Origin of the sequence: Actinomyces sp., assembly GCF_030524025.1 — a bacterium.
In the GTDB taxonomy this organism is placed as follows: domain Bacteria; phylum Actinomycetota; class Actinomycetes; order Actinomycetales; family Actinomycetaceae; genus Actinomyces.
The window spans coordinates 1-44,819 of sequence record NZ_JAUNHI010000020.1 but is presented as its reverse complement, the minus strand read 5'-3'; the positions used below and the strand labels follow the sequence as shown (position 1 = coordinate 44,819).

Below are 44,819 nucleotides of genomic sequence, written 5' to 3'. Positions count from 1 at the left end.
GCTGAGGCCGCCGAGTTCCTCGGCGTCTCCACCAAGACCCTCACCAACTGGCGCAGCCTGGGCAAGGGGCCGTCCTACCTCAAGTACGACCTCGGTGGCGCCCTTGACGGCCAGGGCCGTCGTCGTGGCTCCGTCGCCTACCAGGTCCGCGACCTGCGCTCCTTCATGCAGGATCACCGGACCGTCACCGGGGGTGCCCGATGAACCCCACCATCACCACCTTCTCCCCCGCGAGCGAGGGGCCGAAGGCCCCGAGGCTTGCCCGCGACGCGGGCACGCCCTCGTGTGAAAACCTGCCCTTGGAGCCTCCTCAAGAGTTTTCTGGCCAAAACGGGTCTAATTGCTCCCTACGCGCGCGCGGCATGGGCTTGTCGACTGCCGCGCACCCCAACAATCGGCTGGAACACCAGGCAAAACTCATCCTCGACACCACCTCGAACGAGACGCGCTTCCGCCTGTTTTCAGGGGGTCAATTAGGTCGTCAATTAGGGGTCAATTGGGGGTCAATTAACTTACGTGACCCCCTCGGAGGCCGTCTTGCGCCCGGTGCGGCGGCCTTCGTCGAGGCACCGGTCAGGCTCCGGTGCCTCGACAGAGGTCGCCAGGCGCACCCCTGCCTCGGTCCTCGTCACCACACTGCGAATCAGTCGGGAGGTGACCGGCGATGAGCAAGCAGTCGAACAACCCGACCTTGATCGGCCTCACGCAGCAGTTGAAGTCGGACCTGTGGACCTGGGCCGATGACCCCCACAACGCGACCGCACTGGACTGCGACGCGCTCAGTCTGGGGACCTACCTGGTGGAGCGACTGGAAGCCGTCGGCTGCAAGGTCGAGGCCGCGTACGCGATCATCCACGACAAGGACGAGCAGGACCAGTGGAACGAGGTCACGCACCAGTACGACCGCGTTCCGAAAGAGAGGCACGTCCACGCCGTCTTCCGGTTTGCCGACCGCAAGTCCTCCGCGTCCGTGGAGCAGCTCGCCGGGTTCCTCGGCGTGGAGCCGCAGTACGTCGAGAAGCCGAAAGCCGGACGCTACGCGTTCGACAACATGCTCGCCTACCTCGTCCACGCCAAGTACCGGGACAAGTACCAGTACCCGGCGGAGGAGGTCGCCACTCTTCGGGGGAAGAACTACATGGACATCCACGCCGAGAGGCGGGAGGTCTGGGCTCGCGGTGCGGCGACGATCAAGACCAAGAACGCGAACGAGTCGGCGGATTATCTGCGCGACCTGATCCTGGAGGGCCTCGTCTCGAAGGAGCAGGTCATGCTGACCGATGACCTCTTCACGATCTACTCCCGGCACAAGACGATGATGGACGAGGCCTTCGGTGCCTACGGTCAGCGTCGCGCCTACCAGGCCGCCGCGAAACTGCGCCAAGGCGACTTTCACACGACGGTCGTGTTCATCTGGGGAGAGTCAGGGGCGGGAAAGACCTACTTCGCTCGGGAGTTCATGGCCCGCGCTCTGGGTCTCGCCAAGGAACGCGGCGAGACGTGGCGCGTCTACCGGGCCGCGACGGCGAACCCGCTCGACGACTGGCACGGAGAAGAGGTCATCTTCCTAGACGACCTGCGCGGGTCCGCGATGGAGGCGAACGACTGGCTGCTGCTGCTTGACCCGTACAACGCCTCCCCGGCTCGTGCCCGCTACTCGAACAAGCAGGAGGTCGCACCCCGGCTGATCGTCCTGACAGCAACCATCCCGCCCGACCAGTACTTCTACTACACCCGCAACAAGGGCAACGTGGACGAGGCACTCGACCAGTTCATCAGGCGTCTCGCCGCGACCGTCAATGTCCAGCGTGTCGATGGGGAGCGCACGTTTACGGTCGCACCTGTGGGCCGTCTGGAGGAGGAGCGAACGGTCTCGTTTCCGACAACGGTCACTATCGACGGCAAACAGCACTACGGCCAACGGTACATCCCGATGAAGTTTGGCGAACTCAGCGCAGTCGAGCACTCGTCAGCCGGTGCGATCGGTTCCCTCTTGGAGCAACTCGACGCAGCCTCACCAGACATCGTGCTATCGGGTTCGGACGATTGGACTACGACGCAACAGCTCGTCCAGTCGGAGCGGGATCGGCAGGCCGAGAGAGAGGCCGAGGAACGGCGGGCACTCGCAGCAAGGGCAGCCGAGATGCAGGTTCAAGAGCCTTACACCGAGCCCTCCCTCTGGACCATCTGACCCCCCATAGACCGCCCTCATCGCCGCTTGGGCACCGGCACCAACTACACCCCCGAAAGGACAACATCATGACCAAGACCGCAGCCGAGATCGAGAGGGAACTGGAGCAGGCGAACGCCCGCGCACGCACCCTGCGCAATCACCTCAAGCGTGCCCGCGCAGAGGAACTCCTTTCCGCAAAAACTGCCCTGGGAGAGGCACTCTCCCGTGTGGTTTTTGCGGAAAGCCCAGAGGCGATGAGAGCAGTCATCGAGAACCTTGATGACCCCTCAATCGCCGACCAAGTGCGTCGTGTTCTCGGTGCGAACAGCACCGAGAACAGCGCACCCGAGGAGCCGGAGGAAGAGCCTCGGTGGGGCTCTGACGGAGGCGACGAGCAGGCCGACACCGATGTGCCAACGGCGCAGTGGTGACGGCCTTGGGGACAGGGGGAAGAACCGAGCGAGCGCAGGTTCGACCTCTGTCCCCGCCCCTGCGGAGCAGCCCCGTGACACCGGAGCGAAGCGTAGGTGTCTTTACGGGGTTAAAGACACATGTGTTGACGGGTAGCGGAGCGAGGGTCCCGGCAAGACATGTGGCTTTGTCACCGGAGGGTTCCTTTGGGTAGCGGAGCGAGGGTCCTAAAGGAACGTTCCGGTGATGCCACGGGGGCGCGACAAGGGGCAGCGAACGCAGTGAGCAGGGGCCCCACTCGCGGACACGGGGCGCCGACGAGTGAACGAACGAAGTGAGTGAGTGAGGAGAGAATGATGGGCAACGAAGTTGGCCGCACGGGATTCCACGTGACGCATACGAAGAGCGTCGGGGAACGCGGCGCGATCATTGACGAGATGATGCGAGAGTTGAGCGAGGAGTCCATCGCCAGATGGGCCAAGCGCAACCCGAGCATCGTCATCGAGGACGAGCACCTGGACATCGCCCTCGTGAACGGCGGGGATGGTGATCTGGTCCCCTGCACGGACCCGAAGCAGGTCCTCGCGTACGGCGCGCAGCGCCTCGCGAGGCTGTCCTCGCCGGTGCGTGAGGGCAAGGTCGATCCGGTGACGAAGAAGACCAAGGGCGGAACGTGGACGACCTCGATGTTCGTTCTCCACCTGCCCAAGAGCATGTGCCGTGAGGTGCCGGGCTTTTACCCCGTCCTGAACAAGGAGGGTAAGGAGGTGGGACGCCGCTCGCGATGGGTCGCGCGAGACCGTGACGAGGCGCTGCGGTACTTCGAGGACGCGATGGAGTTCATGGCCTCGCAGGTGATCCCTGGGGGCTGGGATGCGGTACTCGGAGCGGACATCCAGTTCTCCGAGACCACGCCGCACATCCAGGTCCTCGCGGACACGTTCGCGCCTGACACGCGGCCCGGTCATGAGGGCAGCCTGCGCTGCGACTTCTCCCGCGCCTACGGCTCGCACCGTGCCGTCCGCGACGAGCACGGCAGGCAGATGAGCGGGCAGACGAAGTTCCGCAAGTACCACGCCGACCTCAAGGACTGGATGGTCGAACACGGATGGGAGGTCGAGCGCGAAGTCGATCCCCTTCGACACGACAAGACCGAGACCAAGGCGACCTACGGCGCGTTGAAGGACGAGCGACGCGAGTTTGAGGAACGCGTCGAGCAGGTTCGAGGGGAGTTCGAGCAGCTTGCTGAGGAGGCGCTCGCCGAGGAACACAAGCGACTCGATGAGGGCTTCGCCGAGGTTCGCCTAGCCCGCAAGGAGGTCGAGCAGGAGCGCAAGGCCGCACGCGACGAGGGTAGGAAGGCGGGCCTCGCCGAGGGGCGCGCCGAGGCCAAGAGCGAGCTTGAGACCGCACGCGAGGAACTCACCCGGGCCAGTGCCCTGGCGAGCGAGGCCGCGCAGCATCTCGCCTCGGTCAAGACCTCCAAGCCGCTTTCGGGTGAGCAGGCTCGGGCGTTCTTTGCTGATGGTGTTCGCGCTCTTGCCGAGAGCATCTCGAAGAAGGCCGCCGACCCCGCCGTCCAGCGCATGATCGAGTCGGCGAAGAGTGCCTACGTCACCTTTGCCGACTCCGAGGGGTTCGCCGACTACGCGAAGGGCGTCTCCATGATCCGGCAGGAGACCCGCTCGCGCGTCCAGCAGCGCAGCGAGAGCGCCCAGCAGCGCCTCGACCGCCGCGTCCAGGACGCTGAGAAGGCCTTGAGTGCAGCCGCCGCCGAGCAGCCCAAGAACGACGGCTACGAGATGTGAGAGGAGGTGAGAGAGATGATCGAACCGCAGATTGGCAAGGGCATCACACTCGGAAAGCCGCGTGTCCTGGAGCAGCGCGTCAAGCGCTCTGAACGGCTCGACGCCCGCACCCGTGAGGGTGAGAGCGTCGCCGATTACCAGCGTCGCGTCCTCGGGCAGATCGGCAGCCTCAACTGGGGCAGCGAGCCCGACCATGAACCGGAGGCGTGAGACAAGAACCCCCTGGCCGCGAGGCCAGGGGGTTCTCTCATTCACAGGTCGATCTTCACGATCAAGGGTCAGTTGCCCTGAACCCAACTTCCGCTGCTGTCTCGCGCGTAGCCATCGACACCCGCCTGGGGGATCGTGATCGTGCCATCTCGCATGACACCTACGGTCACGTAGGCGAAGCGGTCAGACCCTGACTCGCTCTTGCTGTCAATCCGCTGGAAGTCGAATCCCGTGATCCTCGTGGTGGCGAGGTCGTCCACCGACGTTGCGCAGGGCAGGACCTCGACGAAGGAGTCCGGCGAATCCATGTACACACCTTCCTCGGGCTTGTTCGCATCGAACTGCGACATGGGAAGGATCTCGCTCCCGTAGGGGGCATCCGTCGCTACGCCGTAGTAGCGGGCCGCCCAGTTCGCCGACCCCATGATCGACCGGTCGCCCTCCTCGGGGATCACCTCACCAGTCTTCTCATTGATGTTCGTCTTCGGCGGTACCGGCTTGGTCACCACCGCCTCACCGCCCTCGTTGAACTCCACGTGACCCTCGACGGCACACAGGCTCGTGGAGGTCACCTCCTGTGATCGCAGGGTCACCGACTTCACGGGGACGGTCACGCCGTCGATCTTGAGGGCCTCGACCAGGCCGTCGGGCAGCTGAACGGTGACCTCACCGCCTGGAGCACTGTCCGGGGCGGAGGCGAAGTCGAAGACCGCACGGTCGCTGGCGGGCGCCGAGCCGGAGCCTGAGGATGCGCCGGAGCCGCAGCCAGCTAGGGCCAGGGCACCGACAAGGAGGAGGGACGGTAGGGAGAGCGCACACGAGCGCAGATTCATAGGTGTCTCCTTTTGGCTTGAATCATGAGGGGAACCGCTTGCCCACCCCAGCATACTGGTATGCGATCGGTTCCTGTAGAAGTTATCAGTACCTGGAACTGGTGACTACCGGCACTGACGATGGATCAGGTGAGTGGCGGATCGACAAGGGTTCTCAGGTCGGCGCTCGGCGCGAACGTGCGTGCCGAGCGTCTTCGTCGGGGGCTCACTCAGGAGGGCTTGGCTGAGCGACTCGGGGTCACACCCCGGTACCTGGCAGGCATCGAGCGCGGCGAGCGCAACCTGACCCTCGACTCCATCGAGGCCCTCGCAGAGCAGCTCGACATGGATCCCCACTCTCTACTGGCGCGACGGTAGCGATACCTATGCGCGGCAGGCACGAGGGTCAGCAGCACCGGAAGATGTACACGGCGCCGTTGGGCGCTTCGGTGATGCTGTAGTCGAGCCGCTCGTCCCGCCACCACTTCTGCACGTCCACGTACGAGTGCAGGTGCTCGGGCACCTCATCCCACACGCCCATCTCCTCGGCGAGTTGGTTGGCGTAGTCAGTCTCCGACTCCCAGCAGCCGCAAAACCGCTCCTCGAAGTCGGACACGCACGGCAACTCATCAGCATCAACGACGTAGCAGCCGCTCTCGACCCACGACACCAGCGCAGGCCAGAGGGTCTCCCCCACCTCGCCATAGAGTTCACCCCACTTCGAGGCGACGGACGGGGAGACTTCCCCGGTCCCGTAAGGGAAGCCCTCGGTATCCAGGCACCACAGTTCGTCGTGAGCACTGGGGTAGCCGTGGACTTCCTCAGACGTGAGGCTGGCGGCACTCTCGGCATCGACCCACCTCCCCACGAGGCGACCGGCGTTGTAGCACCCGAGGCAGCCCACCCAGACACGGGGACGAACGACGGCAACAGTTGAGCATGAACAGGACATTGGAAACCTCCCGAGTAGGTGGAGGTCGCCCTGGGCAGCCGATTCTCGGGCACGGCGCTCACATGCAGGACGACCTCCAGGAGGTCTCCCGGAGCCGCTCGCGGCTCTGAATCTCAAGATGAGTTTCAAGATGAGATTGAGGGAAACACGACGAAGCCCGGAACCTCAATCGTTGAGATTCCGGGCTTTTCGTCGGGCTGGCGGGATTTGAACCCACGACCCCTTGACCCCCAGTCAAGTGCGCTACCAAGCTGCGCCACAGCCCGTGGCCCCGCGACCGGCTGGCGAGCGGGACGAGTAGAACCTTAGCCCACGATCGCGTCCGAGCCGAAATCATCGCCCGGTGACGACCATCACCACAGGCTGTCCTCCGGGCCGTCCGGTGCCTCACGTCCCGCAGGCGCCTCGCTGTCGCCCACGGCTCGGCCCGGAGGGTCGGCCGGTGCCGGTGCGGCCATGGCGTCCTCCTGGGCCAGGCGTCGCAGTGCCGACAGCATCCGGTCCCCGAGCACGTTCAACGCGACGAGGCTGACCACGGCGTTCTCGGCACCCTTCACCCGGCGGAGGATCTCGGCCTCCTGCTCGGCCAGCTCTTCGGCTGCGGCGGCATACTGGTCCAAGAGATCAACGACCTCGTGGGCGCCGAGCTCCTCCAGAGCCACGAGCGTGCGCGCCAGCGTGGCCCGCGCCGGGTTGTTCGCCGACACGGTCCACCACCGACCGGCGATCAAGGTCTCGACCCTGACCAGCGCCTCGTCTGGCGCCGGCGCCCCGGAGTGGTCCGTCGGCGTCAGGGCGTACTGGACCGCGGAGACAACCTCTTCACCCCCCGCCGGGACCTCGCCCGCAGGGTCCTGCGCTCTCAGGTGCTCCAGGACGGAGCGGGCGCCCGGCACGGACAGTCCGCCAACGTCGATGAGGGCGCGCACCAGCCGCAGCGCCTGCAGGTGCGTCTCGTCGTAGACCGCCTGGTTGGGGCTTGTCAGCTCGCCTGCGGGCACAAGGCCCTCGCGGATGTAGTAGCGGATCGTCGGCGCCCCGACGCCGGAGCGGGCGCTCAGCTGAGCCATCTTCATCGGCGGACCTCCGCACCAAGCCTAGAGGCATCGGCCGCGGGCGGGGCGCTTCTTGGGCGGGCTCATCGAGCCGCAGCGAGCGCGTGCGTAGCGAACTATGCGTACCACACGACGCATCCCCACGATGCGGGATCGGCTATGCATAGCCCACTATGCGTGCTGGTCGTGCGTTGCCCGATCGGCCGGGGCTCGCCCTGCTCCGTCGTGGGCTGGAGGGCCTCAGACGCGGCGGTGGGCCGGCGCCCGCCGGCCCCGGGGGGGGCACCCCGGGGCCGGCGGGCGGCGGGGGGGCCCCGGCGCCCGGGCCCGGGCGGGGGGGGCCCGCCGGCCCGGGGGGGGGGGGGGGGGCCCCCCGCGGGGGGGGCCCCCGCCCCCCCCCGCCCGGCGGCGGCCCCCCGCCGGACCGGAGCCGCTCAGGGGGTCACCGGCGCAGCTGCCGGTAGCGGGTGATGAGCCCCTGGGTCGAGGAGTCCTGGGCCGCCAGGGCCTCGGCGTCGCCCTGGACGGCCGGGGCGATCTCCAGGGCGAGCTTCTTGCCCAGCTCGACCCCCCACTGGTCGAAGGAGTCGATCCCCCACACGATGCCCTGGGTGAAGGTGATGTGCTCGTACAGGGCGATGAGCTGGCCGACCACCGAGGGGGTCAGGGCCGGGGCGAGGATCGAGGTCGTCGGCTTGTTGCCGGTGAACACGCGCGCGGGCACGATCTCCTCGGGCGTGCCCTCGGCGCGCACCTCCTCGGCGGTCTTGCCGAAGGCCAGGGCGGCGGTCTGGGCCAGGTAGTTGGACAGGAACAGCTCGTGGACGTCCACGCCCCCGTCCTTGATGGGGTGGGCGGGTGTGGCCACGGCGATGAAGTCGGCGGGGATGAGCCGGGTGCCCTGGTGGATGAGCTGGTAGAAGGCGTGCTGGCCGTTGGTGCCCGGCTCGCCCCAGAAGATCTCGCCGGTCTGGGTGGTCACCGGCGAGCCGTCCCAGCGCACCGACTTGCCGTTGGACTCCATCGTCAGCTGCTGGAGGTAGGCGGCGAAGCGGTGGAGGTCCTGGGCGTAGGGCAGCACGGCGTGGGACTCGGCCTGGTAGAAGTTGACGTACCAGACGTTGAGCAGACCCATGAGCATGGGGACGTTGTCGGCCGGCGCCCGGGTGGCGAAGTGCTCGTCGATGGCGTGGAAGCCGGCGAGGAAGTCGGCGAAGTTCTCCGGGCCGATGGCCACTGCCAGCACGGTGCCGACGGCGGAGTCCACCGAGTAGCGGCCTCCCACCCAGCTCCAGAAGCCGAAGGCGTTGTCGGGGTCGATGCCGAACTCGGCGACCTTGTCCAAGGCGGTGGACACGGCCACGAAGTGCTTGGCGATCGCGCCCTCGGTCCCGATCCCGCGGGCCTGGAGGGCGGCGAGGAACCAGTCGCGGGCCATGCGGGCGTTGGTCAGCGTCTCCAGGGTGGTGAAGGTCTTGGAGGCGATGATGAACAGGGTCGTCTCGGGGTCGAGGTCAGCGACCTTCTCGGCGCAGTCGGCCGGGTCGATGTTGGAGATGAAGCGGCAGCTCAGGCCCTCCTGGACGTAGGGCTTGAGGGCCTCGTAGACCATGACCGGACCCAGGTCCGAGCCGCCGATACCGATGTTGACCACCGTCTCGATGCGCTTGCCGGTCACCCCGGTCCACTCCCCCGAGCGCACGCGCTCGGCGAAGGCGTAGACCTTGGCCAGGGTGGCGTGGACGTCGGCGATGACGTCCTGGCCGTCGACGACGAGGGTGTCTGTGGCCGGGCGGCGCAGGGCAGTGTGGAGGACGGCCCGGTCCTCGGTGACATTGATGTGCTCGCCGGCGTACATGGCGTCGCGCCTGCCGGGGACGTCGACGGCCTCAGCAAGCTCGGCCAGGGCGGCGCGGACCTCGTCGGTGAGGTAGTTCTTCGACAGGTCGACGAACAGGTCGCCGACCTCGAAGGAGAAGCGTTCGGCGCGGCCGGGGTCCTTAGCGAACCAGGTGCGCAGGTCGGGGCTCAGGGTCGAGTGGAGCTCGGTCAGGCGTGTCCAGGCGGGCGTGGTGGTGGGGTCAACCGGAGTCAGCATGTCGTTAGCCTATCGGTGCGGTGGGCAGTCGACCCATGACCGCCGTCCCGGATCCACTGTTGTGCGCGAAAGGCGTCCGATGAGTACCGAACCTCTGACCACTGCCGAGGCCGTCGCCCAGGCACTGGCGGCCCTGGCCTCGCCTGCCAAGGCCGAGCAGATGGCCCGTTACCTGCGGGCCGTGCCCGGGGGCTACGGGGAGGGCGACCGCTTCCGAGGGCTGACGATGCCCCGCATGCGCGCGGTCGCCAAGCGCGCCGTGCTCGACGACGGCCAGCTCAAGCTGCTCGTTGCGAGCCCTTGGCACGAGGACCGCATGGCCGCACTCCTGGTCGCAGTCGGCCAGGCGCTGCCGCTCAACCGGCTGCTGGCCCGGTGGCGGGCGGCTGAGGCGGGCCGGGTGGCGCCGACGACGAGGATCGAGGCCGCACAGGTGCGGCAGGCGGAGCTGGGCGGCATGTACCTGGAGTGGGTGCGGTGCGGGCGCGTTAACAACTGGGACCTTGTCGACGCCTCGGCCGAGCACCTCGTCGGCCCCTGGCTGCTGGAGCCCCTGGCGGCGCGGAACGTGGGAGCGGCGGGGCACTCGGCCTCTCCCCCGCTGCCCGCCGAGATCGAGCGGCTATTGAGCAGCCACAGCCTGTGGGAGCGGCGGGTGGCGGTCCTGGCCACCTTCGCCACGACCCGCACGGGAACCGACTGGCCGACCTATGCAGTGGCCGCGCTACTGCTCGACGACCCCGAGGATCTCATCCACAAGGCGGTCGGCTGGATGCTGCGCGAGGCCGGGAAACGGGTCGACGAGCAGACGCTGCGCTCCTTCCTCGATACCTACGGGTACCGCATGCCGCGCACGATGCTGCGCTACGCCATCGAACGCCTCGACCCTGAGGCGCGGGCGGCGTACTTGGCGCTGCCACGGCACCCTCAGCGCTGAGGAGCGCTGGGCGGCGTCCGGCCACGGAACGGTCACGGCCCGCCACAGCAGCCGCTGGACAGCGGCGCTGCTCGATAGCATGTCTCCGTCGGTGGCGAGCAGGGTGGAAGGGGCCCGAAATGGCGAGGACGATGATGCGGGCGGGGTACCTACAGGGTGTGCGTGCAGGGACCGGTTGGGACAGTGGCCTCATCTTAGGGTCTTCCCTGGCTGGGTCGTGCTTGCACTTCTGGCCTCCAGGGCACCGTGGGGTGACGGGCACTCCGGTCGTCCCAGTGGCTAGCTAACTGGTGCTGCACTGGGACTTGCAACCCTCAGCTTCACGTGGCCGATGCGCCGCTCGCCAATATCAGCGGCCAACGGATAGGAAATGCGATTGCGCCACACGGTGAGATCTCGCCTTGAGTTCGACAGAAATGGTGGCAGCACCCCTTGATCGTCCCTCCAGAATGGATGATGCTCCCGAATGAAATACACGCTCGCCGATATTTTCGTCCCACAGTTCACAAGAATGCGATGAGGAGCAATGAATAAACTAGACCCTGACCTATACTATTGTCCGATCGATCTAACTGTCCCTTTTTTATTGACCGAAGAAGAGCCCGACTATAATTCGATCTCCCACTATTGGCGACGCGTAGCGGGTGCAGGGTATTGTAGAGAGTCCTATATACCACTATTTGACTCACGAAGAGGTACTGTAACTCACGCTCAAATTTCCACCGCCTTCGAAGCGGTCCCGGAGCCCGCCAATCCATGGGATCCTTGCGCGGTCCGCCTCGACCTCGATGGAAAAAAGGCCGGATATGTTAATGCGAGTGCGTCCCCAAGGATATACTCTATAGCGCGCTATTGGGAACTCCAGGGCTGGAAATGCGCGCTTCCCGGGGCGATTTGGCTCGACACCTATAAAGATCGCGATGAGTTTAGCGTAAGTTCCTGGGTGGCACTTCCCACGATACAAGAAGTCAAGAACCACATACCGGTTGACCTTATTATACGAGAACTCGCTTCGTGGTGGAAAATTGCACCTCAAGACATACGAGATGACCTAGAAGCATCGCGCTTTCACCTGTCTTCCAAGGTCCGTCGTCATCTGCTCGACAATCATCAACTAGTTCCGCACGTACCTTTAGAGGGAGCGGCGGCAGGACCTTCTCCGCTGGTTGTCGATTGGGCGCTCGCAGAAATTCGAACAGCGTTCTATCAAGAAAAAGCCAACAAGCGCGCATTAAAGCGACAGCAGCTCGAAGCCATTGCTTTAGAAAAAGTTCGCTCAGGAATGAGTTATGCTGCTGTCGCCAGGAGTCTGGGTGTCAGTCCTACAACTATTTCAAGTATAGCGAAAAGGCATGGAATTAAGAGTACGGGAAACCCTATTGATGCCCCTCGGGTCGTCGAACGATGCCGTGAGGCTTTGTCGCTACGGTTATCAGGCATGTCGGTGGCTGAGGTCGGCAGAACGATAGGCGTCAGCTCTCGCACTGCCGAGAAACTGCTTCAAGATGCCAGATTCTACGATACTCCCCATAAATATCCAGGACGACTACGTTTAGCGGAGAGCCATATCCGCGGGGAATTGGGTGACGATATGGAGGCATCGAACAACCAAAAGCGACGGGCGCATCGCGATGCGGCTGTGCTCACTTATCTGCGGTTAGGATAATGAGTCTATCGCGCCCGGACTGTGGCAGTCGATCGGTCGGCGAGTGGCCGTCGGGTTCACCGAGTGCTCTCGTGCCGGCTGCGGTAGCCGCTGGGGGCCAGGCCGAGCACGGTGCGGAAGTCGGCGGCCAGGTGCGCCTGATCGGCGTAGCCGAGGTCGGCGGCGACCTCTCCGATGGATAGCCCCGGCTTCTCACGCAGACGCTGAGCCGCCTCCTGAAGACGGTAGCGGCGGATGACAGCCAGCGGCGGCAGCCCGATGTATCGCTCGGCCAATCGTTGGACGCTGCGCACCGACATCACCAGGCGCCCGGCCAGCTGCTCGACCCGCACCATCGCGCGATCAGAAGCGATGATTTCCTCCAGGTCATTGGCCGCCAGCGCCGAGTTCGACTTCGGCAACGGCGAGCTCCAGCTCGGCGCTCCCCTGGCCGACTTCGGCCTCGTGCCCCCACCTGAGGGTGAGGAGGTCTGCTACTCGATGGGCCTGTACTGCCCCGACGTCGACGCTGTCGTCGAGGCCGCCCGGCAGACCGGCGCCGTGATCCGGGAGCCGGCCACTACCTTCGTCTCCGGGGACCGTTACCGCTACGCCTCCCGGCGCGACCCCTTCGGTGTGCGCTGGACGGTCATGACCCGGGTCGAGGACGTCTCCGAGGCCGAGAGCGCCCGCCGCATCGCCGCCTGGGCCGCCCAGGCAGGCAGTGCCCAGGACTGACAGGTCCGCCGTCCGGCCTCCGCGTAGTCGCACGAGGGCCGTCCGATAGGCAGCCGGCCACGTCACCGATCCCCGTTCGGCGGCTGCGGGCCCGCGGCGATCGCCGCCTTGAGCCCAGCGACCGCCGCATCGAGCTCGGCCCTGGTCACGGCCTGCTCCGCAGGCCGCAGATGCACATCGATGTCGCCGCCCGGCTCGATGACCGCGATGTCAACGTCGGTGATGTCATTGGCGCCCTGCCTGCGCAGGGCGCCGGCCAGCTCCCGCTCAGAGGTGCCCAGGCGCCTGAGCGCCCGCCGGTCGATGAGCCCGTTGCGCACGACCACCGTGCCCTGTCCCTCCCGGGGCCCACCGCACTCGTGGCAGGCGCTGGGCCCACCTGTCCGCCGCGACGTTGACCACGATGAGGACGACCGCCCCCAGCAGACCGCCGAGCAGCGAGTTGTCCGGGCCGATGATCGCGTTTTGAACGACGTTGCTCAACAGCAGGACCACGACGAGGTCCAGGCTATTCATCTGCGCCATGAGACGCTTGCCCGCCACGCGCAGCAGCACCGCGATGGCGAGATAGACGACCACGGTACGCAGCACCTTGTCGGCCACAGGGACGGTCATGACGAACAGGTCGCTCCACATGCGGCCATCCTCCCAGCATGTCCTCACCCGCGCCTCCACCCCGGCCCGGGCATGCGGGGTGGCGGAGCAGCGCAGCCAGCCCCCCACCGCCGTGCTCCCGACGATTGACAGCGTCGATGCGTGGACACGCGCCCCACCCCCATGAAACCGGCCCCGGACAGGGCAAGGCTCATCCGCTGGCTCATCACCCTCGTGGTCGTCGCCAACTGGGCCGTCACCGCTCAGCTGGTGCTGCGCGTGACCGGTGAATGGCTCGACGGCGTCGGTTCCGTCGCTGCGGGACTGACCGCACTGCTGAGTGTGCCGGCCCTCGCCGTCGTCGCCTGTCTGCTTGTCCGGGCCTGGTGACATCGAGGGACCCCGGGCGAGCCGAACGATCTCCGACGGGTACTCATCGCTGAGGTTCTGCTCCTCCTGCTGTTCATGGCCTCCACGGTGCTCATGGTCCTCGGCGTGTGAGGTCTCGCGCGGAAGACTTCCTCCCCGGGATGCCGCCCGGGACCGCTCACCTGCGGCGACGGTCCCGCTTCTCGCGCACGCGCACCCCGATCTGGATCGGGGTGCCCACAAAACCGAACTCCTCGCGCAGGCGGCGCTCGATGAAGCGCCGGTAGCCGGCGTCCAGGAAGCCGGTGGTGAAGATGACAATGCGCGGCGGGGCGGTCTGCGCCTGGGTGGCGAACAGGATCCGCGGCTGCTTGCCACCGCGCAGGGGGTGGGGCGTGGCCGACTGCAGCTGGCCGAGGAAGGCATTGAGCCTCCCGGTGGGCACCCGGGTGGTCCACCCCTCCAGGGCGGCGTCCAGGGCGCGCACGAGCCGGTTGGTGTGCCAACCCGTGCGGGCAGCCACGTTGATGTGCGGCGCCCAGGAGACGTGACCCAGGTCGTGCTCGGTCTCCCAGGCGAGCATCTTCTGACGCTCCTCATCGACAAGATCCCACTTGTTGTTGACCAGCACGAGGGCCCGGCCGGCGTCGACCACCTGCTGGATGACCCGCACGTCCTGCTCACTGACCGGCTCGGAGGCGTCAAGCAGCACAACGGCCACCTCCGCCTTCTCGATGGCGCCCTGGGTGCGCAGCACCGCGTAGTAGTCTGCACCCCGCGTCTGGCGCACCCGGCGGCGGATCCCGGCGGTGTCGACGAACATCCACTGGCGCCCATCGAGCTCGACGACCTCGTCGACGGGGTCACGGGTCGTTCCGGCCACCTCGTTGACGACCACCCGCTGGGCGCCGGCGATCGAGTTGAGCAGGCTCGACTTGCCGACATTGGGCCGGCCCACGAGTGCCACCCGGTGCAGGTCGCCGTCCGGCACCGGACCGGCCACCGCCGAGACCTCTGGCAGCACCGCCAGCGCGGCGTCGAGGACCTCCCCCGAACCGCGCCCATGGAGGGCCGAGACCGCGTAAGGCTCCCCCAGGCCCAAGTTCCACAGGGCGGCGGCGTCCCCCTCCTGCGCCGAGGAGTCGACCTTGTTGGCCGCCAGGATCACCGGCTTGCTGCTGCGACGCAGCATCTTGACGATCGATGCGTCCGTGTCGGTGATCCCCACCTGGGCGTCGACAACGAGCAGGACGGCATCGGCCAGCTCGACAGCCACCTCCGCCTGGGTGGCGACGGCGGCGTCCAGGCCCTCGACGTCGACCTCCCAGCCGCCGGTGTCGACGATGGTGAAACGCCGCCCGGCCCACTCGGCCGGGTAGGAGACGCGGTCGCGAGTCACGCCCGGGGTGTCCTGGACCACCGCGACCCGGCGACCCAGGACCCGGTTGACCAGCGTCGACTTGCCGACGTTCGGGCGTCCGACCACCGCCAGGACCGGCAGCCCGGCCTCCAGGCCGTCCTGTCCGGTGGGGATCTCCTCGCCGGACAGCAGCGCCAGATCCTCCTCGTCGAGCTCGTAGTCCTCCAGCCCGGCGCGCAGGGCCTCGGCGTGCCGCACCGCCTCGGCGTCGCGCTCGGCCGCCTCGTCCAGGGCCGCCTCGATGAGGGAGATGACGTGCTCGACACTCTCGGCCAGGTCCATCTGCGAGGTGTCGACAACCGTGACGCCCTCAGGAGCGGTGAGGAACTGGGAGACCGTGGCGTCGTCCCGGTCGCGGCGCACGACCTGGTCCCGCAACGCGGCAGCATCCACCGACTTGCCGGCGGCGTCGAGGTCGGCGGCCCGGCGGTGCAGCCGGGCCTCCTCCGAGGCGGTCAGCAGAAGGCGGACATCGGCCTGCGGGGCCACGACGGTCGTCGTGTCACGCCCCTCGGCGACCACCCCGGCCCCCTGGGAGAAGGAGCCGCGCAGCCCCACCGCCTCGGCGTGGATGATCTCACGCTGAAGACGGGCCAGCTCGGCGCGCACCTCCAGGTTCGTGGCCACCTTCGAGACCACCTGGGAGATGTGCGGATCACGGATGGCCTCGGCGATGTCGACGCCGTCGCACTCCACGCCGGGGTCCTCGGGGTCCATGCCCATGACCAGGGGCATCGTCTCGACCGCGCGGGTGACCGCCGCGGCATTGTCCAGCGCGATGCCGCAGTGCTCGCACCACCAGGCGGCGGCACGGTACATGGCACCGGTGTCAAGATAGGCCAGGCCGAGCTCGGCGGCCACCCGCCGCGAGACGGTCGACTTGCCCGACCCGCTCGGCCCGTCGATGGCGACGACGACTCCCATATGCTCCTCCAGCCCTTCGGTCAACTCGCCCAAGGGTCCCACACCGAAACACCTCCGCGGCCCGGCCGTGCCGATGAATCCGCGCACAGTCCCGCGCCCACCTCCGAGAAGGCGAACTATTCGGCAGACCGCGGCACTGCACTGCCAGCGGCTCAGGACACGACGACGCGCCAGCCCCGCTGGTCCAGGGCCGCCTCGAGGGGCTGGGCGGCGCTGGGCAGCACCGAGAGGGTCGCGATGCCCACCGACTGGCCCGCCGAGTGCTCCAGGCCGAAGTCCTCGATATTGATCCCCGCCTCGCCGATGTCGCCGAACAGCCGGCCCAGGGAGCCTGCCGAGTCGGGCACGAGAACCTGCACCTCGGCGTAACGGCGCGGCGCTCCCCCGTGCTTACCGGGAATGCGCGCGCGCCCGGTGCCGCCGCGGGTCATCACGTCGGTGACGGCTCCCACCGCACCCGGGGCGAGGACCCCGGCGCGTCCGGGTGCCGCGAGCTCGGGGCTGCCCGGAGCCACGGCGGCCGCCGACACGCCCTCGATGAGGCGGTCGAGGTCCTCGCGCAGCTCGCGCAGGATCGCGGCCACCGGGCCGGCGTTGCCCACGACGATCGCCGACCACAGGCGCGGGTCGGAGGCCGCGATCCTCGTCGTGTCCCGCAGGCCCTGGCCGGCCAGGGCCAGAGCGCTTTCGGGCAGGACCTCGAGACGGGCCGCCAGGAGGGAGGACACGAGCTGGGGCACGTGGGAGACGGCCGCCACCGCGGCGTCGTGCTCCGCCGCGCCCATGCGCACCGGTGTGGCCCCGACGTCCACGGCGAGGTTGCGCACGGCCAGCTCGGCCTCCGGGGCGGAGCCATCGGCCACGACCACCCAGGGCCGCCCGACGAACAGGTCGGCGTCGGCCGACCCGGCCCCCGAGCGCTCCCGGCCGGCCATCGGGTGGCTGCCGACGTAGCGGCGTGCCTGCCGCCCGGCGTGGGCACGGACCTCGGCGGCCACCCGCTCCTTGACCGAGGCGACGTCGGTGACCACCGCCTCGGGGTGAGCGGCGAGCTGGTCGAGAACGACGACGGCGGTCACGTCCGGGGGCGTGGCCACGACAACGAGCCGCGGCTCCTCGTCCCGCGGCGCCCGCGGCATGCCTGCGCCCATGTCCCGGGCCAGGGCCAGGGAGGTCGGCGAGGTGTCCTCCAGCTGGACCTCGATACCGGCGGAGGACAGTGCCAGCGCCAAGGAGGTGCCCAGCAGGCCCGAGCCCACGACGAGGACAGGGCCGGCGGTGGACACCGTGGCCGAGGGGTTGGTCGGTGGCCGGCCGTGGCCGGCTCCGGGCCCGGGGCCCGGGGCGCTCACAGCCCCACCTCGGCCTGGAGGGCGCGGATCTCCTGGCCCGTCAGCGCCCGGACCTGCCCGGGCCGCAGGGAGCCGATGCCCAGCGGCCCGATCCGGGTGCGTGACAGGCGCACGACCGGGTGGCCGACGGCCGCCAGCATGCGTCGCACGATCCGGTTGCGGCCCGAGTGCAGGGTGAGCTCGACGATCGAGCCGCCGGGACCGGAGTCTTTGACCACCACCCGGTCGGCGCTGGCCATCCCGTCATCGAGCTCGATGCCGCGCTTGAGCTTGCGGGGCACCCATGGCTCGACCGCCCCCTCGACGATCGCGACATAGGTCTTGGAGATCTCGTAGGAGGGGTGCATGAGGCGGTGGGACAGCTCCCCGTCGTTGGACAGCAGCAGCAGCCCCTCGGTGTCGGTGTCGAGGCGCCCGACGTGCACGAGACGCACTGAGCCGGGATCGGCCAGCTCCTCGGCGTGCTCGGCCACCCAGCGCCTGCCGATCTCGGCGACCGTGGGCCGCCCCTCGGGGTCGTCCATCGTCGTGACCACCCCGGCGGGCTTGTGGAGCACCACGGTGATGAGGTCGGGGTTGGCCAGGACGCGTGAGCCGTCGACCCTGATCTCCTGGGAACGGGGGTCCACGCGCACCCCGGGCTCGGCGACGGTGACCCCGTCGACGCTCACCCTGCCGGCGTTGATGAGGCCCTCGCAGGCCCGCCGCGAGCCCACCCCGGCCCGGGCGAGGACCTTCTGGAGGCGCACACCGCCCTCGACATGGGGGTCATCCGCCCCGCCGCGCGCCGCCCGCAGGCGCTCGGCGATGGCCAGGGCCTCGGCGTCCTCGTCGAGGGCCTGGGCGTCGAAGTCGGCCAGGGTGCGGGCGTCGGCGGTCTCGTCGAGCTCGATGAGGTCGTCCTCGTCGTAGAACTCCTCGGTTCCGAAGTCCAGGCGTCCGGTGCTCATCGCGGGGTCCTTCCAGTCATCTCCTCCTCGATGTCCCCCAGGACCGAGGTGTCGGGCAGGTAGGGCGCCAGGGGCGGCAGCTCGCCCAGGGAGTCGATGCCCAGGTACTCGAGGAACTCGGCGGTCGTGCGGTACAGGATGGCGCCGCTGGGCTCGGTGCCGGTCTCCTCGATCAGCCCCCGGGCGTGGAGGGTGCGCACGACGCCGTCGACATTGACCCCCCGGATAGCGGCCACCCGCCCCCGGGTGACCGGCTGGCGGTAGGCGATGACCGCCAAGGTCTCCAGGGCCGCCTGGGAGAGCCGGGCGGTCGCCCCGCCGATGACGAAGCGCTCGACGAGGTCGGAGAACTCCGGGGACGAGGCCAGCCGCCACCCCCCGGCGGCGCGCCGCAGCACGAAGCCGCTCGGCCGCCCGCCGTCCTGGCCGGCGTACTCCCGGGCCAGGGACTCCAGGAGCTCCTCGGCCTGCGGTGCCCCGACCCCGAGGGCCTCGCCCAGGGCGGCGGGCGTGACCGGCTCGTCGGAGACGATGAGCACCGCCTCGACGGCGGCGCGCAGCCGCTCCGGGCCGTCGGCGCCCCCCGATCCTCCACGGGTGCTCATGCGAACTCCTCCTCCAGGTCGGCCCCGACCAGTGCGGTCGGCTCCTGGCCGCCGCACCAGGTCACGGTGATCTCCCCCATGGCCTCCTCCTGGCTGAGGTCGACCTCGCCCTGGCGGTGCAGGAGGAGCAGGGCCAGGAAGCGGGCGACGACGACGGCGGTGCGCCCCGCGTCGGCGGTCAGCTCGGCGAAGCTGAGGGTCCCGTGGCGCCGGAGCCGCTCGGCCAGGAGGCCGACCTGCTCCCCCACGGGCACTCGCTCGTGGAGATGGACGGTCTGGACGCCGGGGTCCCGCGGGCGGGTCAGCGCCCCGGCGGCCAACCGGGCCAGGTCCTGGGGCCCGATGGTGGCGATGAGCCGGGGCAGGAGAGCGGCGAGCTCGGCAGGGGGCGCCACGGCACGCGGGTGGCTGCGCGAGGCGGTCGCGGCCCTTCGGGCCAGCGCGGCCGCCGCCTCCTTGTAGGCCCGGTACTGCAGCAGGCGCGCGAAGAGCAGGTCACGCGCCTCGAGCAGCTCCATGTCTTCGTCCTCCTCCTGCGGGTCGTGGGGCAGGAGCCGGTGGGCCTTGAGCGCCAGGAGGGTAGAGGCGACCACGACGAACTCGCTGGCGTGCTCCAGGTCCCAGTCGGCCCGCATGTGGGCGATGAAGTCATCGGTCACCTCCGCCAGGGCGAGCTCGGTGACATCGAGGCGCCGACGGGCGATGAGGGCGAGCAGCAGGTCGAAAGGCCCCTCGAACTGGGGCAGGCTCACCGAGAAGCCGGGCACCCGCTGGGGGCCGTCGACGGTGTCAGGCGAGCTGTCGAGGGCCGGCGCCAGCGTCATCTCAGGCGACATCACCGCGGGCGATAATCTCCCGCGCCAGGCGCCGGTAGGCCTCGGCGCCGGCGTGCCCCGGGGCGTAGGAGGTGATGGGCTCGCTGGCCACCGAGGCGTCGGGGAACTTGATGGTGCGCCGGATGCGAGTGTCGAAGAGCTGCTCAGCGAAGGCGTCCTCGAGCCGCTCGAGCACCTCCCGGGAGTGCAGAGTGCGCTGGTCGACCATCGTGGCCAGGATCCCGTCGATCTGCAGGCGGGGGTTGAGACGGTCGCGCACGCGGTCGACGGTCTCGACGAGCAGGGCGACCCCGCGCAGGGCGAAGAACTCGGTCTCCAAGGGGATGATGACCCCGTGCGAGGCGGTCAGCGCGTTGATGGTCAGCAGGCCGAGCGAGGGCTGGCAGTCAACCAGGATGATGTCGTAGTCGTCCAGCACGGGGCGCAGCACCCGGGTGAGGGCCTGCTCGCGGGCCACCTCGTTGACGAGCTGGACCTCGGCGGCCGACAGGTCGATGTTGGCCGGGACGATGTCCAGGTCCGGCACGCCGGTGGGCAGGATGACGGTGCGCACGTCGGGGCGGGAGGCCACGAGCAGGTCGTAGATGGTGGTGTCGAGCTCGTTGGCGTTGATCCCCAGTCCGGCGCTGGCCGCGCCCTGGGGGTCGAAGTCGACGACAAGCACCTTGCGCCCGTACTCGGCCAGGGCGGCGCCCAGGTTGATGGTGGTCGTCGTCTTGCCGACCCCGCCCTTCTGGTTGCACATGGAGATGACGCGCGCCGGACCATGGGACTCCAGCGGCGCGGGTTCAGGGAACACCTTGTCCTCGACGACGATGTCGGGGAGGTCGATCATGCCGGGCTGGTTGGAGTCGTTCACGCGGGCAGCCTAATCGACAACGCCTCACTCGACCCGGATGTCGACGCCGGGACGGGCCAGTCCGGGGCCTCAGCCCTGGGCGCGCGGGTGGCTCGTGGCGTAGACCTCGCGCAGGTGGTCGACGGTCACGCGCGTGTAGATCTGGGTGGTCGTCACCGAGGCGTGCCCGAGCATCTCCTGGACGACGCGCACGTCGGCCCCGCCCGACAGCAGGTGGGTGGCGAAGGAGTGGCGCAGGGTGTGGGGCGAGACCCGCCGCTGCCCCGAGGGGTCGTCCAGGCCCGCGCCGGCCGCGGCCCGCTGCAGCACCATCCAGGCGGACTGGCGGGACAGGGGGCGTCCGCGGGTGTTGAGGAAGACCTCGGCGCATCCCGTCCCCCTGGCGGCCAGCACAGGGCGGCCGCGCACGAGGTAGGCATCGAGCGCCTTCCAGGCGTACTGGCCCACGGGCACGAGCCGCTCCTTGCGGCCCTTGCCGAACAGCCGCAGGCAGCCGGCCTCGGGGTCGAGGTCGTCGACGGCCAGGGAGACCGCCTCGGTGATGCGCGCCCCGGTGGCGTAGAGGACCTCGAGCAGGGCGCGGTCGCGCAGGGCCTCGGGGGTGTCCTCGTGGCCGACCGACTCCAGGAGCCGGCTCACCTCCTCGACGGTCAGGGCCTTGGGCAGGCGGCGCCCGACCTGGGGCGGGCGCACCTGGGCGGAGGGGTCCAGCGCCGTGGCCCCCTCCTCGTGGAGGAAACGGTGCCACCCGCGCACGGCCGTGACCGTGCGCGAGGCAGAAGCCGGGGCCAGGGGGCGCCCCCCGTCGGCCCCGGTGCGCAGCGCCTCGAGGAAGGCGGCCACGTCCTGCTCCCCCACGCCGGCCGGGTCGGTGATCCCGCGCGCGGTGAGAAAGGCGAGGTAGCGGGTCAGGTCGCGCTCGTAGGCGGCCAGTGTGTTGGGGCTCAGCCCCCGCTCGACCCGCAGGTGGGCGAGGTAACTGCTCAGGGCCCGCTCGGCCGCACCGCCCCGCGGGTCCAAGCTCGCCGGAAGGGGCTGCTCAGACGAGCTTGGCAAGAAGACCGAGCCCGATGATGGTGGCGGTCCACACGAGAGCGACCCCCACCGTGATCCGGTCGAGGTTGCGCTCGGCAACACCGGAGGTGCCCGCCGAGGAGGAGATGCCACCACCGAACATGTCCGACAGCCCGCCTCCCTTGCCCTTGTGCAGGAGCACCGACATGATGAGGAAGAAGCTCGTCAGGACCAGGAGCACCTGGAGGATGATGCGCAGCACGTCCATGCCGTCGTTCCCTTCGTCGTCGTACGGCCCCGGCCGGGCCGCCCCGGGGTCAGGCATGGGGCGACCTGGCGCCCCGTCCGCCCCGGACTCTACCCGATGAACGCCCCGGGGCCCGGCCGCCTCCTGTGTGAGGTGGCCGGGCCCCGGTCTCGATCACGTCGCAGCGCCGAGGGCGCGGGTGCGCCGGCTCAGGCGTAGAAGCCCGCCATCGCGGCGAAGGACTCCGCCTTGAGGGAGGCCCCGCCGATCAGGGCACCGTCGACATCGGGCTGAGCCATGAGCTCCTTGATGTTGTCGGGCTTGGCCGAGCCGCCGTACAGGACCCGGACCGCGTCGGCGGTCGCGTCGCCGTAGTCGGCGCGCAGCGCCTCGCGGATCGCACCGCAGACCTCCTGGGCGTCCTCGGCGGTGGCCGTCTCACCGGTGCCGATGGCCCAGATCGGCTCGTAGGCGATGACGATCTTGGCCACGTCCTCGCCGGTCCATCCCTCCAGGGCGGCCCGGACCTGGGCCAGGACGAACTCGACGTGCGTGCCGGCCTTGCGGACCTCGAGGGCCTCGCCGCAGCACAGGATCGGCGTCATGCCGGCGTCGAGGACCTTGCGGGCCTTGGCCCCCACGAGGGCGTCGGACTCGCCGTGGTACTCGCGGCGCTCGGAGTGGCCCATGACGACGTGGGTGACGCCGAGCTTGGTGAGCATCGCCGTGGAGATCTCACCGGTGTAGGCGCCGTTGTCGTGGACCGAGACGTCCTGGGCGCCGTACTTGATGCCGAGGTTGTCGGCGTCGACGATCGTCTGGACGGTGCGGATGTCGGTGAAGGGCGGGATAACGACGACCTCGCACTTGGTGTAGTCGTGCCCCGCGTCGTTGAGCGCCAGGGCCAGGCCCTGGACGAGGTGGTTGGCCTCGAGGTGGTCGAGGTTCATCTTCCAGTTGCCCGCCATGAGCGGGATGCGGTTGGTCATGAGTGTGTCAGCCTTCCAGGACAGCGATGCCGGGCAGGACCTTGCCCTCGAGGAGCTCGAGGGAGGCGCCGCCACCGGTGGAGATGTGAGAGAACGTGGACTCGTCGAAGCCCAGCGTGCGCACGGCGGCCGCGGAGTCGCCGCCGCCGATGACGGAGAACGCGTCGGACTCCGAGATCGCCTTGGCCACCGCCTTGGTGCCCTCGGCGAAGGCCTCGAACTCGAACACGCCCACGGGACCGTTCCACACGACCGTCTTGGAGTCGGCGATCGCCTTGGCGAAGATCTCGCGGGTCTCGGGGCCGATGTCCAGGCCCATCTGGTCGGCCGGGATGGCCGAGGAGGCCACGACCGTGGCCGGGGCGTCAGCGCCGAAGTAGGGGGCGACGACGGTGTCCACCGGCAGGAGCAGCTCGACGCCGTTGTCCTTGGCGGTGGCGATGTAGCCCTTGACCGTCTCGACCTGGTCGGCCTCGAGCAGGGAGGTGCCCACCTCGTGGCCCTGGGCCACGAGGAAGGTGTAGGCCATGCCGCCGCCGACGATGAGGCGGTCGGCCTTGGACAGGAGGTTGGCGATGACGCCGAGCTTGTCGGAGACCTTTGAGCCGCCCAGCACGACGGTGTAGGGGCGCTCGGGGTCGGAGATGGCCCGGCCCAGGGACTCGATCTCCTTGAGCACGAGCAGGCCGGCGGCCGAGGGCAGGATCTTGGCGACGTCGTAGACCGAGGCCTGCTTGCGGTGGACCACACCGAAGCCGTCGGAGACGAACACGTCGGCCAGGGCGGCCAGCTCGGCGGCGAAGGCCTCGCGCTCGGCGTCGTCCTTGGAGGTCTCGGCGGCGTTGAAGCGCACGTTCTCCAGCAGGACGATCTCGCCGTCGCCCATGGCCGCCACGGCGGCCTTGGCGGACTCGCCGACGGTGTCCTCGGCCAGCGTGACGCTGACACCGGCGACCTCCGCCAGGCGGGAGGCGACCGGGGCCAGGGAGTAGTCGGGGTTGACCTCGCCCTTGGGACGACCCAGGTGGGCGACGATGACGACCTTGGCGCCCGCGTCGAGCAGGGTGCGCAGGGTCGGGAGGGCCGCCTGGATGCGGCCGTCGTCGGTGATGTTCTTGTCGGCGTCCAGCGGGACGTTGAAGTCGGAGCGGACCAGGACGCGCTTGCCCTTGAGGTCGCCCAGGGACTCGATGGTCTTCATACGAATGCCTCTTATCGGTCGGGGGTGGTGGCTGGGTGGGACGTGCCGGCGCGGGCACCGGCTGGTGGCGGCGGCTGCCGGCCGACGCCTCTGACGGACTGCGCCCGCGCACGCCGGGGCGTGCGCGGGCGCAGCGTCATGGGAGCATCGTGCTCGGGAGCCGGCTCAGAGGCGCTCGCCGATGTAGGCGGTCAGCTCGACGAGGCGGTTGGAGTAGCCCCACTCGTTGTCGTACCAGGACAGGACCTTGACGAGGTCACCGATCACCTTGGTCTCGTTGGCGTCGAAGATCGAGGAGTGCGGGTCGCCCACGATGTCAGTCGAGACGATCGGGTCCTCGGTGTAGGCAAGGATGCCCTTGAGGTCGCCCTCGGCGGCGGCCTTGACGGCGGCCTTGACGGCGTCGACCGACACCTCCTTCTCGGCCTGGAAGGTCAGGTCAGTCAGCGAGCCGGTCGGGGTGGGGACGCGCACGGCCAGGCCGTCGAACTTGCCCTTGAGCTCGGGCAGGACGAGAGCCACCGCCTGGGCGGCACCGGTCTTGGTCGGGATCATGTTGAGCGCGGCCGCCCGGGCGCGGCGCAGGTCACCGTGGGGGGCGTCCAGGACGCGCTGGTCACCGGTGTAGGAGTGGATCGTCGTCATAATGCCGCGCACGATGCCGAAGTTCTCGTGGAGGACCTTGGCCAGCGGGGCGAGGCAGTTGGTGGTGCACGAGGCGTTGGACACGATGGTCATCGTGGCGCTGTCGTAGTCGCCCTCGTTGACACCCATGACGAAGGTGCCGTCGACATTCTTCGCCGGGGCGGAGATGACGACCTTCTTGGCGCCACCGTCGACGTGGGCCTTGGCCTTCTCACCGTCGGTGAAGAAGCCGGTGGACTCCACCACGACGTCGGCACCGAGCTCGCCCCAGGGCAGGTCGGCGGGGTTGCGCTGCGCGAGCACCTTGATGTGCTTGCCGTTGACGACGATGCCGTCCTCGTCGTAAGTGACCTCGCCGTCGAAGCGGCCGAGGATGGAGTCGTACTTGAGCAGGTGGGCGAGGGTCTTGTTGTCCGTCAGGTCGTTGACGGCCACGACCTCGATGTCCGCACCCTGCTCCAGGGCGGCGCGGAAGAAGTTGCGGCCAATACGACCGAAGCCGTTGATACCAACGCGGGTGGTCACTTTGTGTCCTCCTAGTGCGCCGCTCAAGGCGCACGTATTCGTAGCTCTTCGCACACCAGGTGTGCTCCGGTCCGGGCGGGACGGATCCTTCTCGTTCCGGCACGAGTGAGTCTAGCCTCACGCGACGGTCACATGCGAGGGCCGGGCACGCCAGCGGCGAACACATCCGGCCCCGGTGAGGCCGTCGATGGTGTATGACGCACGTTTTCACACCGGCCCGGGACCCTCGTCCCATGCCCAGGGGCTCACAGGTCAAGCATGTCCTGGGTGAGGACCGACTCGGTGTCGGGCACACCCAGCTCGTGGGCGCGCTTGTCGGCCATAGCCAGCAGGCGGCGGATGCGTCCGGCCACGGCGTCCTTGGTCAGCTGGGGGTCGGAGAGCTGGCCAAGCTCCTCGAGGGAGGCCTGCTTGTGCTCCACACGCAGGCGTCCGGCCTGGACGAGGTGGTCGGGGACGTCGTCGCCCAGGATCTCGAAGGCGCGCTCGACCCTGGCCCCGCTGGCGACGGCCGCACGGGCAGAGCGGCGCAGGTTGGCGTCGTCGAAGTTGGCCAGGCGGTTGGCCGTTCCCCGGGTCTCGCGGCGCGAGCGCCGCTCCCCCCAGGCGGCGAAGGCCTCGAGGGCGCCCATGCGGTGGAGCAGCACCCCGATGGCCTCGCCGTCGCGCACGACGACGCGGTCGGCCCCGCGGACCTCGCGCGCCTTGGCTGAGACGTCGAAGCGGCGGGCGGCTCCGACCAGGGCCAGGGCCGCCTCCGATCCGGGGCAGGTGACCTCCAGCGCCGAGGACCGCCCGGGCTCGGTCAGGGAGCCGCGGGCCAGGAAGGCGCCCCGCCAGGCGGCCGCGGCGGCGTTGCGTCCGCCCTGGACCACCGCCACGGGCATGCCGCGCACCGGGCGCCCGCGGCCGTCGACCAGGCCGGTCAGGCGGGCCAGGTCCTTGCCCCGGTCGACCACGCGCAGGACGTAGCGGCTGCCCCGGTGCAGGGACCCCGCCTGGACGACGAGGACCTCTGGGTCCATGTTGTACAGCTCCTTGAGGTCGCGGTGGAGGCGGCGAACCGTCCCCCCGTGGTCGAGCTCGGCCTCGACGACGATGCGGCCGGAGACGATGTGGAGGCCTCCGGCGAAGCGCAGCAGGGAGGCGACCTCGGCACGCCTCTGGGCGGCGTTGTCGGAGGTCACGCGCGCGAGCTCGTCCTTGACGGTCACCGTCAGCGACATGGCAGATGCTCCTGGGTTGGGTCGGTCAGGGTCGGGCGGGGTGCTCGTCGTGTGCGGGCCGGGTGTCCCCGACATCGCCGACGGCCCCGTCGAAGGCGTCGCGGAAGGCGGCCGCCAGGCGCAGGGGGTCGTGGTGGCACAGGGTCTCGCTCGTGCGCACCTGGCGCAGGACGAGCACGGCGCCCAGGCCCTGGGCGACCCCCTGGAGGTCCTCGATGTCCTCCACCGCCGAGGGATCGGCGATGACGACGTCCAGGCGCAGGTCCGGAGCGTACTCGGCCAGAACCCGCAGGTGGTCGGCGGCGCTCATCCCCTCGGTCTCACCGGTCTGCTCGGACAGGTTGAGCACGACCGCCTTGCGGGCGGGGGTGCTGACCAGCGAGCGGTGCATCGCCGGCAGGATGAGGTGCGGCAGGACGGAGGTGTACCAGGAGCCAGGCCCCAGGACCACCCAGTCGGCCTCGTCGATGGCCCGCACCGCCTCGGGGTGGGCGTCGGCGTCAGCGGGGACCACGCCCACGTTCTCCATCCTGCCCCGGGTCGTGGCCACGGCGACTTGGCCCGACACGCGCCGACGGTCCGTGCCGTTGACGATATCGGCCTCGATGACCAGCGGGGAGGCGCTCATCGGCACGACCCGTCCGTGGATGCCCAGCAGCCGCCCGACCCAGGCCAGCCCGGCGACCTCGTCGTCGAGCAGCTGCCACAGCGCCAGGATGAGCAGGTTGCCCAGGGCGTGGTTATCGAGCTCCCCGGCACCGGCGAAGCGGTGCTGAAGAACATCGCGCCAGGTCAGACCCCACTCGGAGTCGTCGGTCAGCGCGGCCAGGGCCATGCGCAGGTCACCGGGGGGCAGACAGCCGAACTCGTCGCGCAACCGGCCCGAGGAGCCGCCGTCGTCGGCGACGGTGACCACGGCGGTCAACCGGTGGGAGACGTGACGCAGCGCCCGCAGCGTCGCCGACAGGCCGTGCCCCCCTCCGAGGGCGACGACGGCGGGACCCTCCGCCCCGCGACGCGGCCAGCCCGAGGAGTCGATGGTGGCGTGGTTGCTCATCGGTGCATCGCCCTCCGTCGTTCGTTCTTCGCCCGTGCCATGGCGCCTCACTCCCGGCCCAGGTCCCGGTGCTGGGTGGAGACCTTGAAGCCCGCGGCGCGCAGGTGCGCCGAGATGCGCTCGGCGGAGGCCACCGACCGGTGCTTGCCGCCTGTGCAGCCCACGGCGATCGTGACATAGGGCTTGAGCTCGTCGACATAGCTCGGCAGCGCCGGGATCATGAGGTCGGCGTAGCCGTCGATGAAGGCCGTCGCCCCGTCCTGGCGGAAGACGTAGTCGGCCACGGGGGCGTCGCGCCCGGTCAGGTGGCGCAGCTCGGAGACCCAGTAGGGGTTGGGGATGAAGCGCACGTCGACGACGTGGTCGGCGTCCAGGGGCAGGCCGTACTTGAAGCCGAAGGACATGACGGTCACGCGCAGGGCGAGGTCGGACTCGGTGGCCACGAGCTCGCGCACCCGGCGGGCCAGGTCGTGGACCGAGTAGTCGGTCGTCGTGATGACGTCGTCCGCCGAGGCCTTGAGGCCGGCCAGCAGCGTGCGCTCGTGCTGGATGCCGTCGAGGATCGAGCCGGTGCCCTGCAGGGGGTGAGGGCGCCGGGAGGACTCGAAGCGCCGGATGAGCGAGGCGTCCGAGGAGTCCAGGAAGATCACGCGCACGGTCACGCCGGTCTCCCGCAACTCGCCGAGGTACTTCATGAAGCTGGCGAAGAAGTCCCGGCTGCGCACGTCCACGACCGCGGCCAGGCGGTGGACGCCGGCGCCGACGGTCGTCATCATGCCGGCCAGCGCGGGCAGCAGCTGCGGGGGCAGGTTGTCCACGACATACCAGTCGAGGTCCTCCAGGGCCATCGCCGCCCGAGACCGGCCGGCGCCCGACATGCCGGTGACGATGATCATCTCCGGACGCTGGGCAGGGGGCACCTGCGGGGCGGCCTCGTCGATGGCCGGGATGCCCTCGGGCACCGTGTCCTCCAGGGCGATGCGCGTGCGCTCGCGCCGGGAGTCGTGCGGGCTGTCCTGAGCGTCCATGTGCCAAGCATCGCATGCACCGGGCCTCCCGCAGGCGTATCTCGCGCCGTGGCGCGGCTCGGCATCAGTCTCCCGCGCCGATGCCGGCCTCGAGCCTGGCGACGTGCATGGTCAGGTAGGCCAGCTCGTCGTCGGACACCGAGATGCCCAGGCGCAGCTCGAGCAGGCCCTTGACACGCAGCGCCACCTGGTAGGCGTGCGGCCGGTCCTCGCGCAGCGCCCCGGCGATGACCGATGCGGTGCCGTCCTCGACCTGGGCGGTGCGGGCCCGGGCCAGGAAGTAGCGCAGGTGGGTGGCGAAGCGCGCCGCGTTGACCGAGCCGGTGTCGAAGCCCGGCCCGTAGGCCGAGGACAGCAGCTCCATGACCTGGCGGATGAGCCGGGACTGAGCCACCGCCTCGCGGGTCGAGGCGGCCCCCACGGCGGCGGTGAACAGGTGGAGGGCCAAGGCGTAGGCCTCCCCCGCAGGAAGCTGGATGTCCTGGGCAGCGTTGAGCTCGTCGACCATGCGCTCGGCCAGGACCAGCTCCTCGGGGTGGAGGTGGGCGACCTCCGCCCGCAGGGGGTAATCCATGTTCGCCCCCTGGCTCACCCGCTCCATGGCCTGGCTGACGTGGTCGATGACCGCGACGATCGTCGAGGCGGGGACGCGCCCTCCCAGCTCGCGGGCCGCGGCCAGGAAGACCCGTTCGATCAGCGCGATGCGCGCCAGGGGGATGCCGGCCAGCACCTCGCCCAGGCTCTCGGCCTGCTGGGCCAGAACGTAGCGGCGGGCGATCAGCGCGGTGTCGACGCGCTGCCCGGGGCGGGCACCGAAGCCGATGCCCCTGCCGGTCAGGACCGCCTCACGGCCCAGCTCATCGCGCGCCAGCACCACGTTGTTGTTGAACACCCGCAGGATCGTCACTGGCCGATTGTGACACCCCAGCTGCCTGGCCGGGCGCCGTTGGCCCACGGGCTGCGGGCTCAGGCGGGCGGGTCGGCGCCCGGGCTGAGGTGTGCGACGACGGTCGCGGCGAGGGCCGGGCCGATCCCCTTGACGGTCGCGATCTCCTCGACGGTGGCGGCGCGCAGGCGCTTGACCGAGCCGAAGGCCTTGAGCAGCGCCGCCTGGCGCGCGGGCCCCAGCCCGGGGACGTCGTCGAGGGCCGAGCGGGTCATGCCCTTGGAGCGGCGGGACCGGTGGTGGGAGATGGCGAAGCGGTGGGACTCGTCACGCAGGTGCTGGAGGAGGTAGAGGGCCGCCGAGCCCCGGGGCAGCACGACGGGGAACTCCTCGCCGGGGACCCACACCTCTTCCAGCCGTTTGGCTAGCCCCACCACCGGGATGTCTATTCCCAGCTCGTCCATGACCGAGCGGGCGACGCCCACCTGGGGCAGGCCGCCGTCGACGACGATGAGGCCGGGGGCGTAGGCGAAGCGACGAGCCCTGCCGGTGGCCGGGTCGACCGGCCCCGAGACGATGAGGTCCTCCTGGCCCACCTCCTCCTGGGCGCCCTCGGTCCCGGCATCCGCGCCGGCGGCCGCCCCCGGATCGGCCGGGAGCCGTCGGAGGCGCCGTTGGAGGACCTCACGCATGGCGGCGGTGTCGTCGGCGGCGCCCGTACCCTGCGGGCCACGCACGACGAAGTGGCGGTAGTCCGACTTGCGCGGGGCTCCGTCCTCGAAGACGACCATGGAGCCGACCTGGTGGGCGCCCTGGGTGTGGGAGATGTCGAAGCACTCCAGGCGCAAGGGGGGCTCAGGCAGATCGAGCGCCTCGGCCAACTCCTCGAGTGCCGCCGAGCGTTGGGTGAGGTCGCTCGCCCGGCGCGTGCGGTGCAGGCGCAGCGCCTCCTCGGCATTGCGGCGCACCGTGTCCATGAGCGCGGCCTTGTCGCCGCGCCGCGGGACCCGCAGCTCGACGCGCGCCCCGCGCAGCCCGGTCAGCCAGTCCTGGACGGCCGCCGCGTCCTCGGGCAGGACCGGCACGAGGACTTCGCGGGGCACCGCCGTCGTGGCGGTATGGACGACGTCGTCGACGCTGGTGGCCCCGGTCTCGCCCTCGCGCGGCAACCGGGCCCCGCTGGGACCGGAGCGTTGGGCCGGGCTGGATGGCGCGCGCCCGCCCACGCCCAGGGACGTGGTCGGGCCAGAGCGGGGGGCGTCGTGGCCTCCGGCGGTCCGGTGGTCGTCGGCGGGGTCGGGCAGCTCGGCGTAGACCTGGTGGAGGAGCCGCTCGATGAGCTCGGCCTGGGTGGCGTCCTCGATGAGGTCGATGACCCACCCCCGCTGGCCGCGCACCCTGCCTCCGCGGACGTGGAAGACCTGGACGGCTGCCGTCAGCTCGTCCCAGGCCAGGGCGAAGACGTCGGCGTCGGTGGCGTCGGGCAGGACGACGGCGTTGCGCTCGATGACCTTGCGCAGCGCCTCGGCGTCGTCACGCAAGCGGGCGGCGCGTTCGAACTCCAGCTGCTGGGAGGCCGCCTGCATCCGGGTCTCCAGGTCATGCAGGTAGGGGCCGGTGCGCCCGGCCATGAAGGCGCAGAAGTCCTCGGCCAGCTCGCGGTGGGCGGCCCGGTCGATCCGGCCCACGCAGGGCGCCGAGCACTTGTCGATGTAGCCCAGCAGGCAGGGTCTGCCCGAGGCGGCGGCCCGCCGGAAGACACCCGGGGAGCAGGAGCGGATGGGGAAGACGCGCAGCAGGTGGTCGAGGGTCTCGCGGATCGACCACGCCTGGACGAAGGGGCCGAAGTAGCGGGTGCCGGGCCTGCGGGCCCCGCGCACCACCTGGGCGCGCGGGAACTCCTCCCCCATGGTGACCGCCAGGTAGGGGTAGGACTTGTCGTCCTTGTACATGACGTTGAAGCGGGGGTTGAACTCCTTGATCCAGGAGTACTCGAGCGCCAGGGACTCGACCTCGGTGGACACGACCGTCCACTCCACGGCGCAGGCGGTCGTCACCATCGTCTGGGTGCGGGGGTGCAGCGCGGCGACGTCCTGGAAGTAGGACGACAGGCGGGCGCGCAGGTTCTTGGCCTTGCCGACGTAGATGACCCGGCCCTCGGGGTCCAAGAAGCGGTAGACCCCGGGAGACGTCGGGATCTCGCCGGGGGCGGGGCGGTACGTCGAGGGGTCGGCCATGGGCGACAGCCTAGATAATCGATCCCAAGAGAGCCGGTGGGTCCCGGGATCGGTGGGCGAGTCCGCGCCCCAGCCCCGTCCCCTGGCCGAGGGGGAGGGTCCTGGACTGGTGACCCCGGCCCGTGTCCCCCACCCCTGGGACTGAGTCATCTAGGGTCGTCCCATGAGTCCCGTCTCGCGTCCTCGAGTCGTCCTGGTCGACGTCGACGGCACTCTGGTCACCTACACCAACGAGCTGCCCGACTCCGCCGTCACCGCCATCCATGCCGCGCGCCGTCGGGGCCACCGGGTCTACCCCGCCACGGGACGCTCGAAGGCCGAGATGCCGCAGTCGATCGCCGGTATCGGCTTCGACGGCATGGTCTGCGCCAACGGCGCCTATGTCGAGCACGAGGGCGCCGTCGTCATGCACCGGAGCCTGGGCGCACAGGACTGCGCCGCGCTTGTGGACTGGCTGACAGGCCGGGGGCTGGCCTTCTACCTCGAGGCCAACTCGGGGCTGTACCCCTCCCCCGGCTTCCGGCGGGCGGCGCTTCCCGCCATCAGGGCCTACATGGCCGGGGGCGACGGCGTCGCGCCCGACCTGGGGCCGCAGGACGTCGACACGGTCCTCCACGGGCTGATCGACACCGATGACCTTGTGCGTACGGACGTCAACAAGATCAGCTATGCGTTCTCGGGGCCGGCGGACCTGGAGGCTGCCCGGGAGGCCTTCCCCCACCTGCGCCACGGGTCGTGGGGCGGACGGGGGCACGAGGCGCTGTTCGGCGACGTCGGCGTGCCCGGGGTGTCCAAGGAGCACGCCCTGGAGGTGCTCGCCGCTCACCTGGGGACCGGGCTGGAGGACACGGTCTGCCTGGGGGACGCGGCGGTCGACATCGGCATGCTGCGCCGCAGTGGGGTCGGTGTGGCGATGGGCAACGCCTCGGCCGAGGTCAAGGCGGCGGCCGACTTCGTGACCGGTGCGGTAGAGGACGACGGCCTGGCTATGGCCTTCGGGCGTCTGGGGCTGATCGACCCGGCCCAGCGCTAAGGGCCGAGGCCCGGGGAGGTGGCGCGGGCACACCCGCGCTGGTGGGCGATACTGGGATCGAACCAGTGACCTCTTCCGTGTCAGGGAAGCGCGCTACCGCTGCGCCAATCGCCCGAGGTGGGTACCGGATTCGAACCGGTGTCAACGGCTTTGCAGGCCGGTGCCTAACCTCTCGGCCAACCCACCAGTGAGATGCTGGGGCTGCTCCCGGCTCCTCGGAGCGGATGACGGGACTCGAACCCGCGACCCTCACCTTGGCAAGGTGATGCTCTACCAACTGAGCCACATCCGCATGATGATGACCATCGCTCCACGGCGCTGCCTGAGAGCTCGAGAACTCTCATGAGAACCATGGACCTGGTCGGTGCTGGGAAACCATAACACCGCCCACCGCCGCCCTGGCAAATGACACCGCGGTGATCCACCTCACCGGAGCGGCATTTGCCGCGCGCACCCCCGCCTGGTTAGCCTGTCCCCACGCCGGGCGATTGGCTCAGGGGTTAGAGCGCCTCGTTCACACCGAGGAGGTCACTGGTTCGATTCCAGTATCGCCCACAGCGTGCGCGGGCCCGGACCACAATGGTCCGGGCCCGCTGCCGTCCGCCTCGCCTCCTGCGCTGTCGCCCCGTTCCGGGGCGAGCGAGGAGCCGGCTCCTCAGATCCGAGCCCCGTCGGGCACGCGGCCGGGCGCGCCGTCGGGACCCACCTGGGCGTCACCGGTGGCCTCGACGTCGGCGCCGAAGCTCCAGTCCCCTCGGACCGTCAGCGTCCTCGCGGCCCGGATGGAGGGCACCCCCTGGGCGAAGCGCGCCTCGAAGTCCTTGACGGTCGCGTAGTAGCGCCGGTCGAGGTCGACCGTGCAGGCCTGGTCGCCCACCATCCGCAGCAGCCCGTCCTCACCCACCTCATACAGGTCGGAGCGCACGAGTAGCAGGTCGTTGGTCGTCTTGACCGGCAGGAAGCGGCTGCGCGGGACCTCGATGGCCGTGGCTCCCTCGAAGGCCTCGACGGCTGCACCCATGGCCGTCTCCATCTGGATGACCGGGGTGGAGTCGCGGTCGGCGGGGTCGACGGTCTTGAGGTTCCTGATGAGGGGCAGGCCGAGGATGCCGCCGCGCTCGGTCAGGGTCCGGCGTAGGACCTCGAGGTCGAACCAGAGGTTGTTGGTGTGGAAGTAGGGGTGGCGGAACTGGTCGGTGAAGTAGTGCATCTGGTCCTGCGGTGTCTGCGCGGTGTCCCGCAGGATGATCCGTCCGTCGGACTTGCGCACTGCCAGGTGACCACCCTTGACATCCGCGGGAGTGCGACGGCACATCTCCGGGGCGTACGGGGCCCCCGAGGCGGCGAACCACCCGGCGATCCGCGCCGAGGGCGCCGCACCGAGGTTGTCGGAGTTCGAGGTCATCGCGTAGCGGTACCCCCGCTCGATGAGGGCGTCCAACACCCCGGAGGCCACGAGGGCGGTGTAGATGTCCCCATGCCCCGGCGGGCACCACTCGAGCTCGGGGTCGGCCTGCCAGGTCACTGGCGTCAGGTCGTCGGCGCGGAGCTTGGGCTCGCGGTTCTGCAGGAAGTCCAGGGGCAGGCCGTCAACCTCGATGTCGGGGTAGGCGGCCAACGCTTCGAGGGTGTCGCGGCGGGTGCGGAAGGAGTTCATGAACACCAGCGGCAGGCTGACTCCGTGGGCGGCGCGAGCGGCACGCACCTGCTGGACGAGGAGGTCGAGGAAGCTCCGGCCGTCACGCACCGGCAGGAGGGACTTGGCCCGGTCCATGCCCATCGAGGTCCCCAGCCCGCCGTTGAGCTTGATGAGGACGGTCCGGGCCAGTGCCTCGCGATCCCGGGCCTGGTCGGCCTCGACGTCCTCGATGGAGGGGATGTCGGTCAGCGGCTCGATCGTCTCCTCCGGGATCAGGCCGGTGGCACCGGCCTCGAGGGACCTGTAGTAGTGGGTGAAGACCTCGATGGCCTCAGGGGTTACACCCGCCCGACGCATCTTGTCCCGGGCGGCGCTCAGTCCGTTGTCGCTCATGGCACGAGGCTAACCGACGATGGGCGTAAATGTCCTATTTTGTTCGTTCTCTGTTCGTTTCTGTTTGACTTCTCGGGGTGTCGCCTCCTGACTTATCCACATGGGACTACTACCCATGCATGGCGCTCCAGCATCTGAGATGATGTGTGAGCAGATTCCGTTCGCAGGATGGAGGCGCCATGTCCCCGACCGATCTCCGCGACCCGCACGGCACCGCCGAGGTGCTGGCCCGGCTCGACCTTCTCGAGCGCAAGATCGACTGGATCGCCAGGCGGGTCGCGCCTGGCGCCGTCCCCTCCAGCGGGCAGCGGCCCGCTGCCACACCCTCGGCACACCGTCCCGCCTCCGCCACAGCGCCGGCGGCGCCGGCCCGGCCTCCGGCCAAAGGGGGCTCCCAGGCGGCCCCGCCCCAGGTGGTGCAGGACCCCCAGCCGGACCGGCCCTCGGTTGAACGGGACCCCCGGCCCACCTCCCCCACAGCCCATGCGGCACAACGCGCCCAACCGGCGGCGGGGGCACCGCCCGTCGGACAGGTGGGGCAGGGGCGGGCACCCGGAGGACCGCCCCTGCCCGGACCGGCGCCGCAGCAAGGACCCGCTCGGACCGTGGACGGCTCCGTCGCACGCTTCCTGCTGTCAGGGGCGGCTGCGCTCCTGGTCGTGCTGGCCGGGGTCAGCTTGATCGCCCTCGTGTGGGACTCCATCCCCGACGCCGTCAAGATCGGCACACTGGGGCTGGCTGCGCTGCTCCTGGTCGGCTCGGGGGCACTGCTCTCGGTGTCGCGGCCCTCCCTCCGCGTCGCCGCGGCAACCCTGACCGGCACCGGCGGGGCCCTGGGCTTCGTGGCGATCATCGGCGCCGTCCTGCTCGACGGACTCATCCCGGTCGCGCCCGCCTTCGCCCTCATGGCGCTGTGGGCGGCCGCCCTCCTGGTCCTGTCGCGCGTGACCGCCCAGATCTTCACCGCCGTCATCTCGACCATCGGCGCGCTGGTCACCGTGTCCTTCGCCGCCTGGCAGGCCCAGGACCCCGCGGCCGCTCCCCGCACGTGGCTCTTGACCTGCGCCTACGTGGCAGCGCTGGCCGCCATTGCCGCGGCACTGAGCCGGCCCGACAAGACGGCGCCTCTGGCCGCCTGGTACCCGGCCACCTCCATGGTGGTGACCGGCATGGCCGTCCTGCTCACTCCCGTCGGGCCGCTGACGGAAAGCTCGACCTACCTGGCCATCGGCCTCGTGCTCGGCCTCGAGCTGCTCCTGATCGTCCAGCTCCTCCACTCCAGCCGGATCCTGTGGGCCTCGGGCTTCCAGTCATGGGCCGGAGCCGACTGGGTGGCGGTCGGAGCCGTCCTTGTGCTGACCGCCATCATCGTCCTCGACACCGTCGGGCCGGCCGGGCAAGGCACCGGTACCGCCGCCGCCTGCCTGTCCCTGACCGCGCTCCCGCCCCTGGCCCTCCTCGTGTCCCCCGGGCCGCAGGGCTGGCGGAGGCGCACCGCCGTCATGGCACTGGGCACCACCGCGGCCCTGGGCCTCATCGCTGTGCTGGTCGACCCCGGGCTGTTCGCGCAGGCGATCGCCCTGCTCGCGCTGGCAGCCGCCCCCGCCGTTTTCGAGGGGCGCGTCCTGGCGATGACGGTGACCTCCGGGGCCGGGATGGTCGCCCTGGCGACCGTGGAGGGGACCGCGGTCCAGGTCGCGTGGGGCCTGGTCGGCCTCGTCGTGCTCGTTGCGGCGACGGTCGGCCTGGAGACGCTGGCCCTGCGCCATGGACAGCCGGCCGACCCCGGCCTCATGCGTGCCCCGGCCTGGCTGCTCATGGCCGACCTCATCTTCGTCGTGCCACCGCTGCTGGCCGCCCTCGTCCCGTCGAGCACCGCCGCGGAGATGCACGCCCTGGCCAGCGGCGTGATCGTCGCCATCCTGCTCCTGCTGGGGCTGCTCGCACCGGATCTGACGGTGCGCGGTCTCCTGACCGGCCGGCTCACCGGAGGCCCGCCCGCCGTCGGCCCCGGGCATCCCGAGCCCGACGAGGCCCGGGCCTGGGTCGGATGGGTGCTGGCAGGCACCTGCTCCCTGTACGTCATGGCCCGCGCCGACGGGGCGTGGTCGAAGGAGTGGACGGCGCTGCTGACCGTCGTCGCCCTGGCGCTGGGCGTCCTGGCCTCCAGGCTCCTCATGCCCTGGATCCGTCAGGGGCCGGCGGCACTGGCCATCGCCGGGCTGCCGACCGTGCTCGTATGGTGGTCGGTCATCGCGCTGTCCGGCCTGGACTCCGGCTCGGTGCTCATGACCATTGTCGTGCTGAGCACCGGGGCACTGTGCATCGTCAGCGGCTTCAGACTCCGGGCCACGGCCCTGCGCCACTACGGCCTGACGCTCGTCATGGTCGCGGTCCTCAAGCTGGCAACCCTCGACATCGGCTCGCAGAACTCGATCACCCGTGTCCTGGCCCTGGCCCTGGCCGGAGTGGTGTGCTTCCTGCTGTCCCTGGCCTACAACAAGGCGGCCGACACCGCCGCGGGCATGGAGGCCTCGCCCGCCAAGAAGACAGCACCGAGCACCCCGGGTACCCCGGGCGCCTCAACCACCTCGAGCGCCTACGGCTTCATCGTCCCGCAGCATCCCACCGCCGGTCCGGGCACCCCCACCGCCGGTCCGGTACCCGAGGAGTCGCGCTTCGCCCCGCCCGACGAGCGGAGGTGACGAAGCCGACCGGCCCGCCGGTCGAGCAACCTCGCCCCCTCAGCGGCCGTCGAGCACCTGGGCCAGGAACCTGCCCGTGTGCGACTGCGGGACCTGGGTGATCTGCTCGGGAGTGCCGGTGGCCACGACGGTGCCGCCCGCCTGCCCGCCCTCGGGCCCCATGTCGATGACCCAGTCGGCGTTGGCGATGACATCGAGGTTGTGCTCGATGACGACCACCGAGTTGCCCTTGTCGACCAGTCCCTGAAGCACGGACAAGAGCTTGCGGATGTCCTCGAAGTGCAGGCCCGTCGTCGGCTCGTCCAGGACGTAGATCGTCCGGCCGGTCGAGCGGCGCTGGAGCTCGGTGGCGAGCTTGACCCGCTGCGCCTCCCCTCCCGACAGGGTCGTGGCGGACTGGCCCAGACGCACGTAGCCCAGGCCGACCTCGACCAGGGTGTTGAGGTGGCGGGATATGACGGGGGTGGCCGAGAAGAAGTCGGCGGCCCGGCTGATCGTCATGTCCAGGACGTCGGCGACCGTCTTGTCCTTGTACCGGATCTCCAGGGTCTCCCGGTTGTAGCGGGCGCCGTCGCAGACCTCGCAGGGGACGTAGACGTCAGGCAGGAAGTTCATCTCGATGCGCAGGGTGCCATCGCCCTTGCAGGCCTCGCAGCGACCGCCCTTGACGTTGAAAGAGAAGCGGCCCGGGGTGTAGCCGCGCACCTTGGACTCGGGCACCGCGGCGAAGATCTTGCGGATGTGGTCCCACACCCCGGTGTAGGTCGCCGGGTTGGAGCGCGGCGTGCGGCCGATGGGCGACTGGTCGACGTGGACGACCTTGTCGAGGTTCTCCAGCCCGCGCACCGTCCGGTGCCGCCCGGGCACCGCCCGGGCGCGGTTGAGGCGGTTGGCTAGCACCCGGTAGAGGATGGCGTTGACCAGCGAGGACTTGCCCGACCCCGAGACTCCGGTCACGGCGGTGAGCACCCCCAGGGGGAAGGTCACGGTGACGTCGTCCAGGTTGTTCTCCCGGGCGCCCACCACCGTCAGCTCGCGGCCCTTGGCCCGGGGGCGGCGCGTGGCGGGGACTTCGATGCGCCGACGGCCGGCGAGGTAGTCGCCGGTCATGGAGGCCGGGGCCTGAAGCAGACCGGCGAGCTGACCGGAGTAGACGACCTCCCCGCCCCGCTCCCCCGCGCCGGGCCCGATGTCGACGATCCAGTCCGAGGCACGGATCGTGTCCTCGTCGTGCTCGACGACGATGAGGGTGTTGCCCAGGTCGCGCAGACGCTCGAGGGTCTCGATGAGGCGCATGTTGTCCCGCTGGTGCAGGCCGATGCTCGGCTCGTCCAGCACGTAGAGCACGCCGACGAGCCCCGAGCCGATCTGCGTGGCCAGCCGGATCCGCTGGGCCTCACCGCCCGAGAGGGTCGCGGCGCCGCGGGACAGACTGAGGTAGTCGAGGCCGACGTCGACGAGGAAGCCCAGGCGGGTGTTGATCTCGGTCAGGACGCTCGCCGCGATCCTGCGGGCCTGCCCGCTCAGCTCGAGGCCGGACAGCAGGTCACGGGCCTGGGCGATCGACAGGTCGCACAGCTGGGCGATCGACAGGTCCCCCACCCGCACGGCCAGGACCTCGGGCTTGAGCCGGGTGCCGGCACAGGTCGGGCACGGGACCTCGCGCATGTAGGCCTCGTAGCGCTCCCGGGACCAGTCGGAGTCGGTCTCGGCGTGCTTGCGCTTGACGTAGTCGAGGACCCCCTCGAAGCCCGAGGAGTAGGTGCGCTCCCGCCCCCAGCGGTTGCGGTACTTGACCCGCACCTCGTAGTCCTTGCCCCGCAGGATCGCCTCCTTGGCACGCCGTGGCAGGGCCTGCCAGGGGGTGTCGACGTCGAAGGCCAGCTCCTCGCCCAGCGCCGCCAGCTGGCGGGTGAAGTAGGCCTGGTGGCCCGCCCACGGCGCGATGGCGCCCTCGGCCAGGGTCAGCTCCTCGTCGGGGACGACGAGCTCGGGGTCGACCTCGAGGCGCGTGCCCAGGCCGGTGCACGCCGGGCAGGCCCCGTAGGGGGCGTTGAAGGAGAAGGTCCGGGGCTCGACCTCGTCGAGGGACAGGGGGTGCTCATTGGGGCAGGCCCGCTTCTCGGAGTAGCGGTGCTCCCTGTCGGGGTCGTCGGGATCACGGTCGACGAGGTCGATAATGACCAGCCCGTCGGCCAGGCCCAGTGCCGTCTCCACCGAGTCGGTCAGCCGCTGGCGCATCCCCTCGCGCACGACGAGGCGGTCGACGACCACCTCGATGTCGTGCTTGAGCTTCTTGGACAGCTCGGGCACCTCAGCCAGCCGGTGGGTCTCACCGTCGACGCGCACCCGGGTGAAGCCGCGGGACTGCAGCTCGGTGAACAGCTCGGAGTACTCGCCCTTGCGCCCGCGCACCACCGGCGCCAGGACCTGGAAGCGGGTACCCTCCTCCATGGAGCCGACCCGGTCGACGATCTGCTGGGGGGTCTGGGAGGCGATGACCGCGTCGCACTCGGGACAGTGCTGGATCCCGGCGCGGGCATAGAGCAGGCGCAGGTAGTCGTAGACCTCGGTGACCGTGCCCACCGTCGAGCGCGGGTTGCGCGAGGTGGACTTCTGGTCGATGGACACCGCCGGGCTCAACCCCTCGATGAAGTCGACGTCGGGCTTGTCCATCTGCCCGAGGAACTGCCGGGCGTAGGAGGACAGGGACTCGACGTAGCGGCGCTGGCCCTCGGCGAAGACGGTGTCGAAGGCCAGGGAGGACTTGCCCGAGCCCGACAGGCCGGTGAAGACGATCATCGCGTCGCGCGGGAGGTCGAGGTCGACCCCTTTGAGGTTGTGCTCCCGGGCGCCGCGGATGATGAGTGAGTCGTTCACGGGGTATGAGTCTAGGCGCGGCGGGGGCGCCTTCAAACACCTGTTCGACATGCGTCGGGGAGGCGTTGACCACTCCGAGCGCCCCGGGGAAACGGGCGCTCCCGTAGGCTGGCGCCATGAGCACGATCTACGCCGTGGAGTACCGCTACGTCACCGACCAAGATGAGGAGCTGGACCGGGTGCGCCCGGCCCACCGGGCCTTCAACGCCGCACTGGCCGACCGTGGCCGGCTTCTGGCGGCCGGCCCCTATGTGGGAACCCACGACGCCCTCATCATCGTGCGCGCCGAGGACGCCGCCGACGCCCTGGCACTCCTGGCCGACGACCCCTTCCAGCAGGCGGGGCTCATCGCCGAGCGCCTGCCCCGGGAGTGGAACCCGGTCATCGGCGTGCTCAGTGCCGCTCAGTAGAGCCGCCAGCGACCAGGCGCCCGCGCAGGAGGTGGACGATCTCGATCCCGCCGACCGCCGAGGCCGCGACAATGAGGATGATCCACCACACCCCGGGCGTGGGCCAGGCCAGGAGGAAGAAGGAGCGCACCGCCGGAACCACCACGCCCAGCACGGCGGCGCCGGCCATGGCCAGGACGAGCCCGAGCCGCCACCCCAGCAGGGGACGCGCCGTCAGGGTCAGCAGCCACAGGCCGGCGGCAACCAGAACCAGGGTCGCCCCGGTGGTCACCTGCTCATCGTGGGCGCCGACGGCCGTCAACCAGGTGTGCACGGCCAGGGTCGCCACCCCGGCCACGATGCCCGCGGGCACCGCCATGAGCAGGACTCGCCGCAAGAACCCCGCCCGGTAGCGGCGACTGCTGGGTGCCAGGGCCAGGATGAAGGCGGGGATGCCGATGGTCAGGGAGGACACGATCGTCAGCTGCCGCGGCAAGAAGGGGTAGGAGATCGCGGTGGCGGCCACGACGACGGCGATAAGCGTGGCGTAGACGGTCTTGGCCAGAAACAGGGACGCAACGCGCTCGGTGTTGGCCATGACCCGCCTGCCCTGGGCCACGACCCCCGGGAGCGCGGCGAACTCCCCGCTGAGCAGCACTAGGCGCGCCACGGCCTTCGTGGCCGGGGCGCCATTGCCCATGGCGATGCCCAGATCGGCGTCCTTGAGCGCCAGGGCGTCGTTGACGCCGTCGCCGGTCATCGCCACGACGTGTCCGCGCGAGCGCAGGGCGCGTACGAGGGCCCGCTTCTGCTCCGGCGTCACCCTGCCCAGGACGCTGGCGCCCTCGAGGGCGCGGGCGAGGCGCTCGAGGTCCTCGGGATCATCAGCCTGGGTGGGCAGCTCACGCGCGTCCAGGGCCACGAGCTCGCCGCCATCGGGGGCCCGCACACCGGCGCGCCGGGCCACGGTGGCCACGGTGGCCGGGTTGTCCCCGGAGATGACCTTGGCCTCGACGCCCTGCTCACGGAAGTAGGCCAGGGTCTGGGCCGCGTCGGGCCGCACTTCCTCGGCCAGGGTGACCAGGGCGGCCACCTCCAGGCCGGGGGGAAGCACGTGGTCACGGGCCCCGCGCGCGCTCCCGTCCGGGTCCTCGCCCGTGTCGTCACCCCCGTCCTGACCGCCCTCCTGCCAGGGCCGGGGCGAACAGGCCAGTGCCAGCACCCGCACCCCTTGAGCGGCCAGCGCCTGGACCCGCTCGAGGACCGGGCGGCCGTCCTCGGCCGCCGCCAGCACGATCTCGGGGGCGCCCAGCACCCAGGTGCGCCCCTCGAAGCGCACCGCCGACCACTTGCGGCGTGAGGAGAAGGGCACAGCGGTCACGCCCTGTCCGGGGCGGTTGTCCAGGGCCCGGCGGAACTCGCCCGGGCCGGCCTGCGCCAGCTCGCTCAGACCATCGGCGATGGCCTGAGCGGTCGGGTTGGGCTCCGGTCCCCCGGTGAGCACGGCCAGCGCGGTGATGGCCTGGGGGTCGGGCCGGCGGTCCGCCGGGCCGGTGGGCGCCTGGACCTCCCCCAGCCGGATGCGGCCGGTGGTGATCGTCCCGGTCTTGTCCAGGCACAGGACGTCGACGCGGGCCAGGACCTCGACGGCCGGCAGCTCTTGGACAAGGACCTTGCTGCGCGCCAGGCTCAGGGCCGCCGTCGCGAAATTGACCGAGGTCAGCAGCACCAGTCCCTGGGGGACCATGCCCACGACCCCGGCGATGCCGGCAACGAGGGCCACGCGCCAGGCGCCCGAGTCCAGGGCCTGGTCGATCCCGCCGGCCTGCCGCAGCTGGGACCACACAAGGAGCAGAGCCACAGGAACGATGGCCCAGGAGATCCAGTGCAGGACCCGGTTGGTGCCTGCCTGGAGCTCGCTGACCACGAGGGAGTACCGGCGGGCCTCTCGGGCCAGGCGGTGGGCGTAGGCATCGGCGCCGACGGCCGTGGTGCGGAACAGACCGCTGCCCGCGGTCACGGTGGTGCCCGACAGGACCCGGTCGGCTGGGCCGGGCCGCACCGGCCGGGACTCCCCGGTCAGGATCGACTCGTCGATCTCCAGGCCGTTGCTGACGAGCACCTCGCCGTCGGCCGGGACCTGTTGGCCGGTGCTCAGGTGCACGACGTCGTCGAGAACCACCTGCCCGACCTCCACCTCCTGGCGTCTGCCCTCGCGCAGGACGAGCGCCCGGGGGGTCTCGAGGACCGCGAGCCGGTCCAGCGCCCGCTTGGCACGGATCTCGGCAATGGTGCCGGTGGCGGTGTTGAGCAGCAGGACGAAACCGAACAGCGCGTCCGCCCAGTGCCCGACGATGAGGATGAGCACGAGGGCGCTGCCCAGGATCCCGTTGAAGATCGTCAGAACGTTGGCGCGCAGGATCTGCACGGCGCTGCGGGAGGTCTTCTCCTCATAGGCGTTGGTCAGGCCCTGTTGGACGCGCTGCTCGACCTGCGCCGCGCTCAGCCCGGTCAGCGTCTTCTCCGTGGTCGTCACGGCCGGGAGCCTATTGGTCGCCGGTGGCACGTCGCCTCCCTCCCCGGGCCGAGACCTCAGACGGCGGCCTCCTCCTTGCGGCGGTCGGCGCGCGACTTGAGGACCGAGGCGATGACGGTGATCGTGATGGTGACGACGATGAAGCCGAGTGAGACCTGGATCGAGGGCTCGGGGACAAGATTGACGTGATCGCCGCCATTGATGAAGGGCACCTCGTTCTCGTGCAGGGCGTGGTTGATCAGCTTGAGCCCGATGAAGCCCAGGATAGCCGCCAGGCCGTAGTGGAGGTAGATGAGACGGTCGAGCAGGCCGTCGATGAGGAAGTACAGCTGGCGCAGGCCCAGCAGGGAGAAGGCATTGGCCGCGAAGACGAGGTAGGGCTCCCTGGTCAGGGAGTAGATGGCGGGGATCGAGTCGACGGCGAACATGACGTCGGCGGTGCCGATGGCGACGATGCACAGGAGCATCGGGGTGATCATCGTCCGACCGCCGTGGCGGTGGACGAGCTTACCGCCGACGAAGCCCTCGGTCATGGGCACGACCCGCGAGACGAGCTTGACCAGTCCCGTGGGCTGGTACTCCTCGCTCTCGTGGGCATCGGGCTCCTCGACGCCCTCACGCGCTTGGGAGAAGGCGGTCCACAGCAGCCAGGCGCCGAAGAAGTAGAAGATCCAGGAGAAGGTCTCGATGAAGTAGGCCCCCACAAGGATGAACACGAGGCGCAGGACCAGGGCGATGACGATGCCGGCCAGCAGGACCTCCTGCTGGTAGCTGCGGGGCACCCGGAAGGTGGAGATGATGATGACGAAGACGAAGAGGTTGTCGATGCTCAGCGCCTTCTCGGTGATATAGCCCGCGAAGTACTCCTGGCCGTAGACGTGGCCCCACACCCTCCACACGATGATGCCGAAGACGATCGCCATAGCGATGTAGGCCACCGACCACCAGGCGGCCTCCTTCATGGTGGGCTCGTGCGGCGTGCGCACATGGCCCACGATGTCAATGGTGATCATGGTCAGGATGATCGCCGCCAGGGCGATCCATCCCAGGGCGTGGACGTCCACTGCGTGTACCTCCGGTACGGGTCTGGTACCGGAGGTCTCCTCCCGCCCGACGGGCCCGGGCTGTCCCGGTCCGGGGGCCTGCGACGCCGGGGGCCGGGCCGTGGCCGCGGTCCGCCGTGATGACGACGTCGCTGTTGGTGGGAGTACTCCCCTCCGTGTGGTCTGTTGACGTCGTGAGTCTAACGTCCCAGACGGCCGGGGTCGGGGTCAGGGAGGAGCCAAGGGCTGTGGGGTAGGCGACGCGGGGCGTCCGCCGCCGCAGCGACGGGCGCCCCGCGCCCCGGCCGGGATCCCGGCGGAACCGCGCCGTCCCGGGCGTTTGCGCCCAGGGCGACGACGATTCTCATGTGTGTTACTCCCAGGTTCCCAGGGTGGCG

Annotated in this window: 40 protein-coding genes and 5 tRNA genes; 14 read left to right on the top strand and 31 right to left on the bottom strand. The window is 70.0% G+C overall.

Annotation, left to right across the window (positions count from 1 at the left end; translation table 11 throughout):
• The 5 genes from Q4C85_RS08420 to Q4C85_RS08400 form a co-directional block, all read left to right on the top strand.
• Window positions 1-204, top strand: a 204-nt coding sequence (locus Q4C85_RS08420) for a helix-turn-helix domain-containing protein (RefSeq protein ID WP_303141274.1), incomplete at its 5' end; no start/stop codon positions are given.
• A gap of 460 nt (window positions 205-664) precedes the next feature.
• Complete coding sequence (locus Q4C85_RS08415; RefSeq protein ID WP_303141273.1) at window positions 665-2,191, top strand: Rep family protein; 1,527 nt, start codon at window positions 665-667, stop codon at window positions 2,189-2,191.
• A gap of 68 nt (window positions 2,192-2,259) precedes the next feature.
• Window positions 2,260-2,604, top strand: coding sequence for a hypothetical protein (locus Q4C85_RS08410; RefSeq protein WP_303141272.1), 345 nt, complete (start codon window positions 2,260-2,262; stop codon window positions 2,602-2,604).
• Window positions 2,605-2,937: 333 nt separating this feature from the next.
• Window positions 2,938-4,392, top strand: coding sequence for a hypothetical protein (locus Q4C85_RS08405; protein ID WP_303141271.1), 1,455 nt, complete (start codon window positions 2,938-2,940; stop codon window positions 4,390-4,392).
• A 15-nt stretch (window positions 4,393-4,407) separates the two neighbouring features.
• On the top strand, window positions 4,408-4,602 hold the full coding sequence (locus Q4C85_RS08400) for a hypothetical protein (protein WP_303141270.1): 195 nt from the start codon (window positions 4,408-4,410) through the stop codon (window positions 4,600-4,602).
• A gap of 68 nt (window positions 4,603-4,670) precedes the next feature.
• Here Q4C85_RS08400 and Q4C85_RS08395 read toward each other — a convergent pair whose 3' ends face one another.
• Entirely contained in the window at window positions 4,671-5,435 is a 765-nt protein-coding gene (locus Q4C85_RS08395; RefSeq protein ID WP_303141268.1) for a hypothetical protein, read from the bottom strand.
• Window positions 5,436-5,555: 120 nt separating this feature from the next.
• Here Q4C85_RS08395 and Q4C85_RS08390 point away from each other — a divergent pair, with 120 nt between their 5' ends.
• Window positions 5,556-5,792: a helix-turn-helix domain-containing protein gene (locus tag Q4C85_RS08390; RefSeq protein ID WP_303141267.1), complete on the top strand. Its 237-nt coding sequence runs from the start codon at window positions 5,556-5,558 to the stop codon at window positions 5,790-5,792.
• 28 nt (window positions 5,793-5,820) lie between these two features.
• On the opposite strand, the gene Q4C85_RS08385 is transcribed toward Q4C85_RS08390, so the two are convergent.
• From Q4C85_RS08385 to pgi, 4 genes are all read right to left on the bottom strand, one after another.
• Window positions 5,821-6,366, bottom strand: a complete 546-nt coding sequence (locus Q4C85_RS08385) for an antirestriction protein ArdA (protein WP_303141265.1) — start codon at window positions 6,364-6,366, stop codon at window positions 5,821-5,823.
• A gap of 192 nt (window positions 6,367-6,558) precedes the next feature.
• A tRNA-Pro gene (locus tag Q4C85_RS08380) sits at window positions 6,559-6,632 on the bottom strand.
• A gap of 87 nt (window positions 6,633-6,719) precedes the next feature.
• The gene (locus Q4C85_RS08375) at window positions 6,720-7,442 is read right to left on the bottom strand and encodes a MerR family transcriptional regulator (RefSeq protein WP_303141263.1); all 723 of its coding nucleotides are present in this window, start codon (window positions 7,440-7,442) and stop codon (window positions 6,720-6,722) included.
• Window positions 7,443-7,863: 421 nt separating this feature from the next.
• Window positions 7,864-9,519, bottom strand: coding sequence for a glucose-6-phosphate isomerase (gene pgi, locus Q4C85_RS08370; protein WP_303141262.1), 1,656 nt, complete (start codon window positions 9,517-9,519; stop codon window positions 7,864-7,866).
• A gap of 79 nt (window positions 9,520-9,598) precedes the next feature.
• On the opposite strand from pgi, the gene Q4C85_RS08365 reads away from it, so the two are divergent.
• Together Q4C85_RS08365 and Q4C85_RS08360 are read left to right on the top strand one after the other, a co-directional pair.
• A complete protein-coding gene (locus tag Q4C85_RS08365) occupies window positions 9,599-10,456 on the top strand; it encodes a DNA alkylation repair protein (RefSeq protein ID WP_303141261.1) in 858 nt (285 codons plus the stop codon).
• Between the two features lie 943 nt (window positions 10,457-11,399).
• Window positions 11,400-12,122, top strand: coding sequence for a hypothetical protein (locus Q4C85_RS08360; protein WP_303141260.1), 723 nt, complete (start codon window positions 11,400-11,402; stop codon window positions 12,120-12,122).
• 56 nt (window positions 12,123-12,178) lie between these two features.
• Here Q4C85_RS08360 and Q4C85_RS08355 read toward each other — a convergent pair whose 3' ends face one another.
• A complete protein-coding gene (locus tag Q4C85_RS08355; RefSeq protein ID WP_368501440.1) occupies window positions 12,179-12,523 on the bottom strand; it encodes a helix-turn-helix domain-containing protein in 345 nt (114 codons plus the stop codon).
• Between Q4C85_RS08355 and Q4C85_RS08350 the strand changes: the two genes are divergently transcribed.
• The gene (locus Q4C85_RS08350; protein WP_368501439.1) at window positions 12,492-12,839 is read left to right on the top strand and encodes a VOC family protein; all 348 of its coding nucleotides are present in this window, start codon (window positions 12,492-12,494) and stop codon (window positions 12,837-12,839) included. The genes Q4C85_RS08355 and Q4C85_RS08350 overlap by 32 nt on opposite strands.
• A gap of 62 nt (window positions 12,840-12,901) precedes the next feature.
• On the opposite strand, the gene Q4C85_RS08345 is transcribed toward Q4C85_RS08350, so the two are convergent.
• Entirely contained in the window at window positions 12,902-13,159 is a 258-nt protein-coding gene (locus Q4C85_RS08345; protein ID WP_303141259.1) for a YetF domain-containing protein, read from the bottom strand.
• The gene (locus tag Q4C85_RS08340) at window positions 13,107-13,475 is read right to left on the bottom strand and encodes a hypothetical protein (protein ID WP_303141257.1); all 369 of its coding nucleotides are present in this window, start codon (window positions 13,473-13,475) and stop codon (window positions 13,107-13,109) included. The genes Q4C85_RS08345 and Q4C85_RS08340 overlap by 53 nt, the downstream gene beginning before the upstream one ends.
• A gap of 120 nt (window positions 13,476-13,595) precedes the next feature.
• Here Q4C85_RS08340 and Q4C85_RS08335 point away from each other — a divergent pair, with 120 nt between their 5' ends.
• On the top strand, window positions 13,596-13,823 hold the full coding sequence (locus tag Q4C85_RS08335; protein ID WP_303141255.1) for a hypothetical protein: 228 nt from the start codon (window positions 13,596-13,598) through the stop codon (window positions 13,821-13,823).
• A gap of 157 nt (window positions 13,824-13,980) precedes the next feature.
• Here the strand turns inward: Q4C85_RS08335 and der are convergent, their stop codons facing one another.
• The 16 genes from der to uvrC all read right to left on the bottom strand — a co-directional run bounded on the left by der (window position 13,981) and on the right by uvrC (window position 31,803).
• The gene (gene der, locus Q4C85_RS08330) at window positions 13,981-16,146 is read right to left on the bottom strand and encodes a bifunctional cytidylate kinase/GTPase Der (RefSeq protein ID WP_303141254.1); all 2,166 of its coding nucleotides are present in this window, start codon (window positions 16,144-16,146) and stop codon (window positions 13,981-13,983) included.
• Between the two features lie 152 nt (window positions 16,147-16,298).
• A complete protein-coding gene (locus Q4C85_RS08325; protein ID WP_303141278.1) occupies window positions 16,299-17,432 on the bottom strand; it encodes a prephenate dehydrogenase in 1,134 nt (377 codons plus the stop codon).
• Between the two features lie 62 nt (window positions 17,433-17,494).
• Window positions 17,495-18,448, bottom strand: a complete 954-nt coding sequence (locus Q4C85_RS08320) for a pseudouridine synthase (protein WP_303141253.1) — start codon at window positions 18,446-18,448, stop codon at window positions 17,495-17,497.
• Entirely contained in the window at window positions 18,445-19,053 is a 609-nt protein-coding gene (gene scpB, locus Q4C85_RS08315) for an SMC-Scp complex subunit ScpB (protein WP_303141251.1), read from the bottom strand. Before scpB ends, Q4C85_RS08320 begins: the two co-directional genes overlap by 4 nt.
• Entirely contained in the window at window positions 19,050-19,877 is an 828-nt protein-coding gene (locus Q4C85_RS08310; protein ID WP_303141249.1) for a ScpA family protein, read from the bottom strand. Before Q4C85_RS08310 ends, scpB begins: the two co-directional genes overlap by 4 nt.
• 1 nt (window position 19,878) lies before the next feature.
• A complete protein-coding gene (locus Q4C85_RS08305) occupies window positions 19,879-20,748 on the bottom strand; it encodes a ParA family protein (RefSeq protein WP_303141247.1) in 870 nt (289 codons plus the stop codon).
• A gap of 69 nt (window positions 20,749-20,817) precedes the next feature.
• Window positions 20,818-21,804: a site-specific tyrosine recombinase XerD gene (gene xerD / locus Q4C85_RS08300; protein ID WP_303141245.1), complete on the bottom strand. Its 987-nt coding sequence runs from the start codon at window positions 21,802-21,804 to the stop codon at window positions 20,818-20,820.
• Window positions 21,788-22,030 carry a preprotein translocase subunit SecG gene (gene secG, locus Q4C85_RS08295; protein ID WP_303141276.1) on the bottom strand — a complete coding sequence of 81 codons (243 nt, stop codon included), beginning with the start codon at window positions 22,028-22,030 and terminating at the stop codon, window positions 21,788-21,790. Before secG ends, xerD begins: the two co-directional genes overlap by 17 nt.
• Window positions 22,031-22,218: 188 nt before the next feature.
• Window positions 22,219-22,998: a triose-phosphate isomerase gene (gene tpiA, locus Q4C85_RS08290; protein ID WP_303141243.1), complete on the bottom strand. Its 780-nt coding sequence runs from the start codon at window positions 22,996-22,998 to the stop codon at window positions 22,219-22,221.
• Window positions 22,999-23,005: 7 nt separating this feature from the next.
• Window positions 23,006-24,199 carry a phosphoglycerate kinase gene (gene pgk / locus Q4C85_RS08285; RefSeq protein WP_303141241.1) on the bottom strand — a complete coding sequence of 398 codons (1,194 nt, stop codon included), beginning with the start codon at window positions 24,197-24,199 and terminating at the stop codon, window positions 23,006-23,008.
• A 165-nt stretch (window positions 24,200-24,364) separates the two neighbouring features.
• On the bottom strand, window positions 24,365-25,369 hold the full coding sequence (gene gap, locus Q4C85_RS08280; protein WP_303141239.1) for a type I glyceraldehyde-3-phosphate dehydrogenase: 1,005 nt from the start codon (window positions 25,367-25,369) through the stop codon (window positions 24,365-24,367).
• Window positions 25,370-25,614: 245 nt separating this feature from the next.
• The gene (gene whiA, locus Q4C85_RS08275; protein WP_303141236.1) at window positions 25,615-26,595 is read right to left on the bottom strand and encodes a DNA-binding protein WhiA; all 981 of its coding nucleotides are present in this window, start codon (window positions 26,593-26,595) and stop codon (window positions 25,615-25,617) included.
• A gap of 25 nt (window positions 26,596-26,620) precedes the next feature.
• Complete coding sequence (yvcK, locus tag Q4C85_RS08270; protein WP_303141234.1) at window positions 26,621-27,652, bottom strand: uridine diphosphate-N-acetylglucosamine-binding protein YvcK; 1,032 nt, start codon at window positions 27,650-27,652, stop codon at window positions 26,621-26,623.
• 47 nt (window positions 27,653-27,699) lie between these two features.
• Window positions 27,700-28,680, bottom strand: coding sequence for an RNase adapter RapZ (gene rapZ, locus Q4C85_RS08265; RefSeq protein WP_303141232.1), 981 nt, complete (start codon window positions 28,678-28,680; stop codon window positions 27,700-27,702).
• A 64-nt stretch (window positions 28,681-28,744) separates the two neighbouring features.
• Complete coding sequence (locus Q4C85_RS08260; protein WP_303141229.1) at window positions 28,745-29,587, bottom strand: PRD domain-containing protein; 843 nt, start codon at window positions 29,585-29,587, stop codon at window positions 28,745-28,747.
• A gap of 59 nt (window positions 29,588-29,646) precedes the next feature.
• Window positions 29,647-31,803 carry an excinuclease ABC subunit UvrC gene (gene uvrC / locus Q4C85_RS08255; protein WP_303141227.1) on the bottom strand — a complete coding sequence of 719 codons (2,157 nt, stop codon included), beginning with the start codon at window positions 31,801-31,803 and terminating at the stop codon, window positions 29,647-29,649.
• 163 nt (window positions 31,804-31,966) lie between these two features.
• On the opposite strand from uvrC, the gene Q4C85_RS08250 reads away from it, so the two are divergent.
• On the top strand, window positions 31,967-32,836 hold the full coding sequence (locus Q4C85_RS08250; protein ID WP_303141225.1) for an HAD family hydrolase: 870 nt from the start codon (window positions 31,967-31,969) through the stop codon (window positions 32,834-32,836).
• Window positions 32,837-32,875: 39 nt separating this feature from the next.
• On the opposite strand, the gene Q4C85_RS08245 is transcribed toward Q4C85_RS08250, so the two are convergent.
• The 3 genes from Q4C85_RS08245 to Q4C85_RS08235 all read right to left on the bottom strand — a co-directional run bounded on the left by Q4C85_RS08245 (window position 32,876) and on the right by Q4C85_RS08235 (window position 33,128).
• A tRNA-Val gene (locus Q4C85_RS08245) sits at window positions 32,876-32,950 on the bottom strand.
• A 1-nt stretch (window position 32,951) separates the two neighbouring features.
• Window positions 32,952-33,022: transfer RNA gene (locus Q4C85_RS08240), tRNA-Cys, on the bottom strand.
• Window positions 33,023-33,055: 33 nt separating this feature from the next.
• A tRNA-Gly gene (locus Q4C85_RS08235) sits at window positions 33,056-33,128 on the bottom strand.
• A 190-nt stretch (window positions 33,129-33,318) separates the two neighbouring features.
• Here Q4C85_RS08235 and Q4C85_RS08230 point away from each other — a divergent pair.
• Window positions 33,319-33,391, top strand: a tRNA-Val gene (locus Q4C85_RS08230).
• Window positions 33,392-33,491: 100 nt separating this feature from the next.
• On the opposite strand, the gene Q4C85_RS08225 is transcribed toward Q4C85_RS08230, so the two are convergent.
• A complete protein-coding gene (locus Q4C85_RS08225) occupies window positions 33,492-34,868 on the bottom strand; it encodes a UTP--glucose-1-phosphate uridylyltransferase (protein ID WP_303141223.1) in 1,377 nt (458 codons plus the stop codon).
• Window positions 34,869-35,473: 605 nt separating this feature from the next.
• On the opposite strand from Q4C85_RS08225, the gene Q4C85_RS08220 reads away from it, so the two are divergent.
• Window positions 35,474-37,573, top strand: coding sequence for a DUF2339 domain-containing protein (locus Q4C85_RS08220; protein ID WP_303141221.1), 2,100 nt, complete (start codon window positions 35,474-35,476; stop codon window positions 37,571-37,573).
• Between the two features lie 39 nt (window positions 37,574-37,612).
• Here Q4C85_RS08220 and uvrA read toward each other — a convergent pair whose 3' ends face one another.
• Complete coding sequence (uvrA, locus tag Q4C85_RS08215) at window positions 37,613-40,453, bottom strand: excinuclease ABC subunit UvrA (protein ID WP_303141219.1); 2,841 nt, start codon at window positions 40,451-40,453, stop codon at window positions 37,613-37,615.
• A gap of 116 nt (window positions 40,454-40,569) precedes the next feature.
• Between uvrA and Q4C85_RS08210 the strand changes: the two genes are divergently transcribed.
• Window positions 40,570-40,863 (top strand): YciI family protein, encoded by a 294-nt coding sequence (locus Q4C85_RS08210; RefSeq protein ID WP_303141217.1) that lies wholly within the window; start codon window positions 40,570-40,572, stop codon window positions 40,861-40,863.
• Here the strand turns inward: Q4C85_RS08210 and Q4C85_RS08205 are convergent.
• Window positions 40,847-43,378 (bottom strand): cation-translocating P-type ATPase, encoded by a 2,532-nt coding sequence (locus tag Q4C85_RS08205; RefSeq protein ID WP_303141215.1) that lies wholly within the window; start codon window positions 43,376-43,378, stop codon window positions 40,847-40,849. The genes Q4C85_RS08210 and Q4C85_RS08205 overlap by 17 nt on opposite strands.
• Window positions 43,379-43,434: 56 nt before the next feature.
• Window positions 43,435-44,442 carry a TerC family protein gene (locus Q4C85_RS08200; RefSeq protein WP_303141213.1) on the bottom strand — a complete coding sequence of 336 codons (1,008 nt, stop codon included), beginning with the start codon at window positions 44,440-44,442 and terminating at the stop codon, window positions 43,435-43,437.
• Window positions 44,443-44,819: the final 377 nt, after the last annotated feature.

Bases quoted from the DNA above. Each gene is read 5' to 3' on its own strand.
- Q4C85_RS08415 (WP_303141273.1), top strand. From the start codon at position 665: ATGAGCAAGCAGTCGAACAACCCGACCTTGATCGGCCTCACGCAGCAG.
- Q4C85_RS08410 (WP_303141272.1), top strand. From the start codon at position 2,260: ATGACCAAGACCGCAGCCGAGATCGAGAGGGAACTGGAGCAGGCGAAC.
- Q4C85_RS08405 (WP_303141271.1), top strand. From the start codon at position 2,938: ATGATGGGCAACGAAGTTGGCCGCACGGGATTCCACGTGACGCATACG.
- Q4C85_RS08400 (WP_303141270.1), top strand. From the start codon at position 4,408: ATGATCGAACCGCAGATTGGCAAGGGCATCACACTCGGAAAGCCGCGT.
- Q4C85_RS08395 (WP_303141268.1), bottom strand. From the start codon at position 5,435: ATGAATCTGCGCTCGTGTGCGCTCTCCCTACCGTCCCTCCTCCTTGTC.
- Q4C85_RS08390 (WP_303141267.1), top strand. From the start codon at position 5,556: ATGGATCAGGTGAGTGGCGGATCGACAAGGGTTCTCAGGTCGGCGCTC.
- Q4C85_RS08385 (WP_303141265.1), bottom strand. From the start codon at position 6,366: ATGTCCTGTTCATGCTCAACTGTTGCCGTCGTTCGTCCCCGTGTCTGG.
- Q4C85_RS08375 (WP_303141263.1), bottom strand. From the start codon at position 7,442: ATGAAGATGGCTCAGCTGAGCGCCCGCTCCGGCGTCGGGGCGCCGACG.
- pgi (WP_303141262.1), bottom strand. From the start codon at position 9,519: ATGCTGACTCCGGTTGACCCCACCACCACGCCCGCCTGGACACGCCTG.
- Q4C85_RS08365 (WP_303141261.1), top strand. From the start codon at position 9,599: ATGAGTACCGAACCTCTGACCACTGCCGAGGCCGTCGCCCAGGCACTG.
- Q4C85_RS08340 (WP_303141257.1), bottom strand. From the start codon at position 13,475: ATGTGGAGCGACCTGTTCGTCATGACCGTCCCTGTGGCCGACAAGGTG.
- der (WP_303141254.1), bottom strand. From the start codon at position 16,146: ATGGGAGTCGTCGTCGCCATCGACGGGCCGAGCGGGTCGGGCAAGTCG.
- Q4C85_RS08320 (WP_303141253.1), bottom strand. From the start codon at position 18,448: ATGAGCACCGGACGCCTGGACTTCGGAACCGAGGAGTTCTACGACGAG.
- scpB (WP_303141251.1), bottom strand. From the start codon at position 19,053: ATGAGCACCCGTGGAGGATCGGGGGGCGCCGACGGCCCGGAGCGGCTG.
- Q4C85_RS08310 (WP_303141249.1), bottom strand. From the start codon at position 19,877: ATGACGCTGGCGCCGGCCCTCGACAGCTCGCCTGACACCGTCGACGGC.
- secG (WP_303141276.1), bottom strand. From the start codon at position 22,030: ATGGACGTGCTGCGCATCATCCTCCAGGTGCTCCTGGTCCTGACGAGC.
- tpiA (WP_303141243.1), bottom strand. From the start codon at position 22,998: ATGACCAACCGCATCCCGCTCATGGCGGGCAACTGGAAGATGAACCTC.
- pgk (WP_303141241.1), bottom strand. From the start codon at position 24,199: ATGAAGACCATCGAGTCCCTGGGCGACCTCAAGGGCAAGCGCGTCCTG.
- whiA (WP_303141236.1), bottom strand. From the start codon at position 26,595: ATGTCGCTGACGGTGACCGTCAAGGACGAGCTCGCGCGCGTGACCTCC.
- yvcK (WP_303141234.1), bottom strand. From the start codon at position 27,652: ATGAGCAACCACGCCACCATCGACTCCTCGGGCTGGCCGCGTCGCGGG.
- rapZ (WP_303141232.1), bottom strand. From the start codon at position 28,680: ATGGACGCTCAGGACAGCCCGCACGACTCCCGGCGCGAGCGCACGCGC.
- uvrC (WP_303141227.1), bottom strand. From the start codon at position 31,803: ATGGCCGACCCCTCGACGTACCGCCCCGCCCCCGGCGAGATCCCGACG.
- Q4C85_RS08250 (WP_303141225.1), top strand. From the start codon at position 31,967: ATGAGTCCCGTCTCGCGTCCTCGAGTCGTCCTGGTCGACGTCGACGGC.
- Q4C85_RS08225 (WP_303141223.1), bottom strand. From the start codon at position 34,868: ATGAGCGACAACGGACTGAGCGCCGCCCGGGACAAGATGCGTCGGGCG.
- Q4C85_RS08210 (WP_303141217.1), top strand. From the start codon at position 40,570: ATGAGCACGATCTACGCCGTGGAGTACCGCTACGTCACCGACCAAGAT.